Genomic DNA, 56499 nt, shown 5'->3' on the forward strand with positions numbered 1-56499 from the left:
CCGGACTTACACGGGCAGCGTGGACCGGCGACGGCAGCGTCGGGGACGCTTCACGAGTCGCGTTGATCCTGCGCCGTGATGTCGAGGGCGGCGAGGAACGCGGTCGCCGCCGGCGTGTGGCTGAAGCGGCTCCAGATGACGTACTCGACGCGAGCCGGTGCGTCGGTGACCTCGATGGTGGTGACGCCGGTGAGCTGGGGCGCGTAGGCGGCGGGGAGCATGGCCACGCCGAGGTCCTGCCCGACGAGTCGAGCCAGGAAGTCCGCGTTGGTCACCTCGAAGGCGACCTCGCGGTCGAGACCGGCGGCTGCGAAGGCCTGGTCGGACTGGATACGTCCGGCTGTCCCGGCCGGAAAGTCCACGAAGGTCTCGGTGGAGAGCCTGCGCAGGCTGACCACTGACTCCTCGGCGAGGGGATGGTCCGGCGCGACCACGGCGACGAGTCGCCCACGGGCGAGTTCCCGAGCGGCGACACCCTGCGGGTGCGCGGTGGTCGGCAGTCCAAGGAAAGCGACGTCAAGGGCTCCTTGCTTGACGTGTTCGATGAGGTCGTCGCTGGAGCCGACACGCAGGCTGATGCGCACCTGTGGGTACTGCCGGCGGTAGTCACGCAGCGTGCTCGGGATGTCGACGGCGGCGACGGTGGGGATCAGTCCGACGGCGAGCCGTCCGCGTACCTCCCCGACCGCCGCGGCGACCTCGGCGGCGGCGCGTTCGGCGGCGTCCAGACACTGGCGGGCGGCGGGGAGGAACGCCTCACCTGCCGGCGTGAGCTGCACCCGGCGGCTGGTGCGCTCGAAGAGTCGCGCGCCGAGTTCGCGTTCCAGGCGCGCGACCTGGTGACTGAGGGCGGACTGGACGACCAGGCATCGTTCGGCGGCCCGGGTGAAGCTGTTCGTCTCGGCGACCGCGACGACGTAGCGCATCTGCTGAAGCTCCATGGATCCATCTTGGATCGAGATCGATGAAGTGACAAACATGTGTTGGACTCATTGATCGTTGCCGGGTGAGACTGCGTGACATGACAAGTCACGCCACGCAGAGGGCTTCCGGCACAGCCGGCGGAGTCGCCCACGGGAATCTGCCGCGCACCGCCCTGACGGCGCTCGCTCCCTTGGTGTGGGGCACGACGTACATCGTCACCACCGAACTTCTCCCGCAGGGACACCCACTGTTCGCGGGACTCCTACGTGCGTTGCCCGCCGGCCTGATCGCGCTGGCGATCACCCGGACGCTCCCGCGCGGAGCCTGGTGGGGGAAGGCCGCGGCGCTCGGCGTACTGAACATCGGGCTCTTCCTCCCGCTGCTGTTCATCGCGGCCGAACGCCTGCCGGGCGGGGTCGCCGCGACCCTGGGCGCCGCCCAACCACTCGTCGTCGCCGTCCTGGCCGTCACCGTGCTCCACGAACGCCTCTCCCCCTGGCGGCTGTTCTGGGGGGTGACGGGAGTCGTCGGCGTCGGTCTGGTGGTGATCGGGCCGAACGCGGCACTCGACATCGTCGGGGTCGTGGCGGGCCTTGCCGGCGCGGCCACGATGGGTCTCGGGGTGACGCTCACCAAACGCTGGGGACGCCCTGACGGTGTCAGTCCCACCGCTTTCGCCGGCTGGCAACTAAGCGCGGGAGGCCTGTTCCTTCTGCCCCTCACGTTCCTTGTCGAGGGCGCGCCTCCCGTAATCGACCCGACGGCCGGGCTCGGCTACCTGTGGCTGGGTCTGGTCGGCGGTCTGATCACCTACGCCCTGTGGTTCCGCGGCATCACCTCGTTGCCCGTCACCTCCGTCGCTGTCCTCGGCCTGCTCTCGCCGCTGGTCGCCGCCGTTCTCGGCGCCGTCCTGCTCGGCCAGACACTCGGCCCGATCCAACTCCTCGGGTTCGGGCTCTCCCTCGCCGCGATCGTCGCGGGACAGCTTCGTCCACCCACCCGCTCACCCGCCTCCACCTCAACACCCACCCTCGAAGGGACCACTCGATGAAGATCGCCGTCGTCGGAGCCGCTGGCATGGTCGGCTCGCGTGTCGTCAACGAAGCCGCGAGCCGAGGCCACGACCTCATCGCGATCGTCCGGACGACACGGCCAACCTCCCTGCCGCCGGGAGTGACCGCCGTCAAGGGCGACGCGGACGACCCCGACCACATGAGCGGACTGTTCCACGGCTTCGACGCGATCGTGGCCGCGACCCGACCCGCGCCAGGGCAGGAGCACAAGGCTGTCAGGACCACGACCGCGCTGCTCGACGCGACCGCGACCGCCCAGGCCCGCATCCTCGTGGTGGGCGGCGCCGCTCCCCTCCAGATCCCGGGACGCCCCGACCGGCTCGTCCTCGACAGCCCGGAGTACGTGCCGCAGGAATGGCGCACCCTCGCCGCCACGAGCGCCGCGCAACTGGACGCCTGCCGAGCACACCCGGCCAACTGGGTCTATCTCAGTCCACCCGCCGTCCTCGAACCCGGACCTCGCACCGGAACGTACCGACGTGGCACCACCACCCTCATCGCGAGTGCTGACGGAACGTCCCGCATCTCCGCCGAGGACCTCGCGGTGGCTGTCCTCGACGAACTCGAGACCCCCTGCGAACACCAGCACTTCACCGTCGGCTACTAGTGCGGGGAAGGGCGTAGTGGAGTGGGGCACGCCGCCGAACCGGCCCGGACGCACCCGTGCACAATGGGAGCGGTGAGCGAGCTTCCCGCCTTCGGCACTCTGAAAGCCCAGGCCGCCTCGGAGCGGCCCGACCTGCTCGCGGCGCCGGTCGCCGACGCCGTGCGGGGATGGGATCCCTCAAGCGCACCGGAGCTTCAGGTCGCCGAGATCGATCCCGAACTCGCCGACACGGCCGCCTTCTGCGAGGCGTACGACATCCCGCTCGAGATCTCCGCCAACTGCGTGATCATCGCGGGCCGTCGAGGCGGTGAGAGCCGGTACGCCGCATGCCTGGTGTTGGCCACCACCCGGGCCGACGTCAACGGCGTCGTACGCCGTCGCCTGGACGCACGCAAGGCATCGTTCGCGCCGATGGACGACGCCGTCGCCATGACAGGGATGGAGTACGGCGGGATCACGCCGTTCGGGTTGCCGGCCGACTGGCCCATCCTGATCGACGAGCGGGTGGCCGACTCGCAGGCGGTCGTCGTCGGCAGCGGGCTGCGCCGGTCGAAGTTGCTGGTGCCCGGCCGTTCGCTGACCCTGCTGCCGGGCGCCGAGGTTGTCGAGGGCCTCGCGGTTCCGACGGCCTGAAGCGCCCGCGGGAACGCGGCGAGAAACATCACCACGGTACGTCTCGGGGCGCGTGGTGGAGGTCAGAGCATCCGGAAGTCGTCGAAGTCGAAGCCCGGGGCGACCACGCAGGTGACGAGGACGGGTTCGGTTCCGGCCGGTGCCTCGGCCTGCCACACGCCGCCTGGCACGAGGACCTGCGGGCGTTCGCCCGCCTCCACCCCGGGACCGAGCAGCAACTCCTCCGCCCGCTCGGCGGGCTCCTCACCCGAGCCGCCGAGCCGCACCCGCAGGGAACCGCCGCGATGCCACAACCAGACCTCGTCGGAGCGGACCCGGTGCCAGCGGGACTCCTCGCCGGGATGCAGGACGAAGTAGATCGCGCTGGCCGCCTGCCGTGGCCCGGGGTATCCGTCCGGGGTGAACGACTGCGGAGCCGTCCACGTCTGGCGGAACCACCCGCCCTCTGGATGTGGAGAGAGGTCGAGGAGTTCCGCCAGCGGTGGACGTGACCGGGCCTGCGCCATGGAGCTCGAGGAGGTTGGGGTGTGCTCAGTTACGCGAGGAGCCGGAGCGGTTGCCGAACCACCCGGTGACCTTGTCGCGTACGCCGTCGACGGTGCCGCCGAGGTCGGACAGGATCTTCGCGAGCGGGTCCTGGGACCGGGCGAACGCCTCCTTGTAGGAGTCGGCGGCGTTCCGCGCCTCCGCGCTCATGGAGGCGCTGCCGTCGTCCTCGCGGCGGGGGTAGTCGCCGGCGAGCATCCGGCCGTAGTCGCCCTGGTCGACCCAGTGCCGGAGTTCGGCCGCACGGATCGCGAGGAACGGGTGGCTGCGGGCCTCCAGCAGCAGCAGCTTCAGCACGCTGTCACGAAGGTCGCCGGCCGCGTCGTACTCCGCCGCCTGGGCGAGGAACGCCGTCGCGTCGACGTCGTCGAGGTGACCGCCCGAGGCGAGCTTCATGTGGGTACGCAGGGCGGCGGCCGGGTCCTGGCAGGCCAGCAGGCCGGCCCGGTCCCCTGACAACTCCGCCTTGCGCGACCACTCCATCAGGGCCGCGATGATGGCCCGGATGCCGAGCACGCCCAGTGGCATCCAGGCGATGACGTTGCTCAGCCGGATCAGGAAGAGCAGCACCGACTGGTAGAGCGCGTGTCCGCTCTGGGCGTGGCCCAGCTCGTGGCCGAGCACGAACCGCAGCTCCTCCTCGTCGAGCAGGTCGATGAGTCCGCTGTTGACCACGATGAACGGCTTGTCCAGGCCGATGCACATGGCGTTGGGCATGGGGCCCGTCATGACGTACAGCTCGGGCAACTCACGAACGTCGAGGGTGGCCGCGGCCTCGGCGAAGACCCGGTGCACCTTGGGGAACTGTCGATCGCCCGCACGCACGGCCGAGCCGAGGAAGACCAGCCGCAGCGCCCGCTCGTTGATCAGACCGGACAGCTTGCGAAGAACGACGTCGAAGCCCTTGAGCTGGCGTACGGCGACCAACGCTCCCCGGTCAGCCGGGTGCTCCCAGGCCCGGGAACTGACACCGGTGAGCGTGATCCTGGCACGCGCTGGCCGGTCTTCGGTTTCGCTCATGAGAACTCCCCCATCCGCTCGTGTGCTCGCTCAGAGAACGCTATCCCTATAACGGTCGTCGAGCGACCTGAGTTGTCGGCCGCCACGCCGTGGCGACGACTCAGCGCAGCAGCATGTAGATCGCGATGACGCCGACGGTCACGATGATCGCCCGCAGCAGCAGGGGTGGCAGTCGCCGACCCACGTGTGCTCCCACCTGGCCACCGACGACGGAGCCCAGGGCGATCAGTCCGGCGTGCACCCAGGACACGTCGGCGACGATCATGAAACACACCGCGGCGACGGTGTTGACCAGACTGGTGAGGACGTTCTTGGCGGCGTTGACCCGCTGCAGCGACTCGTTCAGCCCGATGCCGAGGATCCCGGTGAGCAGGACTCCCTGCGCGGCGGCGAAATAGCCGCCGTAGATGCCGGCGAGACCGACGAAGGTCCACACCGCGCCGCCACCGTGCTGTTTCTGGGAGCGCCGGTGCGCGACCTTGCGCGACAGCCAGGGCTGGATGATCACCAGCACACAGCCGAGGCCGACGAGGACCGGGACGATGGCGTGGAACGCGGAGTCGGGCAGGCCCAGCAGAAGGGCCACACCGATGAGTGCGCCGATGACGGACGCGGACCCGAGCCGGATCAGCCGGGACTTCTGACCGACGAGCTCACGCCGATAGCCCCAGGCTCCCGAGATCGCCCCGGGAGCGAGGCCGACGGTGTTGGAGATGGTGGCGGTCACCGGCGGAAGGCCGAATGCCACCAGGGTGGGGAAGGTGATCAATGTGCCGGAGCCGACGACGGCGTTGATGGTGCCGGCGCCGACTCCGGCGAGGAAGACGGCGATGTATTCGAATCCACTCACTACGAACGAGGCTCCTGTGCGGCCGGCTGCGCCGGTCCCGCTGACTCCCCGTCCGACACTGACATTTCACTGCTGGTGCGCTTGGTGCCGAGCCCGCCCTTGGCAGCGTCCTCAGCGGCCGCGATGGCCGCGGCCACCTCGGACTCCGCCGACTGCAGGGCGTGGTCGGTCTGCTGCTCGGCATCCCCCACCGAGACAGGCGTACGCGTGGTGCGGTTGGTCACCGGGCGAGGCGCAGGCGGTGTGCCATCCTCACCGAGCTTCCCGACCATGGAACCGATGCCCTCCAGGGCCTTGCCGATCTCGCTCGGGACGATCCACAGCTTGTTGGCGTCGCCCTGGGCGATCTTCGGCAGCATCTGGAGGTACTGGTAGGACAGCAGGCTCTGGTCGGGTTGGCCCTCGTGGATCGCGTTGAAGACCGTCTCGATCGCCTGTGCCTCACCCTGTGCGCGCAGGATCTGCGACTCGCGCTGAGCCTGGGCCCGCAGGATCTGGGACTGCTTCTCACCCTCGGCGGTGAGGATCGCCGACTGCTTCTCACCTTCCGCGGTGAGGATCGCCGACTGACGCACACCTTCGGCGGTGAGGACCGCGGCGCGCTTGTCGCGGTCGGCGCGCATCTGCTTCTCCATCGAGTCCTGGATGGAGGGCGGCGGGTCGATGCCCTTCAGCTCGACGCGGTTGACCCGGACTCCCCACTTGCCGGTGGCCTCGTCGAGGACGCCGCGCAGCTCGGTGTTGATCTGCTCGCGGCTTGTCAGGGTCTTCTCGAGATCCATCCCACCGACGATGTTGCGCAACGTGGTCATGGTGAGCTGCTCGATCGCCTGGATGTAGTTGGCGATCTCATAGGTCGCCGCCACCGGGTTGGTCACCTGGAAGTAGATGACCGTGTCGATCGAGACGACCAGGTTGTCCTCGGTGATCACCGGCTGCGGTGGGAAGGAGACCACCTGCTCACGCAGGTCGATGGTGTAGCGCACCTTGTCCACGAACGGAACGATGATCGAGAGGCCGGGTCCAAGGCTGCGCGCGTAGCGCCCCAACCGCTCCACGATGCCGGCCCGGGCCTGCGGGACGATCCGAACGGACCGGGCCAGAACTATCACGGCGAATATCGCCAGAACTAGGAAAACAATCACAGTTGCCACGGCTGCTCCGATTCATGAACAAACGCGGTGACGCCCTCGATAGAGAGGACGTCGACGGACTTGCCGGGTTCGATCGTCGAATGCTCGTCGTAGGGACGAGCTGACCAGATCTCACCCCCGATCTTCACTCTCCCACCATGAGAGTGGACCTGTTCCACGACCACACCCGTCTTGCCCACTAGTGCGGATATACCCGTACGGATCGTCGGCGCCTCCCGCAGGTGCCGAAGCGCCACCGGTCGGACCGCCGCCAGCATCCCCAGGGCGACCACGATGGCCACGATGATCGAGATCGCCGGACCGCCGCCGACCAGCGCGGCGACCGCGCCCGCCAGGGCGCCGGCCGCGATCATCAGGAAGAGCAGATCAAGGGTCAGCAGCTCGACCGCGGCCAGCGCAACCGCGAGCACGGTCCAGGCCACCCAGAGGTGATCGTTGATCCAGGCCAGGAGGTTGCCCATGGTCAAAACCTATGTGATCACGGGCTCGCTCCGGGATGCCTGAACAGCGAAATTGTGGATACTTCGCACGTCACCGGCTTGCCCGGGCCGTCCATCGCTGTCCGGAACGCACCAGCTTGAGTGACATGCCGAACGTCTCCGACAGCGAGGCGGAGCTGAGCGTCTCCCTGATCGGCCCGGCGGCCACGACGCCGCCGTTCCGAAGGAGCAGAACGTGGGTGAAGCTCGGCGGGATCTCCTCCACGTGGTGGGTGACCAACACCGTGGCCGGAGCGAGCCCGTCGTTCGCGATCTCGTCGAGGGTGCGGACCAGTCCCTCCCGGCCGGCGAGGTCGAGACCCGCGGCGGGCTCGTCCATCAGCAGCAGCTCGGGGTCCGTCATCAGTGCGCGAGCGATCTGGACCCGCTTGCGCTCCCCCTCCGAGAGGGTGCCGAACGTGCGGTCGGCGTAGTCACCGACGCCGAGCCAGGTGAGCAGCTTGTGCGCCCGGTCGTGGTCGAGGGTGTCGTAGGTCTCCCGCCACCGCCCGAGGACGGCGTAGGACGCGGAGATGACCACGTCGTCGACGCGTTCGTGGCGCGGAATCCGGTCGGCGATCGCAGCGCTGGCCAGGCCGATGCGGGGACGGAGTTCGAACACGTCGACGGCACCGAGGGTCTCCCCCAGGATGGCGGCCGTCCCACTGGTCGGGTGCATCCGGGCCGACGCGATCTGCAACAGAGTCGTCTTGCCGGCGCCGTTGGGACCGAGGACGACCCACCGGTCGGACTCGTCCACTGACCAGCTCACCCGGTCGAGCAGCGTGTTGCCGTTGCGTGTGATCGTCACATCGGTGAGCTCGAGAACGGGGCCCATGGGTGAACAACTTACGGCACGTTCCCCGTCGGCCCGGACGGGGTGGCACGCCGAAGACCCCACCACGTCCGCCGAGCGTCGGGTGAGAACCGCCTAGGCTGAGATTCATGTCGACCTTGCCCCGCGCGGCCCGCTTCGTGACGTGGACGAACGCCTGGTTGATCGGTGCTACCAGCCTCGACGAGGCCGACGACGCCATCCGGGCGCGCGACACCGCGCACCACGTCATCGGTCTGCCGGGTCAGCCGGAGCCCGTTCCGCTGTTGCTCTCCCTCGGCACGCTGCGCAACCTGGGCACGCGTGCGCTCTCCCTCGCCCTGCCGGTGCCGGGTGACCCACTCGGACTCGCGGGTCCGCGGGAGTTCACCGAGGCGGCCATCGAGCTGGGTGAGGCGGTCGTGTGTGAGGGCGCCGGGCTCGGACTCGTCCCGCACGTGATCGGTGCCGGGGTGCAGTGGCAGGTGTATGACGCGAAGCCGGCCGTGCCGGAGTCGTTCGGTGACGCCTCGCTGGAGCTCGCCCACACCCTGCAAGAGGTCATTGACGCACTCGCGGGACTCGACGTAGCCCGCTGGCGGCCAGAGGTTGCCGAGGCGCTCATCGACCTGCGCGCCGTAGGGAGCCGAACCCACGACGGGCTCCCACCCGGGTACGCCCCGCGGGCGGAGGAGCTCGTCACCAGGGCACGCCGGTGCCTGCTCGTGTGTGAGCTCGCCCTGGCCGACGACGGCGGCTCGGCGACCGCGTACGAGGCGGAGTCGCGGCGACGGGCACTACGCCGGCTCGACCACGCCGCCCGGCGGGCCCTGCTCGCCGCCTGCGCTCCCCCACGTTGAGCCAGGCCCCGCATCCGCGCTGGCGGCGTTGTCGTCGACGCGGGTCCGCAGGCTGGTGATCCGGGTGAAGTCCCCAGGGATCTGGCGCCAGCTGTCGCCTCCGTCGGGTGAGGCGAAGAGCTCACCCGACGTGGTGCCGAAGTAGACCCCAACCGGGTCGCTGTCGTCGACGGAGATCGAGTCGCGGAGCACCGAGACATGTCGCGGCGCCTCCGGGAGGCCCTTCCTGCACTCCGTCCACGAGGCGCCACCGTCGGCGGAGCGGTACAGCGCGAGGCGACCGTCCGGCATGGTGCGCCGCCCGGGACCGGCGAGCGGAGCGACGTAGAGGGTTCCGCACCTGTCGACCACGAGCGGGAAGCCGAACGCGCCCGGCAGGCTTCCGGCGACGGGTTGCCAGGACCTGCCGCGGTCGGTCGAGACCGAGACGTTTCCACGGTGCTGAAGGTAGAGCGGGTAGGGCGGGCGCGGGTCGAGGGCGAGCTTGTGCACGTGCCGGCCGACCGCCGGGCACGGATGATCCGGCGGCGCGGGTGGCAGGCCGGAGTTACGGGGTTCCCAGCTGAGTCCCCCGTCGTCGGAGCCGAAGACCCCGGCCCCGGCGACAGCCACCCAGATCCGGCGCCGGTCGGTGGGATGGACGACGATGCTGTGCAGGCAGCCGGCGGTCGCCGGGGTGTCCCAGAACGGCCGGGTGGGGTGGCTGTCGAGGCCCGTCACGAGGGTCCAGGACTCCCCCTCGTCGACGCTGGTGAACAGCCCCGCGTCGGCGACACCGGCGTACAGGCGCGAGTCGGGGGCGGAGTCCGGCTCGCCGAACCGCCAGATCTCCCGGACACCGCGCGGACCCCCGGAGGGGTAGCGAGGGCTGCCCGGCAGGCGCCGCCAGGTCACGCCGTGGTCGTCGCTCGCGTGGACGACCGCCTCGGTGGCCGGCGAGTCGGCCGGCCGGTTGGTCGCGGCGAGCAACCGGCCGGTGCCCGGTAGTGCCATCAGGTCATAGACCTGCCACTCCGGCAGCAGCGGTCCGCGAGTGCGCCAGGTCCGGCGTTCGGGATCGGAGCTGACCACGAAGGCACCCACGGTCGTGCCGACCAGCAGGGACACCCGGCGAGCTGGGTCGAGGTCGGGCATCGGTGCCTCCGGAGCGTGGGAGAAACGGCTGTCCCGGCCGCGGGCCGGTCGTGGGCGGTGCCTGCACGGGTGACCGCGCAGGCCAACTACTAGTCGACACCACCGACAACCGGCCGCGGAACGGCCGTGACTCGCCGGAGAGGGGACCCCGGTCCTCCAGGGTTCAGCTGGTCATGCCCGCCTTGTCGGCCGCCCCCGCGTTCGAGCGGGCCGCCTCGCGGTCGCGGGTCATCTCCTCCACGGTCTTGGTGTGCAGGCGGGCCGCCCCCTCGGTCGCCACGGTGCGGACCCGGGTGCCGTTCTTCTCGGCGAGCTCCAGGCGTTCCCGGGCGGCCGGGATCTCCTCGGCGAACTGCGGCAGCCACTGGGCCTGCTCGACGAGCATCTCGTCGGTCATCTGCCAGACCTCTTCGGGGTTGCAGACGGCGCCGACCAGCGGGTCGTGCAGCATGGCCTGCTTGAGCAGCGTGACGTCGGCGTGGACGGCGGCCTCCTTGCCCATCTCCTGGACGCGGATGCTCGCGGCGCAGGTGGCGGCGGGGGCGAGTGGCAGCTCACCGATGACGGGGATGTTGATGCCGTTGCGGTCGACGTACCCCGGCACCTCGATCACGCTGCCCTGCGGCAGGTTGGTGATCACGCCGTCGTTGCACACGTTGAAGTGGCCGCGGTAGGTCCGGCCGGTCTCCAGCGCCTCGATGATGTAGGACCCGTGCTCCTCACTGCGCCCGTCGGCGGTGATCGGCTTGGGGTCCTCCTTCATCCAGTTCGGGAAGTCCGTCTCGGCCCAGTTGCGGCCCTCGGTGCAGACCCGCAGGTAGCCGCCGGTCTCGCCGTTGATCCAGCTGGACAGGTCGATCCAGTCCGGGATCTCCTCCACCCGCTTGCGGTACCACGGGAGGTACTCCGACAGGTGGCCGTTGGACTCGGTGCTGTAGTAGCCGAAGCGCCGGAGTACGTCGATACGGACCTTCTCGGTCTGGGGGTAGGTCGGGTGCCCCTCGAACAGCTCCAGCATCTTCGAGATCATGTCGATCCCGCGCCACTGCGCCTTGATGTACCACGTCTGGTGGTTGATGCCGGCGGCCACGATGTCGACCTCGCGGCGGTGCAGTGTCTCCTCCGGACCGATCAGGCCCTCTCCCCGCGCCCAGTGCTCGATGCAGCGGGTGATCTGCCAGTGACCGCCCTGAACGCCGTGGCACAGCCCGACCGTGGCCACCCCGCCGTACTCGTTGCAGGCCCAGGTGTTCATGGCCATCGGGTTGGAGTAGTTCAGGAACAGCACGTCGGACTTGGCGACCTCGCGGATGTCGGCGCAGAAGTCGAGCAGCGCCGGGATGGTGCGCTGGGCGTACATCACGCCGCCCGCGCACAGCGTGTCGCCCACGCACTGGTCGACGCCGTACTTCAGCGGAATCTCGATGTCGGTCCGGAACGCGTCAAGACCGCCTTGCCGGATCACCGAGAAGACGTAGTCCGCACCCTCCAGCGACCGGCGCCGGTCCAGGCTCGGCTCGATCGTCGCGGGCAGGTTGCTGGCCTCGATGTCGCGGCGACACAGCCTGGTCACCATGTCGAGGTTGCGTTCGTTGATGTCGTAGAACGCGAACGTCGTGTCGGCGAGTTCGGGTACGGCGAGGATGTCACGCACGAGGCGACGGGTGAAGCCGAGGGATCCGGCACCGAGCATCGCGATTCGGGTTGTCATGCGACCAGCGTCCGCACAGATCAGATGACTCGACAAGGCGGTCTTCGTCACTCGTCCACTAGCGGTCAGCGTCCCCGCCGGTGGTCAGCCCGGGCGGACCGGGACACACGAGGCTGGCGACGTGACCACGGCGGACCCAGGGTCGGAGTTCGGCACTCGGCCCAGCCACCGCGACGGGCGGGCGCGGCGGATCGATGGCGCCTCGTCAGCGGCTCGGCAGTTCCTCGCGTACGCCGTCGACGTAGATGTCGACCTTCTCGTTGTAGAAGGAGACGAGTCCGGCGACCTTCTGGCTCTCCGGCAGTGGCGCTCGGTAGGACCAGGCGAGGTCCTCGTGGACGGTGTCGCCGCCGCGGACCGACCAGTACTCCGCGTCCCCCTTGTAGGGGCAGGAGGTCTGCGACCGGGTCGGAGTCAGCAGGTCCATCCGCACGTCCGTCTTCGGCAGGTAGTAGCGGACGGGCAACCCGGTCTCGAACAGCAGCCTCGGGTGGTCGGACTCCGCCACCGTCACCCCGTCGACCTCGACGCGTACGTGGCGGGAGCTCGGGAGGATGTCGACCCGGGTGTACGGACTGCGCGGATGGGTGAAGACCTCCTCGTCCTCCTCGAACCACGCATCCATCGCCGCCCAGTCGAACCGCACCAGGTCGCGCAGCTCCTCCATCGGCGAGTCGACGTAGCGTACGGCCGCGCCCGGCGCCTCCTTGCCGCCCGCCCTGACCGTGTAGGTGTGCCCGTCGCCCCGGCTAGGTGAGTGGACGATCTCTCCGTCCGGCACCAGCAGGTCGGTGCGGACGTCGCTCACCGGCAGGTAGTACGCCGGGTAGTGCGGCGACTCCCAGACCAGCATCGGATGCACCGTGTCGGCCACCGGGACACCGCCCAGATAGGTCCTGATCCGCTTGGCGCCCGGTTCGATCCGAACGCGTCCTCGCGTTGTGCTCGTCGTTGCTGTCATAGCGTTGTCAACACGGTGCGCGCCGAGGGAATTTCGGCCCCACCCGTCCCGCCCCATCCACCCGGAAGGTCGGGAACGCTGCCTTCCTGCCCCAACGCCGAGCGGTCCGGCCACGCGAGAACGTCCCCGCCGCGGGTGGCCGCTACCGTGGTGATCCACATGCCTCCTGCCGGTGCCGAACGCTGCCCGGACGCCGACCACCCGCACAGGCACCACCCAGACTGAGGGGACCGACCGAGCATGGCGATGAAGGCCGACAGCGTCGAGGACAGGTCCGACATGGCGGAGCTGGACCGCAAGGTCGCGCTCGTCACAGGTGCCGGGTCCGGAGTCGGCCAGGCGGCCGCCGTCGCCCTCGCCGCGGCGGGCTACACCCTCGTCCTCGCCGGCCGCCGCGCCGAGCAGTTGCGGGCCGTCGCCGACCAGTGCGCCGCGGTCGGCCCGGCCGCCTTCGCGGTGCCCACCGACGTGGGGGTCCCCACCTCGGTCGACGCGCTCTTCGAGACGGTTCGGGCGACGTACGGCCGGTTGGACGTGCTGTTCAACAACGCCGGCCGCAACGCCGTCGCCGTCCCCATGGAGGAGCTGCCGGTCGCGGAGTGGCAGGCCGTGGTCGACGTCAACCTGACCGGCGCGTTCCTGTGCACCCAGCACGCCGTCCGGCTGATGAAGCAGCAGCGGCCACGTGGCGGCCGGATCATCAACAACGGGTCCCTGTCCGCGTACACTCCCCGCCCGCACTCGGTGGCCTACACCGCCACCAAGCACGCGATCACCGGGCTCACCAAGTCGACCGCCCTGGACGGCCGCCCCTTCGACATCGCCTGCGGCCAGATCGACATCGGGAACGCGCAGACCCCGATGACCGCCCGCATGTCGCAGGGGGTGCAGCAGCCCGACGGGTCCACCCGGGTCGAGCCCACGATGGACGTCACCCACGTCGCCCGGGCGGTCGTCTACATGGCCGGCCTGCCGCTGGACGCCAACGTGCCGAACATGACCGTGATGGCCACCGGAATGCCGTTCGTCGGGCGCGGCTGAGCACCGGACCGACCACCGCACCCGCGACCGGAACCACCACCGCACCGGCGACCGGCCTGAGAAGTTGTCTGACAACCCCGTGGGCAACCCGTGGCGGGCACCGGCACCTTGCCCCACTAACGTTGCGGACGTGCCCGCAGATCGACAGCCCGTCTCGACCCTGCTGGTGACGCTGACCGGGCGCGACCGGCCAGGCGTGACCTCCGCCGTCTTCGACGCCCTCGCCGCCTTCCCCGTCGAGGTGCTCGACGTCGAGCAGGTCGTCCTGCGGGGCCGGCTCGTCCTCGGGATCCTCGTCACCGCTCCGCGCGACGACGCCCGCGTGCGCCACGCCGTGGAGAAGGTCGCCCGCAATCTCGGGATGGACGTCGAGATCGAGGACGGTGCGGGCGACAACCGGCCACGAGGGACCGGGCGCAGCCATGTCACCGTGCTGGGGCAGCCGCTGCACCCCAGAGCGATCTCCGCGATCGCCGGGCGCGTCTCCGACACGGGCGCCAATATCGACCGCATCGTCCGGATCGCCCGTTACCCGGTGGTGGCGATCGAGCTGGACGTCTCGGGTGTCGACCCGGTCCAGCTGCGGCAGGCGCTGGCGGTCGAGGCCGCGGCCCAACAGGTGGACGTGGCCGTCCAGGCGGCCGGCCTCTACCGGCGGGCCAAGCGACTCGTGGTCCTCGACGTCGACTCGACCCTCATCCAGGGTGAGGTCATCGAGATGCTCGCCGCGCACGCCGGCTATCTCGAAGAGGTCGCACGGGTGACCGCCGCGGCGATGCGCGGCGAGCTGGACTTCGCCGAGTCGCTGCGCCAGCGGGTGGCGCTCCTTGCCGGCGTCCCGGCGACCGCGCTGGACGAGGTACGCCGGGAGGTCAAGCTGACCCCCGGGGCGCGCACCCTGACCCGCACCCTCCGCAGGCTCGGATACCAGCTCGGCGTGGTCAGTGGCGGGTTCACCCAGGTGGTCGAGCCCCTCGCCGCGGAGCTGGGGATCGAGTTCGTGGCGGCCAACGAGCTCGAGGTGGCCGACGGTCACCTCACCGGCCGCGTCGTCGGTCCGATCGTGGACCGTCCGGGCAAGGCGGAGTCGCTGCGTTCCTTCGCCGGCGTGGCGGGCGTACCCCTCTCCCAGACCGTGGCGATCGGCGACGGCGCCAACGATCTCGACATGCTCGCGGCCGCCGGTCTCGGGGTGGCCTTCAACGCCAAGCCGGTCGTGCGCGCCGCGGCCGACACCGCCGTCACGGTGCCCTACCTCGACGCCATCCTCTACCTGCTGGGCATCACCCGCGAGGAGGTCGAGGCGGCCGACGCCGAGGCGGCCCAGAACGCGGCGGACCAGAACCCCCTGGACCAGGGCTGGGGGGACAGGAACTGATCCGTCCAGGTCAGCGCGAGGCTGCGCCGCCGGCCTGGTCGATGCTCACCTGGATGCCGTCCAGCAACCGGTCGAAGCCGAACGCGTGCGCGGCCCGGGTGGACTCGGAGATGCCCTTGTCGAAACCTCCGCTGTTCCAGATCCGCGTCATCGTGGGATAGCGCTCGACGTCGAAGTAGTCCTCCCACAGGCTCTCGCGTTCCTGCCACCACGCCTCGTGGGACTGCTGCGTGTCGTGCTCGACGTGAGCACTTTCCACCTCGATGCCGGCCGTGGCGTGGACGAACGTGGTGACCGCGATCGCCGCGACGTCGATCTGCTGCCCGGTCAGGCCGGTGCCGGCGAGGCTGGACAGGACGTACTCGCGTTCGGCGAGCATGCCAGGCCCGATCGGTGGCCGTACCGCGGAGATGTGCCGCAGCCAGGGATGGCGGCGGTGCATGGTCCGGGTGCGTTCGGCGAAGAGCTCGACCTGGGCCCGCCAGCCGGCCGGACGGGGCTCGCCGGGTGCCGGCAACGCGCGTTCCTCGAACACCTCGTCGACCATCAGGTCGATGAGCTCCGCCTTGGACGGCACGTAGGTGTAGAGGGTCATCGTCGCCACGCCAAGGGCCGCGGCGACCCGGCTCATCGACATGGCCGGGAGCCCTTCCTCGTCCGCGAGCGCGATGGCCGCGGTCACGACGGCGTCCAGGGTGAGTTTCGGCCTGCGTCCACGGGCCGGTCGGTCAGCGGCTTCGGTCTCCGGCCTGGTCCGCCGCCACAGCATCCGAAGGAGCCGGTCCGGGTCTCCCCCGGCACCGCTGTACTCGACTGTCACAGCGGCGAGCCTACATTCTCGTACGCCCTACGCTAATCTCGGTCCAGAGTTTCCGTAACTAATACGAGAAATCGGAAGGCGGCGGACTGTGACCATCCTGGTGACTGGAGCGACGGGCAGTGTGGGCCGACTCGTGGTCGATCACCTCCTCGCGGCGGGCGCGACCGACGTTCGAGCGTTGACCAAGAACCCCGTCAAGGCGGCACTGCCCGCCGAAGTCGAGGTCGTCGAGGGTTACATCGGCAAGCCCGAGACGCTCCCGCCGGCACTCGTAGGTGTCGAGCGGATGTATCTCGCACCCCTGACCGAGACCGCCCGTGAGGTGGCCGCCATGGCCAAGGCCGCGGGCGTCCAGCACATCGTCGACCTCGCGGGGCCGGAGGGGAACTGGTGGCACTCCATCGAGATCGCGGTGGAGGAGTCCGGCGTCGCGTGGACGCACCTGGACGCCGGCGAGTTCATGGAGAACACCACGATCTGGGCCGACCAGATCCGTAGGACCGGCATGGTCCGCGACGCCTACCCCGACGCGGCCAACGCCCCGATCGCCATGGACGACATCGCCGCCGTCGCCGCCACCGTGCTGCTCGAGGACGGCCACCTGGGACGGGCCTACGAGCTGACGGGCCCGGAGACCCTGAGCCGCACCGACCTGCTCAGCCGCATCGGCGCGGCCCTCGGCCGCGAGATCCCGTTCGTGGCGGTGAGCCACGAACAGGCGGTCGAACTCCTCACCCCGAGCATGGGCGAGTTCGCCGAGTGGTACGTGTCCGGCTGGGCCGGGCTCATGGAGCATCCGCAGGCGGCGGTCGCCACCGTCGCCGAGGTCACCCGGCGACCGGCCACCACGTTCGCGGAGTGGGCCGCCCGCAACGCCGACCAGTTCCGCTGAGGGCGGGAGCGACCACCTGACCGTCGGTGCGCCGCCGACCATCTCCTGCGGCGCACCGGAGGCCACGTCTCCACACTTGACGACTCCTACCCGAACCGAAATACTCTGATTCGGATAAACGAGCCAGAGCATCTCGAGGGGAGCCGCGAGTGGCCGCCGCGCGACCGTCCAACCCGCTGGCACTCGCCGTGCTCGTCCTTCTCTACGAGCGGCCGATGCACCCCTACGAGATCTCCACGACCCTGCGTGAGCGGCACAAGGAAGACAGCATCAAGCTCAACTACGGCTCGCTGTACTCCGTCGTCGCGTCCCTGCAGAAGAACGGTCTGATCGAGGTCGTCGAGACCGTCCGCGAAGGCAACCGACCCGAGCGCACGATCTACGCGATCACCGAGGACGGCAAGACCGCGATGATCGACTGGCTCACCGAGCTGGTCAGCGTGCCGACGAAGGAGTACACGCGCTTCGAGGCGGCGCTGTCACTGCTCGGAGCCCTGGAGCCGCAGGAGGCGATCCGGCTGCTCGAACTGCGGCTCGCCAGCCTGGAGATGCACCGCCGCGCGGGCGAGGCCGTCATGGCCGCGTCGCCCGGGGTCCCCCGCATCTTCATCATCGAGTTCGAGTTCACGACCGCCCTGCTCAACGCGGAGATCACGTTCGTACGCGACCTGATCGACGACATGCGGGCGGAGCGACTCAGCGGCTTCACGTTCTGGCGACGCATGCACGAGCTACGCGCGACCGACCTGCCACCCGCGAAGGTCAACGAGATCCTGGAGGAGGAGTTCCGCAACGAAATATCCCTCGACTGGGACGCCCCGTGAAAAAACGGCCCCCGGATGGCGGTGCTGCAACACCGCGGCCGGGGGCCGTCGAAACCTCCGAGTCGAGCCCCGCGTGAGGGCGTGGACCCCAAGGCCTGCACCACCGAGGATATCCACGACCGCGCGGCGCCGACTCCTTCCATCCACCCATGCTCTGGAAGGAGCACCATGCCCGCTCATCTGCCCGCCCATCCGCCGCCCGCGCTCGTGCCCGACCGCGGACCCGCGACCGGGGCCGGGGCGTACGCCATCGAGGCGAAGGACCTGGCCAAGACCTACGGCCGGGGCGACAAGGCGGTCCGGGCACTGTCCGGCGTCAGCTTCGACGTCCCCGCCGGCGCGGTGTTCGGACTGCTCGGCCCGAACGGCGCCGGCAAGTCCACGACCGTCAAGATCCTCACCACACTCTCGCGTGCCGACGCCGGCACGGCGAGCGTCGCCGGCATCGACGTCGACCGGCAGCCCGCCCTCGTCCGCCGCGCGATCGGCTTCGTGTCGCAACGGGCCGGCTTCGACCCGATGGGAACCGGCCGGGAGAACCTCATTCTCACCGGACGGATCTACGGCCTGTCCGGCACCGCCGCCAGGCAGCGCGCCGACGAGTTGCTCGCCCGCTTCGGCCTGGCTGAGGCCGCCAACCGGCTCGTCGGGAAGTGGTCCGGCGGCATGCAGCGCAAGCTCGACGTCGCCATGGGGCTGATCCACCGGCCGCGGGTGCTCTTCCTCGACGAACCGACGACCGGCCTCGACCCTGAGGCCCGCGCCGACATGTGGACCGAGATCTCCCGGCTCACCCAGGACGACGGCCTCACGGTCCTGCTCACCACGCACTACCTCGAGGAGGCTGACCGGCTCGCCGACCAGCTGGTGATCATCGACCGGGGCGCCATCGTCGCGGCCGGTACGCCGGGGGAACTGAAGAGCCAGCTGGACGGGGACACGGTCCAGGTCGAGCTGACGGACTCCGACGTCGACGGACGAGCGCGGTCCCTGCTGGCCTCGATCCCAGGCGTACGGGAGGTCTCGGTCGAGGCGACCACCCTGCGCGCGCGGGTCAGCAACGGAGCGGCCGCCCTGCCGGCCCTCCTGTCCGCCCTGGACGACGCCGGCGTCGGACTCGCCGCGGTGACCGTCGCCCGCCCCTCCCTCGACGACGTCTACCTGCGCTACGCCGGCCGGTCCTTCCAGCGGGCCGACACCGACTCCCAGCGTCCCGACCAGGCCAAGGAGGTGGCGCGATGAGCACTCTCACGTTCTCCCGCCCCGCAGCCTTCCCGGCCTTCCTCACCCATTCCGGCCAGCTCACCCTGCGGTCCCTGCGCACCCTGACGCGCCAGCCGGTCTATCTCGCGTTCGCCCTGGTGCAGCCGATGATCTGGCTGCTGCTGTTCGGTCAGCTGTTCAAGAACGTCGCCCAACTGCCCGGCTTCGGCTCGGGTTCCTACCTCGAGTACCTCACGCCCGGCGTGATCGTCATGACGGCGATGTTCTCCGGCGCCTGGGCCGGCACGACGTTCGTCTCCGACATGGAACGCGGCGTCATGGACCGCAACCTGAGCTCCCCGGTCAGCCGCGGCGCGCTCATCACCGGCTCCCTGGCCTACCAGGCCGTGACGAGCGTCATCCAGTCACTGATCGTCTTCGCCGTCGGCTTCGCGATAGGTGCGCGCTATGCCGGCGGAGTCCGCGGTGTCGCCGTGGTGGTGCTCTGCGCGACGCTGCTCGGGGTCGCCTTCGCCGCCCTGTCGGACACGGTCGCGCTGCTGGTCCGGCAGCACGAGGCACTCATCGGAGTGTCACAGTTCCTGACGCTGCCGCTGAGCTTCCTGTCGTCGGTGATGATGGCGCCGGCGCTGATGCCCGGGTGGGTCAGCGACGCCGCCACCGTCAACCCGGTCAACTGGGCCGCGGTGGCGAGTCGCTCGGTGCTGTCGACACATCCGGACTGGAGCCTGGTCAGCGGCAGGCTGGCACTCCTGCTCGCGCTGACCGTCGTGCTCGGCTGGCTGGCGACCCGCGCGTTCCGCAGCTACCAGCGCTCGGTCTGAGTCCGCTCGGTCTGAGGCCGTTTCCGGCCGGCGCCGGCCGGAACCGATCACGAGAACGATGAGTGGCCCGCGTCCGGTCGGCGCGGGCCACTCACCACGACGGGATCAGGGCCTGCGGATGACGGCCCGCAGTTGACCGGCGCCGGGCGCCACGTCTGGCCAGGGCACGTTCAGGGTGAACTCCGCGAGCGTCCCTGTCGGGTAGCCGTCGTCGAGCGCGCGATGAAGGGACGGAGGCGGGTCGTCGTCCAGCGTGCTCGCGAGACCACCGATCGAGGGGTTGTGCCCGACGACGAGGAGCGTGCCGACGTCCTCGGGGACGCCGGTGATGACCTCCAGCAGGTCGTCGACGGTGTTGGCGTAGAGCCGCTGGTCGATGTCCAGCTTCGGCGGGGTCGGCAGGGCGGCGGCGAACGCCTCCCACGTTTCCCGGGTGCGCAGAGCCGGCGAGACGACCGCGAGGTCGGGCATCGTGCCCTGTGCCCGCACCTGCGCGCCGGCGTACTCCGCCTGCCGGTGGCCCCGACCGGCCAGCGGGCGGTCGCGGTCGGTGACGCCCAGCGGTGTGTCGGCCTTGCCGTGGCGCAGCAGCAGCAACCGTCGGATCACGGTACCCACCCTCCCAGTCTGGTGCGGCTCACCGCACTCGGCTAGACCGACGGGCTGAAGCCGGCCGCGGACACGGCCGGCGCGGCCTCGAAGGTCGGCGCGACCTGACCGGCGGCATGCAGGTCCCGAAGGGTCACCGCGGTCGCGAGCGCCGCGTGCGTCACCTCGTAGCCGCGGTCCTCCGACGAACCCGGCAGACCGGCCCGGTCAAGCGCCTGCTCGTCCGTGTCGCAGGTGAGAACGCCGAACCCTACCGGGACGCCGGTGTCGACGCTGACCTGGGTCAGGCCGGCCGTCGCCGACTGGCAGACGTAGTCGAAGTGCGGCGTGCCCCCACGGATCACCGTGCCGAGCGCGACCACCGCGTCGTACCCGGAGCGGGCCAGGTGCGCGGCCACCACGGAGAGCTCGAAGGACCCGGCGACCCGGACCACGACCGGGTCGACGACGCCCGCGTCGGCCAGCGCCCGCTGGGCGCCGTCCAGCAGGCCGTTCATCACTCGCTCGTGCCACGAGGCGGCGACGACCCCGACCCGAAGCCCTTCGGCACGGATCGACTGCGCGGTCGGCGAACCCTTCCCACTCATGAAGCCCTCCCGGGTAGTTGCTGTACGGACTGCCCGAACTCCGCGGGCAGGACATGGCCGAGGCGATCACGCTTCGTCGCGAGGTAGCGGGCGTTCTCGCCGTTCGGGGGGACCATCAGCGGCAGGGTGTCGCTCACCGTCACGCCGTAGCGTTCGAGTCCCACCCGTTTGGCCGGGTTGTTGGTGAGGAGCCGCACGTGGCTCACCTTGAGATCGGCGAGAATCTGCGCGCCGATCCAGTAGTCGCGGGCGTCGGCGGGAAGGCCGAGGGCGAGGTTGGCCTCCACGGTGTCGTGCCCGACGTCCTGCAGTGCGTACGCCGAGAGCTTGGCGACCAGCCCGATGCCACGCCCCTCGTGGCCGCGCAGGTAGACGACGACACCGGTGCCGGCGGTGGCGACCGCGGCGAGCGACTGGTCCAGCTGCGGTCCGCAGTCACAGCGCAGCGACCCGAACGCGTCACCGGTGAGGCACTCCGAGTGCAGCCTGACCAGTACGTCGGAGCCCGCCGCCGCGGCGACGTCGCCCCGGACGAGGGCGACGTGTTCGGAGCCGTCGACCAACGAGCGGTACCCGATGGCGCGGAAGTCGCCGTGGGCCGTGGGCAGCCGCGTCTCCACGACGCGCTCCACCAGCCGGTCGTGCTGGCGGCGGTACCGGATCAGCTCGGCGATCGAGATCAGGGCGAGGTTGTGTTCGTCGGCGAAGGCGCGCAGGCGCTTCCCGCGCAGCATCGACCCGTCGTCGTCGACGAGTTCGGCCAGCACGCCCACCGGCGCCCAGCCGGCCAGCCGGGCGAGGTCGACGGCCGCCTCCGTGTGGCCGGGCCGGACGAGCACGCCGCCCGGGCGGTAGCGCAGGGGAAAGACGTGGCCCGGCTGGACGAGGTCGTCCGGGTGGGCGTTCGGGTCGGCGAGCACCTGGATGGTGCGGGCCCGGTCGGCCGCGGAGATGCCGGTCGTGACGCCCTGCGCGGCGTCCACGCTGACCGCGAAGGCCGTCCGCATGGACTCCTTGTTCTGCGTCGTCATCGCTCCGATGCCACGACGGTCCAGCTCGCTCCCCTCCATCGAGACGCAGAGCACTCCACTGGAGTAGCGGACCAGGAAGGCCACCAGCTCCGGGGTCACCGCGGCGGCGGGGAAGATGAGGTCGCCCTCGTTCTCGCGGTCCTCGTCGTCGACGACCACCACCGGACGCCCGGCGGCCAGGTCGGCGACCGCCCGCTCGATCGAATCGGTCCAGGCGGGGTTCATGAGGGGTCTCCCGCGGCTACGACGTCGGCGGGGCGGGGCATCGCGGGGATCCGCCGCTCGAGCCTGAGCCAGGTCACGAAGCCGGCCACACAGAACCCGCCGTAGATGATGTAGAGGATCGCGGAGGGGTAGAAGCCCGCGCTGAACAGCAGGGGTACGCCCACCGCGTCGACCGCCACCCAGATCAGCCAGAACTCCACCCACCCGCGGGCCATGCCGTAGGTCGCGAGGATGCTGCCGGTCAGGATCCACGCGTCGGAGAGCGGACCCCACGACCCGAGCAGGCCGAGGACGTAGGTGAAGACGACGACACCGACCGCGGCCGCGACGAGCAGGCCGACCCGCTCCCGCCAGGTCGCCCAGCGCGGTGCGATCGCGCCACCGTCGCCGTTGCGGGCCTGCCGCCAGCGCCACCAGCCGTAGAGGCTCACCGCGAAGAAGAAGACCTGCCGTGCCGCCTGTCCCCACAGGTCCTTCTCCTGCGGTGCGTGGAAAACTCCGCCGAGGAAGACGGTGAAGAGCACGACGTTGCCGATCATCCCGACCGGCCACGCGCCGACTCGCCGGCGCATACCGAGGATCGCGCTGGCCAGTCCGAAGCCGTTGCCGACGATCTCCCGCCACAGGATCGTCGAGCCGCCGATGTGGAGTTCCGCACTCACGAGTTCGTTGAGCCAGTTCACGCCGGTGCCCCCTGCCGCGGGGCCTGCGCGGACGCGGCCGTGCCGAGCCGTTCGAGGTACTTCGCGATCACGTCCACCTCGAGGTTGACCTCGTCGCCGACGCGCTTGTGGCCCAGCGTCGTGCCGTCCAGCGTGGTGGGGATCAGCGCCACGGTGAACGCGGGCTCGGGCAGGTCGCGCACGTCGACGACCGTCAGCGACACACCGTCGACCGCGATCGAGCCCTTCTCCGCGACATACCGAGCCAGCGTCGCCGGCAGGGCGAACTCGACGAGATCCCACTGCGGCGTGGAGTCCCGGCGCAGAACGCGGCCGGTGCCGTCGACGTGGCCCTGCACGATGTGGCCGCCGAGCCGACCGGTCGCCGGCACGGATCGTTCGAGGTTGACCAGCTGACCCGGCGTGACCGCACCCAACGCCGTGCGGGACAGCGTTTCGGCCATCACGTCGGCGGTGAAGAGTCCGTCCTCCGCCGCCAGCCCGATGACCGTGAGGCAGCAGCCGTTGACGGCGATCGAGTCGCCACGACGCGCGTCACTCGCGACCAAGGGGCCGCGTACGGTCAGCTGTGCGGAATCACCCAGGCGTTCGAGGTCGACGACCTCGCCGCGTTCTTCGACTATCCCGGTGAACACCGGCAACTCCCTCGCCTTCCGGTCCCGCTCGGCGGGCACCGGGGATCGAGGGTCGCGCGGCACCAGAACCCGAGCGCGCGCCAAGGATGGGCGCGTCACGCGGGTACGGAACGCGGGCCCGCGTGCTGCCTCCCATCCGGACTTTAACCGTCGGTCCAGGAATTCCACCTGGTCAACCGGTCGAGGTCGGCGTACCGACTTCGACCGGGTCGCGGACTGTCACCGCCGGTTCGGAGTTTCACCGACCCCGGAGCACGCGCGAGCTTTTGCTCGTACGACATTCAGTGTGGCACGCACCGCCCAATGACGGGCAACCAGCGGGCAAGTCCCGAGCGACGGCGTGTCACGAGATGGTCACCTTACGACGTCAGCCCGACGTGCCACCTGCTGCCCGGAACCTTTCGACACCGCGCTCACCAGGGACGATGCCGGACATCTGGGTGCGAACAATGACTCATCCAGCCGACCGGTCCGGCCGGTTTCGGGCACGGATCGACCCGTGATCCCCAGGCGTGAAACCGGTCACACCCAGAAGGTGTCGTGCCGGAGGTAGAACTCCGCCCGCTCGTCCTCGGTCATCTCGGCCAGGTCGACGATGCCTTCGAAGTAGCCCTCGCGTGGCGCACCGGGCGCGAAGTGCAGCAGCATCGAGGCCGGCTCCCCGGACTCGTTGCGGAACCCGTGCACGCCGCCCTCGGGCACGTGCACGAAGTCGCCCGGCTTCGTGTCGATCCAGCGGGTGCCGTCATAGATCCGCACCGTGCCGGTGAGGACGTAGAACGACTCCGAGATGGATCGGTGGAAGTGCGGTTGCGGACCACTCGGCTCCGGGCCCATCTCCCACCGGTAGAGACCGAACTGGCCGTTCGTCGTCGCACCGGTGGCGAGGTAGTGCGCGGTGTTGCCGCTCGGGTAGGTCAGTTCGGGCCTGTGGTCGGCCCGACGGTGGGTGGCGCTGACCTCGCCGCCGTCACCGAGGTAGCGGGGCTCGGGATAGCTCATTGCTCCGCCTTCTCGAGCTTCCATGCCTGCTGCCGCCAGTCGGTCAACAGAGCGGGGTCGTTGTCGGCCGTCGACACCTTCGACATTGCGGTCCCTTCGTTGAACGGGCGATCCAGGTCGGCCAGTGACGACCATAGTGTCGAGTTCGGACACTCCTCCCCCACAGGACATGCTTCCGACAAAGTGCGAAGTGACGGTTGGTCCGAGCGCTGTCCGGACAGGCACCGTCCGGTCAGTCGGCGTCCAACGCCGAGGCGACCGCGGCGCGTACCTCGTCCTCGCCGGGCACGGCCCGCCCGCGCGCGGCGGCCATCCTGGCGAGGGATGTCATGGGTGTGTCCGGCAGCCCGCACGCGGTGAACGCCGAGTAGACCTCGAGGTCCGGCTCGATGTTCAGCGCGAACCCGTGGCTGGTGACCCCGCGCCGGATCCGCATTCCGATCGAGGCGACCTTCTCGTGCTCCGGCGTCCACACCCCCACCAGGCTCTGGGCCTGCGGCGGCGTGTCACGGCGCAGCGCCGGGAAGCCGAGTGTGTCCAGCGCCCGGATCAGAGCGTTCTCGACCCAGCGCACGACGTCGCTCGGTCCGCGTTCGCGGAGGTTGACGACGAGGTAGCCGACGAGCTGGCCCGGCCCGTGGTAGGTCGCCTGCCCGCCGCGGTCGACCTCCACCAACGGGATCGTGGAGTTCACGGGCAGGTCGCTGGGCGGCGTCCGGACACCGTAGGTGATCACCGCGGGATGGGAGAGCAGGACCAGCCGGTCGCGGATTAGCCCCTCCTGGCGCTGGCGGACCCAGTCACTCATCTGCTCCATGGCCTCGGTGTAGGGGACCTCGCCCAGATCGATCCGTTCCAACGAAGCCACGCCGTCATCCCTCAGCCGTAGGTGTGTGGTCCATCCCCGTCTGCCGCTCGAGACTAGCTCGCGGGCGGCGCCCTGGTCCGGGAGGCCTGTCGGCGCGAACGTAAGCTCGGCGGACGTGGCAGACGCCTCCTTGGCAACGCTCCAGCGGTCACTGGGCAACCCGGACGTCACGTATCCACTGTGGCCGCCCCTGACCAGCGGATGCCCGACGACCAGTACGGAGGACGTCGCCTACCCGCTCGAGGTCGACTACGCCTACGACCAGGTGCCGAGGGACCTCTTCGCTGCCCGGCCGGCCCGTGGCGTGGGGCTGGACCGGTGGGCGCCGCTGCTTCCGCCGCTCGCTGCGCCTGGCCTCGGTGAGGGCTGCACGCCGCTGGTCGAACTCGAGCCCGGCGTCTACGTCAAGGACGAGTCCCGCAACCCCACCTGGAGCCACAAGGACCGGCTCAACCGCTGCACGACCAGCGCGGCGGTCGGTGTCTGCGCACCGGGCATCGTCGTCGCCTCCTCCGGAAACCACGGCGCGTCGGCGGCGGCGTTCGCGGCACGTGCCGGGCTGCGCTGCGTGGTGTTCGCCTCGTTGGAGATGCCGCCGGCGGTGGACGCCTTCCTGCATGCCTACGACGCGATCGTGTTGCCGGTGCCGTGGAAGGCGCGCTGGCCGCTGATGCGGCTGGTGGTCGAGCGGATGGGGCTGCACCCGGTGAGCAACCTCACCACCACCCACACCGGTCACCCCTTCGGCCCCGAGGGGTACAAGAGCGTCGCGTACGAAATCTTCACCGAGATCGGCGTTCCGGAGGCCGTCTTCTGCCGACCGGGTACGGCGAGCTCCTCTTCGGCGTCTGGAAGGGCTTCGCCGAACTCCGCCGGCTCGGGCACAGCGACCGCGTGCCCCGGATCTTCGCCTGCGAACCGGCCGCGGCAGCACCCCTTGCCGCGGCCGTGCGTCAGGGCCTACCGGCCGCGCACGTCGAGGTGGGCGTCACCGACGCGTACTCGATCGTCTCCGCCGTCAGCGGATACCGCGGTGTCGTCGTCGTACGGGAGAGCGGCGGCCGCGCGCTCCTCCTGACCGACGAGCGGTTGCGTGCCGCCCAAGCCGAGCTGGCTCGCGCCGGACTGTGGACGGAGCTGTCCAGCGCCGCGGGGTTGGCCGGACTGCGGAGCGTGGGAGAGATCGACGGGCCTGTGGTGTGTGTCTCGACGTCCAGCGGGTTCAAGGACCGCTCCGTCGCCGCCCAGCCACCCGCCCACACCACGCTGATCGTGGAACCGGAGTGGGAGCCGGTACGCCGCGCGCTACGAGCCGCCGGTATCCGCGAGTGAGGTCAGGCTGAGCCGGCGGACTGGGCCATCCGGCGCAGCTCCTCCACCACCCGGGACGGATCATCGGCACCGAACACCGCGGAGCCCGCGACGAACACGTCGGCACCGGCTTCGGCGCAGCGTTCGATGGTCTCCGCCGAGACTCCCCCGTCGACCTGCAGCCACAGGTCGAGCCCGTGCCGGCCGATGAGCTCGCGACAGCGCCGGATCTTCGGCAGGCAGACGTCGAGGAATTTCTGCCCGCCGAAGCCCGGCTCCACGGTCATGACCAGCAGCATGTCCAGCTCGCCGAGCAGATCCTCGTAGGGTTCGACGGGTGTGGCCGGCTTGAGCGCCATCCCGGCCCGGGCACCCTTGCCCCGCAGCTCGCGGGCGAGCCGGATGGGCGCGTGCGCCGCCTCGACGTGGAACGTCACGCTCTTCGCGCCCGCCTCGGCGTAGGCCGGCGCCCACCGGTCGGGGTCGTTGATCATGAGGTGGCAGTCGATCGGCAGTCGGGTCGCCGCGAGGAGGGACTCCACCACCGGCAGCCCGATGGTGAGGTTCGGGACGAAGTGGTTGTCCATCACGTCGACGTGCAGCCAGTCGGCGGCGGAGACCGCGTCGGCGGCCTCGGCGAGCCGGGCGAAGTCGGCGGAGAGGATGCTCGGTGCTATCTGAACGGCCATCGTGTCGTGACTCTACTGAAGGTCCTCAGCCGGTCCGTCGCAGCAGTGCCAGGAACATCGCGTCGGTCCCATGGCGGTGCGGCCACAGCTGGATCTCCGGGCCCTCGCCCAGATCGGGCACGCCGGGAAGCGACGGACGGGCGTCCACCCGCTCCACGTCGTCCCTTCCGGCGAGGACGGCCGCCACGACGTCCTGGGTCTCCGCGAGGTGCGGCGAGCACGTCGCGTAGGCGACGATGCCGCCGACCCGCACGGCCTCCAGCGCACTGGCGAGCAGCCGCTCCTGGAGGGGACGCAGGCCGGCCACGTCGGAGGCCGCACGCCGCCAGCGCGCCTCGGGACGGCGCCGCAACGCACCGAGACCGGTGCACGGAACATCGACGAGGACGCGGTCGAAGCTTCCCGGACGCCAGGCCGACACGGTGCCGTCGGCGACGAGGGTGCCGAGAACGCCACGGGTAGGGCGGTCCCGCCGCGGGACGAGGGTACGGGCCACCAGGCCGGCTCGGTGCGGCTGGCGTTCGACGGCGAGCAGGCCGGCCGAACGCTGTCCGGCCAGGCCGGCGAGCAACGCGGCCTTGCCACCGGGGCCGGCGCACAGGTCCAGCCACCGCTCGTCGGGGCCGTCCAGGGGTGCTCGCGCCAGGGCGAGCGCCACCAGTTGGCTGCCCTCGTCCTGCACTCCCGCGCGGCCCTGCGCGACGGCCCGCACCCGGTGTGGGTCGCCTTCGGCGAGGATCGCGGCGTACGGCGACCAACTCCCCCGCCGGGCGCTGCCCTCCGTGCACAGGTCCTCCACGCTGGAGCGCCCCGGCCAGGCGGCGAGTGTCACGCGAGGCGGTTCGTTGTCGGCGGCGAGCACGGCGGCTGTCTCCTCGAGGGAACCGCCCAGGGCGTCGCGAAACGCCTCGACCACCCACCGCGGGTGGGCGTGCACGCTGGCGAGGTGCCCGACCGGATCGAGGCTGGGGTCTGGTGCGATCTCAGCGAGCCAACCGGCCAGGTCGCGGGCCGCGACCTTGCGCAGGACGGCGTTGACGAACTTCGACGGACCGACGCCGGCCACCCGCCGGGCCAGGTCGACGCTGGTCGCCACCGCGGCATGGGAAGGGACCCGCATGCCGAGCAGCTGGTGCGCGCCGAGGCGTAGGACGTCCAGCACCTCGCTGTCGAGTTCGGGCAAGGGGCGGTTGACGCAGCGGCTGAGTACGTCGTCGTAGCCGCCCCGGCGGAGGGCGCCGTGGGTGAGCTCGGTCGCGAACGCGGCGTCACGTCCGGACAGCCCGCGCTCGCGGAGCGCGGCGGGCAACGCCAGGTTGGCGTAGGCGTCTCGCGTCGAGACGGCGTGAACGACGTCGTAGGCGGCGAGCCGCGCCGGGTCGACACCGCCGCGGCGGCGACCTCCCTGGTCACGTCGGCCTTGGTCACGTCGGCCTTGGTCACGTCGGTCTCGGTCGGGTCGGTCTCGGTCGCGTCGGGCCGTGTGGTGGGTGGTGGGAGGCATCAGGTGAGGCGCTCCCCGCTGTCGGGTCGGACGCCGCGCGCCCAGTCGGCCGCGAGCATCGGGCGCTTTCCGTGCGGCCGGACCTCTCCGAGCGCGACCGGACCGCTGCCGGTGCCCACCAGTACGCGGTGCTTCTCCGCGACGATCTGGCCCGGCGCCAGCGAGTCGGCGTCAGCGGCCGGGGTGACCACGCTGACCGGTCCGAGCTTGAGCCGCTCATCCCGGAAGACGGTCCACGCGCCGGGCGCGGGCGTACCGGAGCGCACCAACCGGTCGACCGCGAAGGCGGGCGCGCTCCAGTCGACACGTACGTCGTCGACGTCGACCTTGGGGGCATAGCTCACCCCGTCGGCGGGTTGCGGTCGCGCCTCGAGCGTCCCGGCCGCGATGCCGTCGAGGGTGTCCAGCAACAGCCTGGCGCCGCTTCGGGCGAGCCGGGTGAGCAGGTCACCCGCGGTGTCGGTGGGACCGATCGGCTCGGTCAGGACGCCGAAGACGGGGCCGGCGTCGAGTTCCTGCACGATCTGGAAGGTCGAGGCGCCCGTCACGTCGTCCCCGGCCCTGACCGCGTGCTGGACCGGAGCCGCCCCGCGCCACGCGGGCAGCACCGAGAAGTGCAGGTTGATCCACCCGTGCCGCGGCACCTCCAGCACCGGATTGGGCAGCAGAGCGCCGTAGGCGACGACCGGGCAGGCGTCAGGAGCGATCTCCCGGAGGCGTTCCAGGAACTCTGGCGACCTGGCCGACTTCGGCTTGAGGACCTCGATGCCCTCGGCCTGGGCGCGTTCGGCGACCGGCGACGGATGCAGCCTGCGCCCGCGACCGGACGGGGCGTCCGGTCGGGTCAGCACCGCCACGACGTCGTGGTCGCTGCCCAGAATCGTCTCCAGCGCCGGCAGGGCCGGCTCGGGCGTGCCCGCGAACAACAGCCGCACTTAGCAGACCTCCAGCGGATCGAGTCGGGCCGCGGCCACGGGCGCAGGACCTGCGAGAGCCGGCGCCGTCACGGCGGCAACCACGACGACACCAGTCGCGAGCGCGCCCATCGCGAGGACACCCACCACTACAGCGCCCGACCGAGCGTCGCGTGCGGGGACACGCGCACCTCGGGTGGACCGGCGTTGCCCCACTCGGTCTCACGGATCGCTCGCAAGGCGGCCTTGCGTGCCTCACGGTCGAGCCGGTCGACGAACAGGACGCCGTCCAGGTGGTCGGTCTCGTGCTGGATGCAGCGGGCGAGGAGCTCCGAGCCCTCCAGGGTCACCGGGTCGCCGTGCATGTTGTAGCCCTTCGCCACCACCCGCAGCGCGCGGCGGCAGTCGAAGGAGAAGCCCGGGATGGAAAGGCAGCCCTCCGGCCCGAACTGCTCCTCCTCCGACAGGTCGAGCCGCGGGTTGATCAGATGCCCCACCACGTCGTCGACGTTGTAGGTGAAGACCCGCAGCCCGACTCCGATCTGAGGGGCGGCGAGGCCGCTGCCGGGCGCGTCGAGCATCGTCTCGGTGAGGTCCGCGACGAGCTTGCGCAACTCCTTGTCGAAGTCCCTCACAGGCTCGGCCGGCGTCCTCAACACCGGATCACCGAACAGGCGGATGGGCTGGACGGCCACGCGGGTCTCCTCGATCAGTTCGGGTGCGTTGCCGTCAGTTTACGGAGGACCGGCCGGGAGGCGACTCGCCTGCGCCACCCGGGGCGCTCCAGGTGAACAGGGCGGCGACGAGTTCGGCCTGCTCGATCGCGTCGTCGAGGGCATGGTGGGTGTGCGGCCGCCGCGAGACCAGCCACCTCGGGAGGCGGGACTTGCTCGCCGCGGCGATCGGCACGCCGGCCTTCACGGCGTACGTCGTCTTCAGGTCGAGACATCGGGAGTGTCCGAAGGGTGACCCCTCCCGGGCGTAGCGCACGAAGTACCAGTACATCCACATCCAGTCGTAACTGAGCGGAAACGCGACGAACACCGGGGTCAGGTCCGTGCCCGCGACGTCGCGGACCCAGGACCCAGCGGCGTCCATCGCGGCGGCGGGGTCGCGGCCCTCACGGAGCAGCCGGTCCCGGTCCAGGCCGCTCACGCCCAGCGCGCCGGGATCGTACTGGGAGGAGATGGGGCGCAGCTCGGCGTAGAACGTGGACTTCGCCGGGTCGGCCGCGACGAACTGGGCGCCGTCGGAGGTTCCCGCGACGGCCAACCCGAAGCTCAGCATGGAGTACGGACCGGGAATCGGACCGTCGGCCTCGATGTCGGCACTGATGTAGATGTCGCGGCTCGGCATGTGCGGACGGTAGCAACCGGACGACACGGCCTAGAGTCGGCACGTGCGATGGACGGTTCACAGCGAGCGGGCGATCTACGACAGCCGATGGGTGCGGCTCGCGCTCGCCGACGTGGAGGTGCCGGGCCTGCGCCGCTTCGACCACCACGTACTCCGGATGCCGTTGCCCGCGGCCGGCACCGTCGTCCACGATCCGGACCGGGGGCTCCTCCTGCTCTACCGGCACCGGTTCATCACCGACACCTGGGGCTGGGAGGTTCCCGCCGGCGCGGTCGAACCCGGCGAGACCCCCGAACAGGGTGCGGCGCGCGAGGTCGTGGAGGAGACCGGCTGGCGACCTGGGCCGCTCCGCGCACTCACCACCTACCACCCGAGCAACGGCATCGCGGACCAGCGGTTCCACCTGTTCCTCGCCGCGGGCGCGACCCACGTCGGCGCACCGAGCGACCCGAGTGAGTCCGAGCGGATCGCGTGGGTGCCGCTGCCGGAGGTACGCCACATCGTCTCGCGCGGCGAGATGCGGGACGGCCTGTCACTCACCGCGGTGCTCTACGCCCTCGCCCTTGGTCAGCTGGACGGGGCCGGTGAGCTGGACGGGCGGGCCTGACCCTCGCTCACACAGGCAGCCCGGCACCGGCCAGCTGGCCGCGCAGGGTCGGCCCGTCGACGAACACCTCGGCCCGAATGCCGACGGCCCGGGCCGCGTCGACGTTCACCGGCAGGTCGTCGGTGTAGAACGTCGCGTCCGCGGTCAGTCGATGGCGGTCGAGGAGCAGCTGGTAGATCGCCGGACTGGGCTTGGAGACACGTTCGACGCCGGAGACGACGGCGCCGTCGAGTTCGGCGAGGAAGGGCCAGCGCTCCAGCGCGACCGTCCACTTCTCGGCGGAGAAGTTCGTGAGCGCGTAGGTCGGGACGCCCTCGGCGCGCAGTCGCCCCAGGATCGCCACCGTCTCCTCCAGCGTGCCCCCGACCATCTCGGCCCAGCGCTCGTCGTAGGCCCGGATCAGCTCGGCGTGCTCGGGGAACCGGCTGGTGAGCTCGGCCACGCCCTCCGCCCAGGTTCGCCCCGCGTCCTGCGCGGCGTTCCACTCCGCTGTGCAGACCCGCGTGAGGAACTCCTCCACCGCGTCGTCGTCGGCGAGGAGCGTGCGGTAGAGGTAGCGGGGGTTCCAGTCGAGCAGGACGCCGCCGACGTCGAAGACCACCGCGTCCACGGTGGCGGTTGGCTTCGTCCACGTGTTCGAAGCACTGTTCGAAGCAGGGTTCGAGCCGGGGCGGGAACTGGCGTGGGAGGTCGTCACGACAGCCGACCCTACCGGCGCCGACCAGCGAGCAGGCGTGCGTCGTCGGCTTCCCGCGCGTTCGGGACATCTCGCCCAAGCCGCGAGGAACCCTCAGCCCAACACGACCGGGTCGACCTGGACACGGACCGCGCCGGGCGCCTTGCGCGCACTACGGACACCCTGGGCCGCCTTGAGCGCCGCGGACAGCTGGGCCCCTGCCGGACGCGGAACGCGCAGGACCAGCCGGACGGTCTCGTCCGCGCCGTCGAGTGGCACCGGGCCGAGCACCTCCGCGCCCTCTGGGAGCGAGACCAGCGCGGCGAGGTCGTGCACCGCCGCGGGCGGCCCTTCCAGGGCGACGAGCCGCAGCGCGGGCGGGAAGCCGGCCGCCTGGCGTTCGGCGAGTTCGCGTTCGGCCTGGGCCGCGGGGCTCCACCGGACCAGCGCCTGCACGGCCGGGATCCCAGGCTCGCCCACGACCACGATGGTGCCGCCCCGCTCGGCCGGGCGGACCAGGGCGGCGGCGTTGAACCAGCGCCGTAGCGTCTCCTCGGCCGACCGCAGGTCGGCCCTCGCGAGCGCGAGCCAGGTGTCGAGCAGGAGCGCGCCGGCGTAACCCTCCTCCGCGACGGGTTCGGCTCCCGGTGTCGCGACGACGAGCGCGGGCTCGGCGCCGACCGTGTCGAGGACGCGGTTGCCGCCGGAGGTGCGGACCGGGACGCGCGGGAAGGCGCGGCCGAGTTCCTCCGCCGTACGCCTGGCACCGACGACCGGGGCGCGCAGCCGGCCGCCCCCGCAGGTGGGGCAGCGCCAGGCCGCCGCCGGGCGGCCACACCAGCCGCACGCGGGAGGCGGCCCGGAGGGGCCGAGCTGGAGCGGGCCGGAACAGGTGCCACAGCGGGCCGGCCCCCGGCAGTTCTGGCAGACCAGCGCGGGGAGGTAGCCGGCGCGGGGAACCTGGACCAGGACCGGTCCGAGCGCCAGGGCCGCGCGGGCCTGTTCGAAGGCGCGGTGCGGAAGCCGGACCGCGCGGGCGGCCGGGTCGCGGGCGAGTTCGGACTCGGTCTCCCCGGTCACCTGCACCCTGGGTCCGCGGGCCCGGACCGTGGCCCGGGACCCGGCGAGTGGCCGTGCCCATCCGCTGGCCAACAGCTGGGCGCCTTCGGCGGTGCACGCGAATCCACCCACCAGGGCCGCGCCCCTCACCTCGTGGGCACGAAGCAGCAGCACCTCGCGGACGTGCGGGTAGGGAGCGCGTGGTTCGGCGTGCAGGTCGTCGCCGTCATCCCAGCAGAGGACCAGACCAAGGTCGGCGACCGGCGCGAACGCCGCGGAGCGGGTGCCGACGACGCAGCGCACCGCACCTCTGCGTACGGCGAGGAACCGGCGGTAGCGCTCGGCCGGGCCGAGCTCGGCGGTCAGGGTGACGTGTTGGTCGGGACCGAGCACCTCGGTGAACGCGGTGTCCAGCCGGGAGGCGTCACGGTGGTCGGGTACGACGGCGAGGACGCCACGGCCGCTGGCGAGCGTCGCCGCGGCGGCGTGGGCCAGAGCAAGCGGCCAGTTCTCCCCCGGCAGCGCGGTCCAGACGGCGCGCGGCGCGTCACCCCGGCGCAGGGCGTCCAGGAACGCGGCGCCGGTGTCGTAGGAATCCCACGGCCCGGCGGCGGGAGGGATCTCCAGCGGGGGTGCGGGGTCCGATGCCGCCTCACCTTCGACCCGCGCGTGCCGGGGCGGAACCGCCAGGCGCAGGACGTCGGCGAGCGTCCCCGCGTAGCGGTCGGCGACCCGCCGGGCGAGCTGGGCGATCTCGGCTGTGAGGACGGGCTCGGCCGACACGACCCGGCGTAGTGGGGCGAGCCGGCCCCGGTGGTCGGACTCCGCCACCCGCTCCAGGACGTAGCCGTCGAGGTCCTGACCGGCGAACCGGACCCGCACCCGGCAGCCGGGCACACAGGTCTCGTGCAGCTTCTCGGGCACGAGGTAGTCGAAGGGCCGGTCGAGATGGGCGAGCGGCACGTCGACCAGGACGCGCGCGACGGGTAACTCCGGCGCGGGTGCCTGCGGGGAGGTGGGACGGGGTCGCCGCACGCGGGCTCGCACCAGCGCCAGCTGGCCCGCGTCCTCCTCCGTCACCTTGGCAGGCTAGGGCAGGCCACCGACATCTCGGTGGCCTGCCCCACGAGGGCGTCACATGAGTCAGGCATGGTCGACAGGACCCGCCCGTCGAGCCTCAGCTGAGGCCGGCGGCGCTGCGCAGGTCGTCGGCGCGGTCGGTCCGCTCCCAGGTGAAGTCGGGTTCGTCCCGGCCGAAGTGGCCGTAGGCCGCGGTGGCGGTGTAGATCGGCCGACGCAGGTCGAGGTCGCGGATGATCGCGGCCGGACGTAGGTCGAACACCTGCTGCACGGCCTTCTCGATCACGTCGACCGGCGCCACCTCGGTGCCGGAGCAGTCGACGTAGAAGCCGACCGGCTGTGCTTTGCCGATCGCGTAGGCGACCTGGCACTCGCAGCGCTTGGCGAGCCCGGCGGCGACGATGTTCTTGGCCACCCAGCGCATCGCGTAGGCGGCGGACCGGTCGACCTTTGTCGGGTCCTTGCCGCTGAAGGCGCCGCCACCGTGCCGGGCGTAGCCGCCGTAGGTGTCGACGATGATCTTCCGGCCGGTGAGCCCGGCGTCACCCATGGGACCGCCGACCTCGAACCGGCCCGTCGGGTTGACGAAGAGCCGGTAGCCGTCGGTGTCGATGCCGAGGCTGCCGACCACGGGATCGACGACGTGGTTGCGGATGTCGGGCGCGAGCATGTTGTCGAGATCGATGTTGGCCGCGTGCTGGGTCGACACCACCACCGCGTCGACGCGGACGGGGCGGTCACCGTCGTACTCGATCGTGACCTGCGTCTTGCCGTCCGGACGGAGGTAGGGCAGTGTGCCGTCCTTGCGCACCTCGGCGAGGCGCTTGGAGAGCTTGTGCGCCACCGTGATCGGGACCGGCATCAGCTCAGGCGTCTCGTCGCAGGCGAAGCCGAACATCATGCCCTGGTCGCCCGCGCCCTGCCGGTCGATCGGGTCGACCGAGCCGTCGGTGCGGCCTTCGTAGGCCTCGTCGACGCCCTGCGCGATGTCCGGGGACTGCGAACCGAGAGAGACGGTGACGCCGCAGGACGCGCCGTCGAAGCCCTTCGCGGAGGAGTCGTAGCCGATGTCGAGGATGCGCCCGCGCACCAGGCTCGCGATGTCGGCGTAGGTGTTGGTGGTGACCTCACCGGCCACCACGACCAGCCCGGTGGTGACCAGGGTCTCGACCGCGACCCGGCTGTGCGGGTCGTCCTTGAGGAGGGCGTCGAGCACCGAATCGCTGATCTGGTCAGCGATCTTGTCCGGGTGGCCCTCCGTGACCGACTCGGACGTGAACAGTCGTCGGGACACGGCCATCCTTTCTGCGCGAGGCCTCGGGCACGTTGTCAGCGGCGTGCCGGCCCTCGCGGTGTCGCGAAGAAATAGCTCTCATGTAATTGCGCGTGACCGCAAGCGTAACGATGTCAGCCGGGCGTGGCGTACCGATGGGTCGCGTTTCGGTGAGAATTGCGTCTTGTTCCCACACCGTAACGCTCGGACAGTTTGTCGACCTCCTCGGCTATTCGTCGCTGGTAGGCCGAAGGCGCATAGGTACCACTGGCGTACAGGCGGCGATATTCCGGCACGAGCTCGGGGTGGTCGCGTCGCAGCCAGCGTTGGTACCACTCCCGCGCACCCGACCGCAGGTGCAGGACGATCGGCGTGATGCTCGTGGCGCCGGCATCGGCGATCGCGCGCACCGTCTCATCGAGCTGGTCGGGGCTGTCGCTCAGGAACGGCAGGATCGGTGCCATCAGGACGCCGACCCGGAAGCCGGCCTCGGTGAGCGTCCGGCACACACGCAGCCGGGCGGACGGGCTCGGCGTGCCGGGCTCCACAGACCGCCACAGCGCGGCGTCGACCGAGCCGATCGACAGGCTGATCCCCACCGTGGTGACCTGTGCGGCCTCGCGCAGCAGGTCGAGGTCGCGCAGGATCAGGGTGCCCTTGGTGAGAATCGAGAACGGGTTGTGGGCGTCGCGCAACGCGCTGATGATCCCTGGCATCAGCGTGTAGCGGCCCTCGGCCCGCTGGTAGCAGTCGACGTTGGTGCCCATCGCGATCGCCTCGCCCTGCCAGCTGGGCCGGGCCAGCTCCCGGCGCAGCAGCTCCCCCGCGTTGACCTTGACGATCACCTTGCTGTCGAAGTCGTGGCCCGCGTCGAGATCGAGGTATTCGTGGGTGCGCCGGGCGAAGCAGTAGACGCAGGCGTGGCTACACCCCCTGTAGGGGTTGATCGTCCACTGGAAGGGGACTCGCGCCGGCGCCGGAACCTTGTTGATGATCGACCGAGCGCGGATCTCGTAGAAGGTCATTCCGCGGAACTCGGGCGTGTCGAAGGTGCGGGCGCACGACTCCATCCCGAACAGTGTCAGCTCGCCGGGGGCACCGCCGTCCTCCCGATCGCCGAGCCGCAGTCCATCCCATCGCACCCGGGCAGTGTATCGAACATTCGTTCGATCTCCAGGCCGCGGTGCCCGGGGCGCGCCGGTCGGTGTTACCAGCGTTCGGCGACGAGGTCCCAGATGCGGTGGGCGAGGGCGTCCTTGGATCCGTGGGGGACGACGGTCTCCGAGCCGTCCGTCCCGAGGATGACCGCCTCGTTGTCGGTCGACTCGAAGCCCTTGTCGGCGCCCACCTCGTTGACCACGAGAAGGTCGCAGCCCTTCCTGGCGAGCTTGGTCCGCCCGTGGGTGAGAACGCTGCCCTCGGCGTCACCCGTCTCCGCCGCGAAGCCGGCCACGACGAGGTCCTTGCGGGGGCGGTCGTGGGACAGCTCGGCGAGGATGTCGGGGTTCTGGACGAGTTCGACCGTGGGTGCCGAACGGTCGTCGGTCTTCTTGATCTTGTGGTCGGTGTAGGTGCGTGGCCGGAAGTCTGCCGGCGCCGCGGCCATCACCACCGCGTCGGCGTGCTGGGCGGCCTCGAGCACCGCGTCTCGCAGGTCGCGGGTCGACACGACCGACGTCACCGTGACACCGGCCGGGGCCGGCAGGGTGACGTTGGCGGCGATCAGGGTGACGCTCGCACCCCGGACGACGGCGGCGCGGGCGAGGGCGTATCCCTGCCGGCCCGACGAACGGTTGCCGATGAACCGAACGGGGTCGAGAAACTCCCGGGTGCCGCCGGCGCTGACCACGACCCGCCGGCCGGCGAGATCCTGCAGAAGTGGCTGGGAGCCGCGGGCGAGGATGTCGCGGCACACCTCGAAGATCTGCTCGGGCTCGGGAAATCGGCCCTTGCCCGTGTCGGCGCCGGTGAGTCGACCTTCGGCGGGCTCGAGCACCAGAGCTCCACGCTCACGCAGCGTGGCGACGTTGGCGCGGGTCGCGGGGTGCTCCCACATCTCGGTGTGCATGGCGGGAACGAACACGACCGGGCACCGGGCGGTGAGAAGTGTCGACGTCAGCAGATCGTCGGCCAGGCCGTTGGCGGCCTTGGCCAGGACGTCGGCCGTGGCGGGAGCGACCACCACCAGGTCGGCCCGCTGACCGAGCCGGACGTGGGGCACCTCGTGCACGTCGTCCCAGACCTGGGTGTGCACCGGCTGATGCGACAACGCCGCCCAGGTCGCCTCCCCCACGAAGTGCAGCGCGCTCTCGGTGGGGACGACCCGGACGGCGTTACCCGCCTCGACGAGCAGTCGAAGCAGGGAACATGCCTTGTAGGCGGCGATGCCGCCGGTGACGCCGAGCACGACCCGCGGCGACGAGGGACCCGGCATCGGTGCGCTCCGAACTCAGGGGAGGGACGGTGGGCGCCGGTCAGGACGCGGCGGGGCGACCCTCGTCGGTGGGCTCGATGTCCTCAACGGTCAGCAGGCCCTCGTTGATCTCCCGCAGGGCGATCGACAGCGGCTTCTCCTGGACGTGGGTGTCGACGAGTGGGCCGACGTATTCGAGCAGCCCCTCGCCGAGCTGGGCGTAGTAGGCGTTGATCTGACGCGCACGCTTCGCGGAGAACAAGACGAGCTTGTACTTCGAGTCGCTCTTCTCGAGCAGATCGTCGATAGGCGGGTGGGTGATGCCTTCGGCGGCGGGCTGGGTGCCGGACAAGCTCAGGCCTCCGGAGAGTCGGGGTAGGAGCGCATTAAGGCTACCAACTCGTCCGCGGCGGCGCGTACTTCGGTGTTGACAATTGTCACATCGAACTCCTTTTCGGCCGCAAGTTCCATCCGAGCGGTCTCCAGGCGGCGTTCCTGCTCCTCCGGAGACTCGGTGCCACGGCCGAGCAGGCGGCGTACGAGCTCGTCCCAGTCGGGCGGGGACAGGAAGACGAACAGCGCCTCCGGCATGGTCTGCCGGACCTGCCGGGCACCCTGGAGATCGATCTCCAGCAGGGCCGGCCGGCCTTCGGTGAGCTTGTCGAGCACGGCGCCACGCGGGGTGCCGTAGCGGTTGGCCCCGTGGACCACCGCCCACTCGAGCAGCTCGTCCGCCGCGATCATCCGGTCGAACTCCTCGTCGGAGACGAACCAGTAGTGCACCCCGTGGATCTCGCCCGGGCGCGGGCGGCGGGTCGTCGCCGACACCGAGATCCAGACGTCGGGGTGGTCACGACGGATCGCCGCCGCGACGGTGCCCTTACCGACGGCGGTCGGCCCGGCGAGCACGGTCAACCGGGCCACACGTCGCTCGGGCTCCCCGGCGGCGGCGGTGCGGTCGTACACAATCTCAGGATTCGCCGAACTCACGCTTCAGCGCAGCCACTTGGTTGTCTCCGAGCCCTCGCACGCGGCGGCTCTCGGAGATTCCGATGCGTTCCATGATCTGCTTGGCGCGAACCTTGCCGACGCCTGGCATGGCGCAGAGCAGGTCCACCACCCGCATCTTTCCGATCACTTCGTTGTCGTCACGCCCGACTTTGACGATCTCGCCGAGCGAGGCACCGGAGTTCTTGAGTCTGTTCTTGACCTCAGCGCGCTCGCGGCGGGCCTGCGCGGCCTTCTCGAGCGCGGCTTGACGAGCTTCAGGAGTCAGGTGAGGTAGCGGCACGGACGGTCACCTCGAGGCTGTACGACGGGTCTGGGTGCAGCGATTCTTGCTCGGTCGTTCAGGCGCCTGGAGGCCGGGGTCCCGAAACCGTCCGTGCACCACGAACACCCACGATTCGGACGCGAACCTATCCAGGTGGCATCGATGGGGCAAACAGGGGGGTACCCCGACAGATACACGGGCATCGTTCGTTCCCCTCGGCGCCCCGTTCGCGAGGCTCGGAGGTGAACACGCTCGGCGCCCGCCCGGACGCGGTGCGCTCACGACCGCCCGAACGGCGGCTTGGTGGCGCCGAACGCGATGAACGGGGAGTTCTCGAACCCGGGCTTGCCGTAGCGGAACGGCGTGCCGTCGGGCGTGAGCACCGACCCGCCGGCGGCCCGCAGGACGGCGTGCCCGGCTGCGGTGTCCCACTCCATGGTCCGGCCGAACCTCGGGTACAGGTCCGCGGCGCCTTCGGAGATGCGGCAGAACTTCAGCGAGCTCCCGGCCTGCACGAACGAGCCGACCGGCACCGCCTCGAGCCACCGCTCGGTGTCGGGGTCGAGGTGGCTACGGCTCACCAGGGCGCGGAAGCCGTCGTCCGGAGCGGGCACGACGCCGAGCGGCCGGGTCAGGGCGCCCTCGATCCGTTCGGCGCGGCCGGGGGCACCGACGTAGGTGACGCCGATCGCCGGCAGGTGGACGACGCCCAGGGTGGGGACTCCGTCCTCGACCAGGGCGATGTTGACCGTGAACTCGCCGTTACGGGAGAGGAACTCCTTGGTGCCGTCCAGCGGGTCGACCAGCCAGAACGGCCCGCCCTCGGTCACCGTCGGCGCCTCGCCGGCGGCCACGCTCTCCTCCGCGACCACCGGGATGTCCGGGGTCGCCTCGGCGAGGCCGCGCAGGATCACCGCCTCCGCGCGCAGGTCGGCCTCGGTGACCGGGGTCCGGTCGGCCTTCTCGCGGGCGCCCGGGTCGTCGGCGGCGTAGACCTCGAGGATCGCGGCTCCAGCAGCCTCGGCGAGGGTGCGGACGTGGGCGACGAGGCTGGCTTCGACAGGGGATGCGGGAGACATGGCCCCTATGCTGGCAGAGCCACCGGGCCGGGCGCGTGGTCACCGGGCCGCGACTGTCCGGGTACGAGGATCGCGCGACCCACCAGCCGGCCCGACTCGAGGTCGTCGATCGCCTCGTGGACGGCGTCCAGGGCGTAGGTGCGGGTGCGCAGCCGGACCAGGCCGCGGGCCGTGAGGTTCATGAGTTCGTCGAGGTCGTTGTAGCTGCCGACCAGGTTGCCGACCACGTTGATCTCCTTCGAGACCAGATCGATGGTCGGGACGTCGACGTGGCCGCCGTAGCCGATGCTGAAGTACGATCCGGCCGGCCGCAGCATCGCGATTCCCTGCGCCTCGGTGCCCCGCTCCCCCACGAAGTCCAGGACGACGTGCGCACCGTGAGCACCGTGCGACCCGGCGCCGCTGGTCACCTCCAGGACGGCGGCCACCGGGTCGGCCGAACGCGTGTCCACGACGTGGTGCGCGCCGTACTCGAGCACGAGGTCGAGCGCGGCCCGCGACCGGTCGACCACGATGATCTCGGCGGCGGTGAGCGCCACCAGGACCTGCACGCCGATGTGGCCGAGACCTCCGGCGCCGATCACCACGACGTGGCTGCCCGGACGCAGGAGCGGCGCCGCCTTGCGTACGGCGTGGTAGGCGGTGAGACCGGCGTCGGCGAGCGCGGCCACGTCGGCGGGGCGCAGCGCCGGGTCCAGCCTTAGCACCGAGCGGGCGCCGGTGCGGAGGAGTTCGGCCATGCCGCCGTCGGCGTCGATGCCGGGAAACCGCGACGCTGTGCAGTGGACGTCATCGCCGGCCCGGCAGGCCCGGCACAGGCCGCAGGTCACGAGGGGGTGCAGGATCACCGGGTCGCCCGGCTCGACGTGGGTGACCGCCGAGCCTGTCTCCCGGACCCAGCCGGCGTTCTCGTGCCCCAGCGTGTAGGGCAGGGTGACGCCGGACTTCTCCCGCCACTGTCCCTCGACGACGTGCAGGTCCGTCCGGCACAGGCCGGCGCCGCCGATCTGCACCAGGACGTCCCACGGCCCCTCGATCCGAGGCTCGGGAACGTCCTCGACCATCGGGGGCCGGCCGTACTCGTGCAGCCGAACCGCCTTCACCTCGGCTCCTCCCGCCGCGGGACAGGACCCACCGTGGGACCATCCTCGCCCGGCTCTCCCGGGTTCGCACCGGGTTCGGCACGGTCCGCCGCGACGCGGGACGGGAGGAACGCCGTGGACGGACGGTCAGGACTGGGTGAGGATCGCTCGGACCGACTCCAGCGTGCGGTCGGCGGCGTCCCGGAGCGCCTGGACCGACGGGCCGGCCCGCAGGATCTCCCGGGAGGAGGAGGGCAGGACGTTGCGCAGTGCCTCACCGAACACCGTTCGCAGGTCCGCGGCCGTGCCGCCCTGCGTACCGATCCCGGGCGCGAGCAAGGGACCGTTGACGGCGGCGAAGTTCTCGCCGGTGGACTCGACGGTCGCGCCGACCACGGCGCCGACCGAGCCGAGCGGCGACTCCCCCGCGTTGACGGCCGCGATGCGGTCGAGGATGTCGCCCGCCACGGTGCGACCCGCCTCGGTGCGCGCCTGCTGCACCTGCGGACCCTCGGGGTTGGACGTCTGCGCGAGGACGAAGACACCGCCGTCGAACTTCGCGGCCGTGCCAAGGAGCGGTTGCAGCGAGCCGAATCCGAGGAAGGGGCTCGCGGTGATCGCGTCCGCGCGCAGCGGTGACGCCGGATCGAGGTAGGCGTCGGCGTAGGCCTGCACCGTCGATCCGATGTCTCCGCGCTTCACGTCCAGCAGTACCAGCGCCCCGGCCTCCCGCGCGGTGGCGATCACCTGCTCCAGCACCGCCACACCGCGGCTGCCGAACCGCTCGAAGAACGCCGACTGCGGCTTCACCACGGCGAGGCGCGGCGCGAGCGCCTCGACCGCGGTCAGCGCGAAACGCTCCAGGCCGCTCGCGTCGTCGGGAAGCCCCCACGCCGCCAGCAGTGAGGCGTGCGGGTCGATCCCCCCGCACAGGGGTCCGCGCTGGTCCAACGCCGCGCGGTACCGGGCGCCGAAAGTCGCCACGCCGCCACCTTCTTTCCGTTGTGAGAGTCCTGTCGCCGGCAGGACACCGGCGGTTCTCTGCGTGCTGGCCACCGGTGTCCGCTTCGGCGTGGCCGACTACGCCGGGTCGTCCTCGCGCGCCCACGACTGCAGCGACCGTACGTTGACCTCGCCGTCGCGTAGCGCCTCGATGCCCTGGACGGCGGCCGCGAGACCCTGCACCGTCGTGATGCAGGGGATGTTGGCCATGACGGCCGCGGTGCGGATCTCGTAGCCGTCCACGCGCGGGCTGCCACCGGAGGTCGTGCCGCGAGGTGTGTTGACGATCAGGTCGACCTCGCCGGCGCCGATGCGGCTGACGATCGTCGGCTCACCCTGCGGGCCCGGGCCCTGCGTCGCCTTGCGGACGACGGTCGCCACCACTCCGTTGCGGCGCAGCACCATCGCCGTGCCCTCGGTGGCGAGGATCTCGAAACCGAGGTCCGCCAGCCGCTTGACCGGGAAGACCATGTGCCGCTTGTCCTTGTTGGCGACCGAGACGAAGACCCGGCCCTTCGTCGGGAGGGCGCCGCCGTAGGCGCCCGCCTGCGACTTCGCGAAGGCGACACCGAAGCCTGCGTCGATGCCCATCACCTCACCGGTGGAGCGCATCTCCGGCCCGAGCAGCGTGTCGACGACGCGTCCGTCGCCGGTGCGGAAACGGTTGAACGGCATGACCGCCTCCTTCACCGCGACCGGAGCGGTCGGCGGGCGGTCGCCACCGTCACCGCTCGCCGGGAGCAGGCCCTCGGACCGCAGGTCGGCGACCGACGTACCGAGCATCACCCGGGCCGCGGCCTTGGCGAGCGGCGTCGCGGTGGCCTTGGAGACGAACGGCACGGTACGGGACGCCCGCGGGTTGGCCTCGAGGACGTAGAGGACGTCGCCGGCCAGCGCGTACTGCACGTTGAGCAGGCCGCGGACCCCGACGCCCCTGGCGATGGCCTCGGTCGATTGGCGGATCCGCTCGATCTCCTCCCGACCGAGCGTGATCGGTGGGAGGGCACACGCCGAGTCGCCGGAGTGGATGCCGGCCTCCTCGATGTGTTCCATGACCCCGCCGAGGAAGAGTTCCTGTCCGTCGTACAAAGCGTCGACGTCGATCTCCACCGCGTCGTCGAGGAAGCGGTCGACCAGCACCGGGTGTTCGGGTGAGATGGCCGTCGCCCGGGCGATGTAGCCCTCGAGGGCCGTGTCGTCGTAGACGATCTCCATCCCCCGGCCGCCGAGCACGTACGAGGGCCGCACCAGGACGGGGTAGCCGATCTCGTCGGCGATCAACTTCGCCTCGGCGTACGACGTGGCCGTGCCGTGCTTGGGTGCGGGCAGCCCGGCCCGGTCGAGGACCCGACCGAAGGCGCCGCGTTCCTCGGCGAGGTGGATCGCCTCCGGTGAGGTTCCGACGATGGGGACGCCGGCCTCTTCCAGGCCGCGGGCCAGGCCGAGCGGGGTCTGCCCACCGAGCTGGCACACGACGCCCACCACCGGTCCGGCCTGCTGCTCGGCGTGCACGATCTCCAGGACGTCCTCCAGCGTGAGCGGCTCGAAGTAGAGCCGGTCGCTGGTGTCGTAGTCGGTGGAGACGGTCTCGGGGTTGCAGTTGACCATCACGGTCTCATAGCCCGCGTCGTGCAGGGCGAGGGCGGCGTGCACGCAGGAGTAGTCGAACTCGATGCCCTGTCCGATGCGGTTCGGACCCGAGCCCAGGATGATGACCGCGGGCCGCTCGCGCGGGCCGACCTCGGTCTCCTCGTCGTAGCTCGAGTAGTGGTACGGCGTCTTCGCCGCGAACTCCGCCGCGCAGGTGTCGACCGTCTTGAAGACCGGCCGGATCCCGAGCGCCCACCGCACTCCGCGTACGACGTCCTCCCGCATCCCGCGGATCGCGGCGATCTGGGCGTCGGCGAAGCCGTGCCGCTTGGCGAGTCGCAGCAGTTCGGGGGTGAGCTCCGGCGCGGACTCGAGTTCGCCCGCCACCTCGTGCAGCAGGTAGAGCTGGTCGAGGAACCAGGGGTCGATCGCCGTCGCGGCGAACAGCTCGTCCAGCGTCGCGCCGGCCCGGATCGCCTCGACGACCGCGCGCAGCCGGCCGTCGTGGGGGGTGGCGACGATGGCGAGCAGGTCGTCCTTGGCGCGGGGCTCCCCCGACCACGCGAACAGCGCGTCGGACTTCTCGATCGAGCGCAGCGCCTTGTGCAGCGCCTCGGTGAAGTTGCGTCCGATCGCCATCGCCTCGCCGACGCTCTTCATGTGCGTGGTGAGGGTCGGGTCGGCGTGCGGGAACTTCTCGAACGCGAACCGCGGCACCTTCACCACCACGTAGTCCAGCGTTGGTTCGAAGGACGCGGGGGTCTCGGCGGTGATGTCGTTCGGGATCTCGTCCAGGGTGTATCCGAGCGCGACCTTGGCGGCGATCTTGGCGATCGGGAAGCCGGTCGCCTTCGAGGCCAGCGCACTGGACCGGGAAACCCGCGGGTTCATCTCGATCACGATCAAGCGACCGTCGCGCGGGTTGACCGCGAACTGGATGTTGCACCCACCGGTGTCGACGCCGACGGAGCGGATCACACCGATCGCGACGTCGCGCATCTTCTGGTACTCGCGGTCGGTGAGCGTCATCGCCGGGGCGACGGTGATGGAGTCGCCGGTGTGCACACCCATCGGGTCGAGGTTCTCGATCGAGCACACGATGACCACGTTGTCGGCGCGGTCACGCATGACCTCGAGCTCGTACTCCTTCCAGCCGAGCACCGACTCCTCGAGCAGCACCTCGGTGGTGGGGCTGGCCTGCAGGCCGGTGCCCGCGATGCGACGCAGGTCGTCCTCGTCGTAGGCCATTCCCGACCCGGCGCCGCCCATCGTGAACGACGGACGCACGACGACCGGGTAGTGGAGTTCGGTGGCCGCGTCGAGGCACTCCTGCAGGGTGTGGCAGATGAGGCTGCGAGCGGACTCGGCCCCGAGTTCCTCGACGATCTTCTTGAACGACTCGCGGTTCTCGCCGCGCTGGATCGCCTCGATGGAGGCACCGATCAGTTCGACGCCGTACTTCTCGAGCACGCCGGACTCGTGCAGCGCGACGGCGGCGTTCAGGGCCGTCTGGCCGCCCAGGGTGGCGAGGAGCGCGTCGGGGCGTTCGAGCGCGATGACCTTCTCGACGTGTTCGGGGGTGATCGGCTCGACGTAGGTCGCGTCGGCGAACTCCGGGTCGGTCATGATCGTGGCCGGGTTGGAGTTGACGAGGATGACCCGCAGGCCCTCCTCGCGCAGCACCCGGCACGCCTGGGTGCCGGAGTAGTCGAACTCACAGGCCTGGCCGATCACGATCGGGCCGGACCCGATCACCAGCACCGAGGAGATGTCGGTCCGCTTGGGCATCAGGCGGCTCCTTCCGGGTCCGAGTGGGTCCCCGTGGAGTCTCCGCCCCGCTGCGCCATCAGGCCGACGAAGCGGTCGAAGAGGTATGCCGCGTCGTGGGGTCCGGCCGCGGCCTCTGGGTGGTACTGGACGGAGAAGGCTGAGAGCGCGCCGTCTCCGTCGGTGAGCTGCAGTCCCTCGACCACACCGTCGTTGAGGCAGACGTGGGACACCTGAGCGCGCCCGAACTCCGTCTCGACCACGCGGTCCCGGTGGTCGGTCGCGCCGTCGGCCCCGTCGTTCTCCTGACCTGGCCAGGCGACCGCGAAGCCGTGGTTGTGCGCGGTCACCTCGACCTTGCCGGTGGTGAGGTCCTGGACCGGCTGGTTGATGCCGCGGTGGCCGTATCGCAGCTTGTAGGTGCGCAGGCCGAGCGCCCGGCCGAAGACCTGGTTGCCGAAGCAGATGCCGAAGAACGGGATCGCCTGACCGAGCACGCCCTTCAGCACCTCGACCGGGTGGTCGGCGGTGTCCGGGTCACCGGGACCGTTGGACATGAACACGCCGTCGGGGTCGACCGCGAGCACGTCGGCGAGTGTGGAGGTCGCCGGCAGGACGTGCACCTCGACCCCGCGTTCGGCGAGGCGGTGCGGTGTCATCGCCTTGATGCCGAGGTCGACGGCGGCGACGGTGAACCGCTTGGTGCCGATCGCGGGTACGACGTAACGCTCGCTGACGCTCACCTCCTCGGCGAGGTCCGCGCCCTCCATCCGCGGCGCGGCGAGGACACGTGCGAGCAGGGCCTGTGGGTCGGTCTCGGTGCTCGAGATCCCGACCCGCATGGCTCCGCGCTCACGCAGGTGCCGGGTGAGCGCCCTGGTGTCGATGCCGCTGATCCCGACCACGCCGTCGGCGCGAAGCGCCTCCTCCAGTCCGATCCGCGAGCGCCAGTTGGACGTGCGGCGGGCGGGATCGCGGACGACGTAGCCGGCCACCCAGATACGGCGGGACTCGGGGTCCTCGTCGTTCATGCCGGTGTTGCCGATGTGCGGCGAGGTCTGGACCACGACCTGACGGTGGTAGGACGGATCGGTCAGGGTCTCCTGGTAGCCCGTCATCCCGGTCGAGAAGACCGCTTCGCCGAAGGTCTCACCCTCGGCTCCGTAGGACTGGCCGCGGAAGGCCCGCCCGTCCTCGAGGACCAACAGGGCGCTGCTCCGGGTACTGCTCGACAACCGTCCTCCGCTTCCTGGTGTGTGCTGGGATGTGGTCACTGGGGCTTCCCGGAAAGGACCGTGGCGCGACCGCGCAGGAACGTCGCCACCACGCGCCCGGGGAGGGTGCGTCCGGCGTAGGGCGTGTTACGGGATCGGCTGGCCGTGTCGGCCGGGTCGACGGTCCACGGGGTGGACGGGTCGTAAAGGGTGAGGTTGGCCGGGGCGCCGACCTCGGGAGCGTGGCCGTGGCCGGCGAGCCGCCCGATCCGGGCCGGCCACACGGACATCCGGTCCGCGACGCCCGCCCAGTCGAGCAGGCCGGTGTCAACCATCGCTTGCTGGACGACCGGCAGGGCCGTCTCCAGGCCAGTCATGCCCATCGCCGCCGCGAGCCACTCGCACTCCTTGTCCTCGACGGGGTGCGGCGCATGGTCGGTCGCGACCGCGTCGATGGTCCCGTCGGCGAGCGCCGCGCGCAGCGCCGCCACGTCGTCCTCGGAGCGCAAGGGCGGGTTGACCTTGTAGATCGGGTCGTAGCTCGCCACGAGGTCCTCGGTGAGCAGCAGGTGGTGCGGCGTCACCTCGGCGGTCACCGGGTAGCCACGGCTCTTGGCCCAGCGCAGGATCTCGACCGAACCGGCGGTCGAGACGTGACAGATGTGCACCCGCGAACCCACGTGCGCGGCGAGCAGCACGTCGCGCGCGATGATCGCCTCCTCGGCGACGGCGGGCCAGCCGCGCAGTCCGAGCACGCCGGACAGGGCGCCTTCGTTCATCTGCGCGCCCTCGGTGAGGCGCGGCTCCTGTGCGTGCTGGGCGATCACACCGTCGAACGCCTTGACGTACTCGAGTGCCCGCCGCATCAAAACGGCGTCGGACACACAGTCGCCGTCGTCGCTGAACATGCGTACCTGCGCGGCGGAGTCGGCCATCGCGCCGAGCTCGGCCAGTTGGGTACCAGCGCGGCCGACCGTCACCGCGCCGATCGGCTGGACGTCGCAACGTCCGGCCTCCTGACCGAGCCGGTAGACCTGCTCGACGACGCCGGCCGTGTCGGTGGCCGGGTCGGTGTTGGGCATCGCGCACACGGCGGTGTAGCCGCCGAGGGTCGCCGCGACCGTGCCACTCTCGACGGTCTCGGCGTCCTCGCGGCCGGGCTCGCGCAGGTGGGTGTGCAGGTCGACGAGGCCGGGAAGCAGGACGAGCCCGTCCGCGTCCACCACCTCGGCTCCCTTCGCCGGCACCTTCGGTCCGATCGCGGCGACCGCGCCGTCACGGACGAGAACGTCCGCCGGCTCACCGCCCAGGGGCTTGGCACCTCGCAGGAGGTAGCTCTCACTCATGGCGTCTCCCTACTGCGTTGTTCGGGTACGGCGTCGTCGACGGCCGAGCCGGCGCCGGCCAGGAGGAGGTAGAGCGCGGCCATCCGGACCGCGACACCATTGGTGACCTGCTCCACGATCACCGAGCGGGTGGAGTCCGCGACGTCGGCGGAGATCTCCATGCCGCGGTTCATCGGGCCCGGGTGCATGACCAGGGCGTGGTCGGGCAGGGCGGCCATCCGTACGGCGTCGAGGCCGTAGCGGCGGCTGTACTCGCGGGCGCTCGGGAAGAACGCGGCGTTCATGCGTTCGCGCTGCACCCGCAGCATCATCACGACGTCGGTCTTCGGAAGCACCGAGTCGAGGTCGTAGGAGGTCGCGACAGACCACTGCTCCACCCCGACGGGAAGCAGCGTCGGCGGGCCGACCAGGGTGACGTCGGCGCCGAGGGTCTGCAGTAACAACACGTTGGAACGCGCGACCCGGCTGTGCAGGACGTCACCCACGATCGCGATCCGGCGCCCTTCCAGCTCGCCCAGGTGGCGGCGCATCGTGAAGGCGTCAAGGAGCGCTTGCGTCGGGTGTTCGTGCGTACCGTCGCCGGCGTTCAGCACGCTCGCGCTGATCCAGTCCGAGGCGGCCAGCCGGTGGGGAGCGCCGCTTGCCGGGTGCCGGACGACCACCGCGTCGGCGCCCATGGCGGCCAGGGTGAGTGCGGTGTCCTTGAGGCTCTCGCCCTTCTCCACGCTCGATCCCTTGGCGGAGAAGTTGATCACGTCGGCGGACAGTCGCTTGGCCGCGGCCTCGAAGGAGATGCGGGTACGGGTCGAGTCCTCGAAGAAGAGGTTGACCACGGTGCGGCCGCGCAGGGTCGGGAGTTTCTTGATGGGCCGGTCGGCGAGTTCGCGGAGCTTCTCCGCGGTGTCGAGGACCAGCAGCGCCTCGTCCCGGTCGAGGTCGCCGGCGGACAGTAGGTGTTTCATGAGGCACCGCCCTCCGTCGCGGGTCCCTTCGCGATCACCACGGCCTCCCGGCCGTCGGACTCGTGGAGGTACACCGCGACCCGCTCGTCGGCCGACGTGGGGAGGTTCTTGCCCACGAAGTCGGCCCGGATGGGTAGCTCCCGGTGGCCGCGGTCGACGAGGACCGCCAACTGGACCGCCCGGGGTCGGCCGAGGTCGTCCAGCGCCGTGAGCGCGGCTCGGATCGTGCGGCCGGAGAAAAGCACGTCGTCGACGAGGACGACGATCTTGCCGTCGATCCCGCCGTCAGGAATGTCGGTGTGGCCGAGCGCGCGGGTGGGCCGCAGGCGCAGGTCGTCGCGATACATGGTCACGTCGAGCGCCCCAACGGCACCGAAGCCGCCCTCGACCGAGGCGATCCGCTCGCCGATGCGACGGGCGAGTTCGACGCCCCTGGTGGGCACGCCGAGGAGTACGACGTCGGCGGCGCCCTTGTTGCGCTCGAGAATCTCGTGCGCGATGCGGGTCAGCGCACGGGTGATATCGGCCTGATCGAGGACCGCGCGGCGCAGGTCGCCGTCGGCGGAAGACTTCGACGCGGGAACGCCATTCTTCGGCTCCCGCTCCGGATCGCGGGCAGCAGACATCTACCGGACCTCCTTCCCCGCCTCTCTGGACGGGCCGTTAAAGGACGTCTGAACCTGATCACACCCGACCAACTGTCGGTCGAATCAGTGATCATGAAATGGTGTCGAGATTTGCCGCGCGATCCCGCGCAGCCCCTCCCGAATCGCACCCGACAGTAGCAGCCGGAGCTGGGAAGACCCACGTCGGCCACGCCGTCCGGAGAGATCGAACACCACCGCCGGACAAGTTCCGGCCAAGGTCAGCTTGACGTGGGGGTCGCGCCGAGTTACCGTCACGCTCCGTGACTATTTTGGGCGCGGCGCTCTCCGTGTCCCTCGTATACCAAGGATGAGTGAGCACGGATGCCGAGTGACTACGCAAGGTCCCTGGGCGCGAAACTCCGCGCAATCAGGCAGCAGCAGGGACTTTCTCTCCACGGGGTGGAACAGAAATCGAAGGGTCGCTGGAAGGCGGTGGTGGTCGGTTCCTACGAACGCGGGGACCGTGCCGTCACCGTGCAGAAGCTTTCGGAACTAGCCGAGTTCTACGGCGTTCCCATCACTGAGCTTCTTCCCGGCGTTGGGCCGATTGGTGCGGCCGCTGAGCCACCCCCGAAGCTCGTGCTCGACCTCGAGCGTCTCGGTGAGCTGGAAGGGGTCGAGGTCGCGCCGCTCGCGCGTTACGCGGCGACGATCCAGGCGCAGCGTGGTGACTACAACGGCAAGGTTTTGTCGATCCGCAAGGAAGATATGCGGACACTTGCGGTGATTTACGACGAACGGCCGAGCGTGCTCGCCGACCGACTCGTCGCGTGGGGTGTGCTCAACGCCGAGGCCGCCGACGCGGTCTCCGACGACGAGAGCTGACCGCTCCGGCCACCGGCCGGTAGGTGTGATCCCGCGGGTCGGTCGGCTCGGAGCGAGCTTCCGGGCCGACCGGCCTCCGACGTTGTGTTTCTCACATCCGTCAGCAGGTCGGCGGTTGAGACGGGTCGGCCACACACCGGGGTGTACCCGTTCGACGGGGCGTCCCGGGTGCTGAGGTGGTCGGTTCGTCTCACCGCACGAAACCCTGTGAACGGAGCCAGTCCCGGGCCACCAACCCGGGGTCCTCACCGTCGACGTCGACCTTGGCGTTGAGGTCGAGCATCGCCTGCGTGGTGAGCTTGGCCGTCAACGGCTCCATGACGGCACGCAGCCTCGGGTGCGCCCGGGCAAGTTCCTCGCGCAGGTTGAACGCGACGTTGTAGTTGGGCAGGAAGTGCCTGTCGTCCTCCAGGACGGTCAAGCCGAGCGCCTTGATCCGGCCGTCGGTCGTGAAGACCTCACCGAAATGGCAGCGCCCCTTGTCCGTGGCGTCGTAGATCACACCGGTGTCCATGGTGCGGACGTTGCCGCGCGGAACCTTGCTTCCGAGCGGGATGCCGTAGGCCTTGAGCATCGGCTCGAACCCGTCGTCCCGACTCGCGAACTCCGACTCCACGCAGAAGGTCAGGTCGTCCTTCGGTAACCGTGCGAGATCGGACATCTTGGACACGCCGAGCTTCTTCGCGTCCTCGGATCGGACGGCGAAGGCGTAGGTGTTGTTCATCGGCGCGGGTGCGAACCACTCCAGCTGGTGGTGGGCAAGATCGTATTGACGGACGGCCTGCCACTGCGCCTCGCGGCCGGGCACCGGCTTCGGCTTGGCGAAGTAGCTGACCCACGCCGTGCCGGTGTATTCCCAGTTGGCGTCGACCGAGCCGCGCTCCAGGGCCTGCCGGACCGCGACACTGCCGGAGATGCCGGTCTGGTCGACGACGTCGGCTCCCGCCACCCTCAGCATGATCACGGCCATCTTGCCGAGGATCAGTTGTTCGGTGAAGTCCTTCGAACCGACGACGATCCGGACGTCCTTCAGATCCGGCTCCGGCCGGACCGAGCCGGGTTCGGCGTCGGGCGCGAACTGCGAGGCGCCCTTCAGACCGCACCCGCTCGCCAGCGCCAGCCCCACGAGCATGAGGGCGGCGGCACGCAGCGCTCGGCGCCCGGCAACCCGGTTCTGGCGTTCCCTCGTCATCTGACCCGACTCCCTTCAGACGCCCTTGGGCCGGGCGATGTCCTCGACGATCCGTCCCGCCCAGTCGATGAGGAGCGCGAGAGCGGCGACCAGGACGGCCCCGACCACCAGCACGCCGGTCCGCTGCAGCTTGATGCCGGTGGTGATCAGGGTGCCGAGCCCGCCTCCGTCGACGAACGTCGCGAGGGTGGCCGTACCGACGAGCAGCACCAGGGCCACCCGCACGCCCGCCAGGATGACCGGGACGGCCAGCACCAACTCGATCCGGACCAGCACGGACGTGGCGGACATACCCATCCCGCGCCCGGCCTCGACGAGCCGCGGATCGACTCCCTGGATGCCGGTGATCGTGTTGCGGAGCACCGGCAGGATCGCGTAGGCGGCCAGCGCGACCACGCTGGTGCGGAAGCCGAGGCCGAGCCACAGCGCCAACAGCACGAGCATGCCGATCGCCGGCGCGGCCTGTCCGATGTTGGCCACCGTCACCACGAGGGGCGCCACCGCCTTCGCCCGGCCGCGGGTGAGCAGGACACCGAGCGGCAGCGCGACGACGAGGACGACGACGGTCGACACCGCGGCGAGTTCGACGTGCTCCCAGGTGTGGGCGAGGAGCGCGGACCAGTCGAGCTGGCGACGTGCCACCGGGTCGAGGTCGGCGACCGCGATGTAGGCGGCCACGCCGAGCAGGGCGAGGAGGACGGCCGCGGGCTGGGCGATCCAACGCCGGCGCGATCGTCCGCGGGCCCTCTCGGCTTCGAGGGCGATCGCGTCCCGGTCCAACGTCGTACGGCTCACCGTCGCGCCCCCTCCTCCACCGAGGGGTCGCCGTGCAACTCCTGGATCGCGTGCATGATCGTCTCGACCCGCACCACTCCCTGATAGGTGTCGCGACGGCCGGTCACGACCACCACACCGTGGCTCGAGGTGAGCATCGTGTCGAGGGCGTCGTTCAGCGTCGACTGGACACCGACGACGTCCAGGCCGTCGTCACGGGCGCAGGGCGCGAGCGTCGCGGTCTGCCGGTGCAGGTCGCGCAGTGACATCCAGCGCAAGGGCCGGTTGCGCTCGTCGAGCACGATGCAGTGCTGGCGTCCGGCCGCCCGCGTCCGGGCCACGACCTCCTCGGTCCGCTCCCCCGGCGTCGCCGTGACCGCCTGGTCGAGGTCGACACTGCCGACACGCCGCAGCGTGAGTTGCTTCAGCGCGGCTCCCGCGCCGACGAACCCCTCCACCGACTCATCCGCCGGGTTGGCGAGGACCTCCGCCGGGGTGTCGTACTGGACGATCCGCGACCGGTCGGCGAGCACCGCGATCCGGTCGCCGAGCTTGACCGCCTCGTCGAAGTCGTGGGTGACGAAGACGATGGTCTTGCGCAGCTCCTCCTGGATCCGCAGCAGCTCGTCCTGGAGCCGCTGGCGAGTGATCGGGTCGAGCGCGCCGAACGGCTCGTCCATCAGGAGCACCGGTGGGTCGGCTGCCAGTGCCCGGGCGACGCCGACGCGCTGTTGTTGCCCGCCCGACAGTTCGCGCGGGTGGCGGTCGCGGTAGCGGGCCGGGTCGAGACCGACGAGCTCGAGCAGTTCGTCCACGCGTTCGGAGGTTCGGGATCGCTTCCAGCGCAGGAGACCCGGGACGATGCCCACGTTGGCCCCGACCGTGAGGTGAGGAAAGAGACCGCCGGACTGGATGACGTAACCGATGCCACGGCGCAGTTGGTCGGCGTCCTTTCGGGTCACGTCCTCCCCACCGAGCAGGATCTGCCCGCTGGTCGGTTCGATCAGCCGGTTGATCATCTTCATCGTCGTGGTCTTGCCGCACCCCGACGGTCCGACGAGGACGACGATCTCCCCCGCCGGGATCCGCAGGTTGACGTTCTCCACGGCCGGTGCCTGCTGACCGGGATAGCGCTTGGTGACGTCCACGAGGTCGATGGGCACGCCGTGGCCCTCGACCTCGGGCGTCCGCCGGTCGCGACTGTCTTCGAGCAAGGCGTGGTCAGACACGGATCCCCCTCGGGGTCGTGAGTTTGCCGAGGAGCACGAGGAAACCGTCGAAGACCAACGCGAGGACGACGACGCCGAGCGTGCCTGCCAAGGCGGAGTTGACGGAGTTGGCGCCGCCCAGTCGGGCCAACCCGGTGAAGATGAGTCCACCCAGACCGGGACCGGAGACGTAGGCCGCGATGGCGCCGATCCCCATCACCATCTGGGTCGACACCCGGATGCCGGCCAGGATGACCGGCCAGGCGAGCGGGAGTTCGATCCGCAGCAGGGTGCGAAGCCGGCTCATGCCCATGCCGCGCGCGGCGTCGACGAGTGCGGTGTCCACGCCTGCCAGGCCGACGACGGCGTTACGCAGGATGGGAAGGCTCGCGTAGAACACCAGCGCCGTGACCGCCGGGGCGACCCCGATGCCCAACGGGGCGATCAGGAGGCCGAGCAGCGCGAACGACGGGATCGTCAGCCCGACCGCGCTGGCCGCCGTCGCCATACCGACGGCTCGCTGGTCGCGATGCACGAGCGCGGCGACGACGACCGCGAGAACCGCGGCGAGTACGACACTCTGCGCCACCATCGAGGCGTGTTGAAATCCCTGGAAGACAAGGACCTCTCGACGATCAACGAGGAAGTCCCACAAACTCATCCACCGGTCTCCTCCCCCACGGGTTTGGGCTTACCGGAGCGGGATCACCACCCGGCCCGGGGCGCTCTCCTGGCGCTCGGCACAGCCATACCTTGGGCACCGGCATGACCGCGGGTCGGGAACCTTCCTATCGGAGATTCGCGGGTAGGACAAATGCCGCATGTGTGATCGAGCGGTCACAGACAACAAGGCCCCGGGCCCGCCCACGGTCGTCTGACCTGGGCGGGAACCGGGGCACTGGGTGGTGCTGTGGTGCGCTGTGCGGCACTTCTGGTCGAGCGGCGATCCGCTAGGAGAGCAGGGTCGGTTTGAGCTCCATCAGCCGCGCGAGGAGTCCGTTCACGAACGCCGGCGACTCGTCGCTCGCGAGCTCACGAGCCAACCGGACGGCCTCGCTGATCGCCACCGCGTCGGGTACCTCGTCGGCGTAGAGCAGCTCGAAGGCGCCGATCCGCAGGATGTTGCGGTCGACCGGCGCCATCCGCTCCAGCGTCCATCCCTGGGAGTAGGCGGACAACAGCTCGTCGAGCCGCTCGGAGTGCTCCTCGACGCCCTCCACGAGCCGTGCGGTGTAGTCGGGCACCGGCGGGTCGGCGGCCTCGACACGCTCCGCGAGCGTCGTCCGTCGAGGTCGGCCGCGAAGCTCCGACTCGTAGAGAATGTCGACCGCCCGTTTACGCGCCCGGGCACGGGCAGGCACTAGACGCGTCCGAGATAGTCGCCGGACCGGGTGTCGACCTTGACCTTCTCGCCGGTGGTGATGAAGAGCGGGACGGCGATCTCGTAGCCCGTCTCCAGCCGCGCCGGCTTGGTGCCACCGGTCGAACGGTCACCCTGCAGGCCCGGCTCGGTGTAGTCGATCGTCAGCTCGACCGAGGCGGGAAGCTCGACGTAGAGCGGGATGCCCTCGTGGATCGCGACCGTCGCGTCCTGGTTCTCCAGCATGAAGTGCGACGCCTCGCCCACCACGTCGGGCGGGATGGGCATCTGGTCGAAGGTCGTCGCGTCCATGAAGACGTACGCCTCGCCGTCGTTGTAGAGGTAGGTCATGTCCCGCTTGTCGACCGTCGCGATGTCGACCTTCACATCGGCGTTGAACGTCTTGTCGACGACCTTGCCGGACAGGACGTTCTTGAGTTTGGTGCGCACGACCGCGCCACCCTTGCCGGGCTTGTGGTGCTGGAACCACACGACGCTCCAGAGCTGCCCGTCGAGGTTGAGCACCATGCCGTTCTTGAGGTCGTTTGTGGTTGCCACCGCAGTCTTCTGCCTCTCAGCTTTCGCGTTCTGTGTCGCTTCGACCCAAGCTGGGACGAAGCCGCCGAAGCCACTCGCCCGTCAGTCCAGGACGAGGAGGTCTTTGCTGGCCCGAGTGAGCAGCTCCACCTCGCCATCGTGGACGATCCCGGTGTCCTCGATGCGTACACCACCTCTACCGGAGAGATAGACGCCGGGCTCGATGGTGACAGGAGTGCGATCGCCTAGTTTACCGTCCGCAGTTTTCGCGAAGAACGGGTCCTCATGGATCTCCAGTCCGACACCGTGGCCCAGGCCGTGGGTGAACCGGTCACCGAATCCGGCCGACG

The 56499-nt window shown here is 70.5% G+C and carries 58 protein-coding genes, 1 pseudogene and 1 riboswitch (1 of these 60 only partly in view); of the genes and pseudogenes, 13 read left to right on the forward strand and 46 right to left on the reverse strand.

What is annotated here, in order from left to right; all coding sequences use genetic code 11:
- Nucleotides 1–50 precede the first annotated feature (50 nt).
- On the reverse strand, nt 51–941 hold the full coding sequence (locus tag HEB94_RS34360; RefSeq protein WP_192753693.1) for a LysR family transcriptional regulator: 891 nt from the start codon (nt 939–941) through the stop codon (nt 51–53).
- A gap of 80 nt (nt 942–1021) precedes the next feature.
- On the opposite strand from HEB94_RS34360, the gene HEB94_RS34365 reads away from it, so the two are divergent.
- The 3 genes from HEB94_RS34365 to HEB94_RS34375 all read left to right on the forward strand — a co-directional run bounded on the left by HEB94_RS34365 (nt 1022) and on the right by HEB94_RS34375 (nt 3237).
- Nucleotides 1022–1975: an EamA family transporter gene (locus HEB94_RS34365; protein WP_192753694.1), complete on the forward strand. Its 954-nt coding sequence runs from the start codon at nt 1022–1024 to the stop codon at nt 1973–1975.
- Nucleotides 1972–2604, forward strand: a complete 633-nt coding sequence (locus HEB94_RS34370; protein ID WP_192753695.1) for an NAD(P)-dependent oxidoreductase — start codon at nt 1972–1974, stop codon at nt 2602–2604. Before HEB94_RS34365 ends, HEB94_RS34370 begins: the two co-directional genes overlap by 4 nt.
- 63 nt (nt 2605–2667) lie before the next feature.
- Nucleotides 2668–3237 (forward strand): YbaK/EbsC family protein, encoded by a 570-nt coding sequence (locus tag HEB94_RS34375; RefSeq protein ID WP_192753696.1) that lies wholly within the window; start codon nt 2668–2670, stop codon nt 3235–3237.
- A 62-nt stretch (nt 3238–3299) separates the two neighbouring features.
- Here HEB94_RS34375 and HEB94_RS34380 read toward each other — a convergent pair whose 3' ends face one another.
- The 6 genes from HEB94_RS34380 to HEB94_RS34405 form a co-directional block, all read right to left on the reverse strand.
- Nucleotides 3300–3743, reverse strand: coding sequence for a cupin domain-containing protein (locus HEB94_RS34380; protein ID WP_192753697.1), 444 nt, complete (start codon nt 3741–3743; stop codon nt 3300–3302).
- A 25-nt stretch (nt 3744–3768) separates the two neighbouring features.
- Nucleotides 3769–4803, reverse strand: a complete 1035-nt coding sequence (locus HEB94_RS34385; RefSeq protein ID WP_192753698.1) for a M48 family metallopeptidase — start codon at nt 4801–4803, stop codon at nt 3769–3771.
- A gap of 100 nt (nt 4804–4903) precedes the next feature.
- Nucleotides 4904–5653, reverse strand: coding sequence for a TSUP family transporter (locus HEB94_RS34390; RefSeq protein ID WP_192753699.1), 750 nt, complete (start codon nt 5651–5653; stop codon nt 4904–4906).
- Complete coding sequence (locus HEB94_RS34395) at nt 5653–6765, reverse strand: SPFH domain-containing protein (protein WP_420481555.1); 1113 nt, start codon at nt 6763–6765, stop codon at nt 5653–5655. The genes HEB94_RS34390 and HEB94_RS34395 overlap by 1 nt, the downstream gene beginning before the upstream one ends.
- A 29-nt stretch (nt 6766–6794) precedes the next feature.
- The gene (locus HEB94_RS34400) at nt 6795–7268 is read right to left on the reverse strand and encodes an NfeD family protein (protein WP_192753700.1); all 474 of its coding nucleotides are present in this window, start codon (nt 7266–7268) and stop codon (nt 6795–6797) included.
- 70 nt (nt 7269–7338) lie between these two features.
- Nucleotides 7339–8124, reverse strand: a complete 786-nt coding sequence (locus HEB94_RS34405) for an ABC transporter ATP-binding protein (protein ID WP_192753701.1) — start codon at nt 8122–8124, stop codon at nt 7339–7341.
- A gap of 107 nt (nt 8125–8231) precedes the next feature.
- On the opposite strand from HEB94_RS34405, the gene HEB94_RS34410 reads away from it, so the two are divergent.
- On the forward strand, nt 8232–8960 hold the full coding sequence (locus HEB94_RS34410) for a hypothetical protein (RefSeq protein WP_192753702.1): 729 nt from the start codon (nt 8232–8234) through the stop codon (nt 8958–8960).
- Here HEB94_RS34410 and HEB94_RS34415 read toward each other — a convergent pair.
- The 3 genes from HEB94_RS34415 to HEB94_RS34425 all read right to left on the reverse strand — a co-directional run bounded on the left by HEB94_RS34415 (nt 8898) and on the right by HEB94_RS34425 (nt 12766).
- Nucleotides 8898–10094: a WD40/YVTN/BNR-like repeat-containing protein gene (locus HEB94_RS34415; RefSeq protein ID WP_192753703.1), complete on the reverse strand. Its 1197-nt coding sequence runs from the start codon at nt 10092–10094 to the stop codon at nt 8898–8900. The two genes, HEB94_RS34410 and HEB94_RS34415, sit on opposite strands and share 63 nt — an antisense overlap.
- Nucleotides 10095–10257: 163 nt before the next feature.
- The gene (gene melA / locus HEB94_RS34420) at nt 10258–11805 is read right to left on the reverse strand and encodes an alpha-glucosidase/alpha-galactosidase (RefSeq protein ID WP_192753704.1); all 1548 of its coding nucleotides are present in this window, start codon (nt 11803–11805) and stop codon (nt 10258–10260) included.
- 205 nt (nt 11806–12010) lie between these two features.
- Nucleotides 12011–12766 (reverse strand): DUF427 domain-containing protein, encoded by a 756-nt coding sequence (locus HEB94_RS34425; protein ID WP_192753705.1) that lies wholly within the window; start codon nt 12764–12766, stop codon nt 12011–12013.
- 240 nt (nt 12767–13006) lie between these two features.
- Between HEB94_RS34425 and HEB94_RS34430 the strand changes: the two genes are divergently transcribed.
- Both HEB94_RS34430 and serB read left to right on the forward strand, forming a co-directional pair.
- Nucleotides 13007–13807 (forward strand): SDR family oxidoreductase, encoded by an 801-nt coding sequence (locus tag HEB94_RS34430; RefSeq protein ID WP_238361713.1) that lies wholly within the window; start codon nt 13007–13009, stop codon nt 13805–13807.
- Between the two features lie 130 nt (nt 13808–13937).
- Nucleotides 13938–15185 (forward strand): phosphoserine phosphatase SerB, encoded by a 1248-nt coding sequence (gene serB, locus HEB94_RS34435; RefSeq protein WP_192753706.1) that lies wholly within the window; start codon nt 13938–13940, stop codon nt 15183–15185.
- Between the two features lie 10 nt (nt 15186–15195).
- Here serB and HEB94_RS34440 read toward each other — a convergent pair whose 3' ends face one another.
- The gene (locus HEB94_RS34440; RefSeq protein WP_192753707.1) at nt 15196–16005 is read right to left on the reverse strand and encodes a TetR/AcrR family transcriptional regulator C-terminal domain-containing protein; all 810 of its coding nucleotides are present in this window, start codon (nt 16003–16005) and stop codon (nt 15196–15198) included.
- Between the two features lie 88 nt (nt 16006–16093).
- Between HEB94_RS34440 and HEB94_RS34445 the strand changes: the two genes are divergently transcribed.
- The 4 genes from HEB94_RS34445 to HEB94_RS34460 all read left to right on the forward strand — a co-directional run bounded on the left by HEB94_RS34445 (nt 16094) and on the right by HEB94_RS34460 (nt 19769).
- The gene (locus HEB94_RS34445; RefSeq protein WP_192753708.1) at nt 16094–16897 is read left to right on the forward strand and encodes an NmrA family NAD(P)-binding protein; all 804 of its coding nucleotides are present in this window, start codon (nt 16094–16096) and stop codon (nt 16895–16897) included.
- 149 nt (nt 16898–17046) lie between these two features.
- A complete protein-coding gene (locus HEB94_RS34450; protein WP_192753709.1) occupies nt 17047–17721 on the forward strand; it encodes a helix-turn-helix transcriptional regulator in 675 nt (224 codons plus the stop codon).
- Nucleotides 17722–17889: 168 nt separating this feature from the next.
- Complete coding sequence (locus tag HEB94_RS34455) at nt 17890–18963, forward strand: ATP-binding cassette domain-containing protein (protein ID WP_192753710.1); 1074 nt, start codon at nt 17890–17892, stop codon at nt 18961–18963.
- Complete coding sequence (locus HEB94_RS34460) at nt 18960–19769, forward strand: ABC transporter permease (protein WP_192753711.1); 810 nt, start codon at nt 18960–18962, stop codon at nt 19767–19769. The genes HEB94_RS34455 and HEB94_RS34460 overlap by 4 nt, the downstream gene beginning before the upstream one ends.
- 105 nt (nt 19770–19874) lie before the next feature.
- Here the strand turns inward: HEB94_RS34460 and HEB94_RS34465 are convergent, their stop codons facing one another.
- The 7 genes from HEB94_RS34465 to lipB form a co-directional block, all read right to left on the reverse strand.
- The gene (locus HEB94_RS34465) at nt 19875–20387 is read right to left on the reverse strand and encodes a histidine phosphatase family protein (RefSeq protein WP_192753712.1); all 513 of its coding nucleotides are present in this window, start codon (nt 20385–20387) and stop codon (nt 19875–19877) included.
- Between the two features lie 32 nt (nt 20388–20419).
- On the reverse strand, nt 20420–20965 hold the full coding sequence (gene ribH / locus HEB94_RS34470) for a 6,7-dimethyl-8-ribityllumazine synthase (protein WP_192753713.1): 546 nt from the start codon (nt 20963–20965) through the stop codon (nt 20420–20422).
- Nucleotides 20962–22221, reverse strand: a complete 1260-nt coding sequence (locus HEB94_RS34475; RefSeq protein WP_192753714.1) for a bifunctional 3,4-dihydroxy-2-butanone-4-phosphate synthase/GTP cyclohydrolase II — start codon at nt 22219–22221, stop codon at nt 20962–20964. Before HEB94_RS34475 ends, ribH begins: the two co-directional genes overlap by 4 nt.
- Nucleotides 22218–22904 carry a nicotinamide riboside transporter PnuC gene (pnuC, locus tag HEB94_RS34480; protein ID WP_192753715.1) on the reverse strand — a complete coding sequence of 229 codons (687 nt, stop codon included), beginning with the start codon at nt 22902–22904 and terminating at the stop codon, nt 22218–22220. The genes HEB94_RS34475 and pnuC overlap by 4 nt, the downstream gene beginning before the upstream one ends.
- A complete protein-coding gene (locus tag HEB94_RS34485; protein WP_192753716.1) occupies nt 22901–23539 on the reverse strand; it encodes a riboflavin synthase in 639 nt (212 codons plus the stop codon). The genes pnuC and HEB94_RS34485 overlap by 4 nt, the downstream gene beginning before the upstream one ends.
- A 118-nt stretch (nt 23540–23657) precedes the next feature.
- Nucleotides 23658–23799, reverse strand: a riboswitch (FMN riboswitch).
- A 262-nt stretch (nt 23800–24061) separates the two neighbouring features.
- Nucleotides 24062–24541: a cupin domain-containing protein gene (locus tag HEB94_RS34490; RefSeq protein ID WP_192753717.1), complete on the reverse strand. Its 480-nt coding sequence runs from the start codon at nt 24539–24541 to the stop codon at nt 24062–24064.
- A 232-nt stretch (nt 24542–24773) separates the two neighbouring features.
- Entirely contained in the window at nt 24774–25409 is a 636-nt protein-coding gene (lipB, locus tag HEB94_RS34495) for a lipoyl(octanoyl) transferase LipB (RefSeq protein WP_192753718.1), read from the reverse strand.
- A 304-nt stretch (nt 25410–25713) separates the two neighbouring features.
- Here lipB and HEB94_RS34500 point away from each other — a divergent pair.
- Nucleotides 25714–26741 (forward strand): annotated as a pseudogene (locus HEB94_RS34500) (threonine synthase).
- Between the two features lie 2 nt (nt 26742–26743).
- On the opposite strand, the gene rpe reads toward HEB94_RS34500, so the two are convergent.
- From rpe to HEB94_RS34525, 5 genes are all read right to left on the reverse strand, one after another.
- Nucleotides 26744–27409 carry a ribulose-phosphate 3-epimerase gene (rpe, locus tag HEB94_RS34505; RefSeq protein WP_192753719.1) on the reverse strand — a complete coding sequence of 222 codons (666 nt, stop codon included), beginning with the start codon at nt 27407–27409 and terminating at the stop codon, nt 26744–26746.
- A gap of 25 nt (nt 27410–27434) precedes the next feature.
- Entirely contained in the window at nt 27435–28913 is a 1479-nt protein-coding gene (locus tag HEB94_RS34510; protein ID WP_192753720.1) for an RsmB/NOP family class I SAM-dependent RNA methyltransferase, read from the reverse strand.
- Entirely contained in the window at nt 28913–29848 is a 936-nt protein-coding gene (gene fmt, locus HEB94_RS34515) for a methionyl-tRNA formyltransferase (RefSeq protein ID WP_192753721.1), read from the reverse strand. The genes HEB94_RS34510 and fmt overlap by 1 nt, the downstream gene beginning before the upstream one ends.
- Nucleotides 29849–29976: 128 nt before the next feature.
- Entirely contained in the window at nt 29977–30522 is a 546-nt protein-coding gene (def, locus tag HEB94_RS34520; protein ID WP_337918105.1) for a peptide deformylase, read from the reverse strand.
- A 34-nt stretch (nt 30523–30556) separates the two neighbouring features.
- A complete protein-coding gene (locus HEB94_RS34525; protein WP_192753722.1) occupies nt 30557–31183 on the reverse strand; it encodes an exonuclease in 627 nt (208 codons plus the stop codon).
- A gap of 43 nt (nt 31184–31226) precedes the next feature.
- Here HEB94_RS34525 and HEB94_RS34530 point away from each other — a divergent pair, with 43 nt between their 5' ends.
- Nucleotides 31227–31790 carry an NUDIX domain-containing protein gene (locus HEB94_RS34530; RefSeq protein WP_192753723.1) on the forward strand — a complete coding sequence of 188 codons (564 nt, stop codon included), beginning with the start codon at nt 31227–31229 and terminating at the stop codon, nt 31788–31790.
- Between the two features lie 7 nt (nt 31791–31797).
- Here the strand turns inward: HEB94_RS34530 and HEB94_RS34535 are convergent, their stop codons facing one another.
- The 16 genes from HEB94_RS34535 to pyrR all read right to left on the reverse strand — a co-directional run bounded on the left by HEB94_RS34535 (nt 31798) and on the right by pyrR (nt 50232).
- Entirely contained in the window at nt 31798–32391 is a 594-nt protein-coding gene (locus HEB94_RS34535; RefSeq protein WP_337918106.1) for an HAD family hydrolase, read from the reverse strand.
- Nucleotides 32392–32580: 189 nt separating this feature from the next.
- A complete protein-coding gene (locus tag HEB94_RS34540) occupies nt 32581–34605 on the reverse strand; it encodes a primosomal protein N' (RefSeq protein ID WP_192753725.1) in 2025 nt (674 codons plus the stop codon).
- Between the two features lie 97 nt (nt 34606–34702).
- Nucleotides 34703–35899 carry a methionine adenosyltransferase gene (gene metK / locus HEB94_RS34545; protein ID WP_337918107.1) on the reverse strand — a complete coding sequence of 399 codons (1197 nt, stop codon included), beginning with the start codon at nt 35897–35899 and terminating at the stop codon, nt 34703–34705.
- A gap of 113 nt (nt 35900–36012) precedes the next feature.
- The gene (locus tag HEB94_RS34550; protein WP_192753727.1) at nt 36013–37020 is read right to left on the reverse strand and encodes an Rv2578c family radical SAM protein; all 1008 of its coding nucleotides are present in this window, start codon (nt 37018–37020) and stop codon (nt 36013–36015) included.
- A 65-nt stretch (nt 37021–37085) separates the two neighbouring features.
- Complete coding sequence (coaBC, locus tag HEB94_RS34555) at nt 37086–38312, reverse strand: bifunctional phosphopantothenoylcysteine decarboxylase/phosphopantothenate--cysteine ligase CoaBC (RefSeq protein WP_192753728.1); 1227 nt, start codon at nt 38310–38312, stop codon at nt 37086–37088.
- A 40-nt stretch (nt 38313–38352) separates the two neighbouring features.
- Nucleotides 38353–38643 (reverse strand): DNA-directed RNA polymerase subunit omega, encoded by a 291-nt coding sequence (gene rpoZ / locus HEB94_RS34560; RefSeq protein ID WP_192753729.1) that lies wholly within the window; start codon nt 38641–38643, stop codon nt 38353–38355.
- 2 nt (nt 38644–38645) lie between these two features.
- Nucleotides 38646–39257, reverse strand: coding sequence for a guanylate kinase (gmk, locus tag HEB94_RS34565; protein WP_192753730.1), 612 nt, complete (start codon nt 39255–39257; stop codon nt 38646–38648).
- A 4-nt stretch (nt 39258–39261) separates the two neighbouring features.
- A complete protein-coding gene (gene mihF / locus HEB94_RS34570) occupies nt 39262–39582 on the reverse strand; it encodes an integration host factor, actinobacterial type (RefSeq protein WP_192753731.1) in 321 nt (106 codons plus the stop codon).
- A 260-nt stretch (nt 39583–39842) separates the two neighbouring features.
- Complete coding sequence (cysQ, locus tag HEB94_RS34575; RefSeq protein ID WP_192753732.1) at nt 39843–40643, reverse strand: 3'(2'),5'-bisphosphate nucleotidase CysQ; 801 nt, start codon at nt 40641–40643, stop codon at nt 39843–39845.
- 5 nt (nt 40644–40648) lie between these two features.
- The gene (locus HEB94_RS34580; RefSeq protein ID WP_192753733.1) at nt 40649–41746 is read right to left on the reverse strand and encodes an alcohol dehydrogenase catalytic domain-containing protein; all 1098 of its coding nucleotides are present in this window, start codon (nt 41744–41746) and stop codon (nt 40649–40651) included.
- Between the two features lie 126 nt (nt 41747–41872).
- Nucleotides 41873–42709: an orotidine-5'-phosphate decarboxylase gene (pyrF, locus tag HEB94_RS34585; protein ID WP_192753734.1), complete on the reverse strand. Its 837-nt coding sequence runs from the start codon at nt 42707–42709 to the stop codon at nt 41873–41875.
- 96 nt (nt 42710–42805) lie between these two features.
- The gene (gene carB / locus HEB94_RS34590) at nt 42806–46105 is read right to left on the reverse strand and encodes a carbamoyl-phosphate synthase large subunit (protein WP_192753735.1); all 3300 of its coding nucleotides are present in this window, start codon (nt 46103–46105) and stop codon (nt 42806–42808) included.
- A complete protein-coding gene (gene carA, locus HEB94_RS34595) occupies nt 46105–47319 on the reverse strand; it encodes a glutamine-hydrolyzing carbamoyl-phosphate synthase small subunit (protein WP_192753736.1) in 1215 nt (404 codons plus the stop codon). The genes carB and carA overlap by 1 nt, the downstream gene beginning before the upstream one ends.
- A gap of 35 nt (nt 47320–47354) precedes the next feature.
- Complete coding sequence (locus HEB94_RS34600) at nt 47355–48644, reverse strand: dihydroorotase (RefSeq protein ID WP_192753737.1); 1290 nt, start codon at nt 48642–48644, stop codon at nt 47355–47357.
- On the reverse strand, nt 48641–49606 hold the full coding sequence (locus tag HEB94_RS34605) for an aspartate carbamoyltransferase catalytic subunit (RefSeq protein WP_192753738.1): 966 nt from the start codon (nt 49604–49606) through the stop codon (nt 48641–48643). The genes HEB94_RS34600 and HEB94_RS34605 overlap by 4 nt, the downstream gene beginning before the upstream one ends.
- A complete protein-coding gene (pyrR, locus tag HEB94_RS34610) occupies nt 49603–50232 on the reverse strand; it encodes a bifunctional pyr operon transcriptional regulator/uracil phosphoribosyltransferase PyrR (RefSeq protein ID WP_192753739.1) in 630 nt (209 codons plus the stop codon). The genes HEB94_RS34605 and pyrR overlap by 4 nt, the downstream gene beginning before the upstream one ends.
- A gap of 342 nt (nt 50233–50574) precedes the next feature.
- Between pyrR and bldD the strand changes: the two genes are divergently transcribed.
- Nucleotides 50575–51078 (forward strand): transcriptional regulator BldD, encoded by a 504-nt coding sequence (bldD, locus tag HEB94_RS34615; RefSeq protein WP_192753740.1) that lies wholly within the window; start codon nt 50575–50577, stop codon nt 51076–51078.
- A gap of 190 nt (nt 51079–51268) precedes the next feature.
- On the opposite strand, the gene HEB94_RS34620 is transcribed toward bldD, so the two are convergent.
- The 7 genes from HEB94_RS34620 to HEB94_RS34650 all read right to left on the reverse strand — a co-directional run.
- On the reverse strand, nt 51269–52270 hold the full coding sequence (locus tag HEB94_RS34620; RefSeq protein WP_192753741.1) for a glycine betaine ABC transporter substrate-binding protein: 1002 nt from the start codon (nt 52268–52270) through the stop codon (nt 51269–51271).
- A gap of 15 nt (nt 52271–52285) precedes the next feature.
- Nucleotides 52286–53065, reverse strand: coding sequence for an ABC transporter permease subunit (locus HEB94_RS34625; RefSeq protein WP_192753742.1), 780 nt, complete (start codon nt 53063–53065; stop codon nt 52286–52288).
- The gene (locus HEB94_RS34630; protein WP_337918110.1) at nt 53062–54273 is read right to left on the reverse strand and encodes an ABC transporter ATP-binding protein; all 1212 of its coding nucleotides are present in this window, start codon (nt 54271–54273) and stop codon (nt 53062–53064) included. The genes HEB94_RS34625 and HEB94_RS34630 overlap by 4 nt, the downstream gene beginning before the upstream one ends.
- Nucleotides 54266–54913 carry an ABC transporter permease gene (locus HEB94_RS34635; RefSeq protein ID WP_192753743.1) on the reverse strand — a complete coding sequence of 216 codons (648 nt, stop codon included), beginning with the start codon at nt 54911–54913 and terminating at the stop codon, nt 54266–54268. The genes HEB94_RS34630 and HEB94_RS34635 overlap by 8 nt, the downstream gene beginning before the upstream one ends.
- Before the next feature lie 289 nt (nt 54914–55202).
- Nucleotides 55203–55613: a transcription antitermination factor NusB gene (nusB, locus tag HEB94_RS34640; protein WP_192753744.1), complete on the reverse strand. Its 411-nt coding sequence runs from the start codon at nt 55611–55613 to the stop codon at nt 55203–55205.
- Nucleotides 55613–56170, reverse strand: coding sequence for an elongation factor P (efp, locus tag HEB94_RS34645; protein WP_192753745.1), 558 nt, complete (start codon nt 56168–56170; stop codon nt 55613–55615). Before efp ends, nusB begins: the two co-directional genes overlap by 1 nt.
- Before the next feature lie 81 nt (nt 56171–56251).
- A protein-coding gene (locus HEB94_RS34650; protein WP_192753746.1) for a M24 family metallopeptidase crosses the window boundary here: on the reverse strand, nt 56252–56499 show its end. The gene runs 838 nt beyond the window's last position; only the last 248 of its 1086 coding nucleotides appear in the window; its start codon lies off the right edge, out of view; its stop codon occupies nt 56252–56254.

The organism is Actinopolymorpha pittospori (assembly GCF_014873875.1).
GTDB classification, from domain to species: Bacteria; Actinomycetota; Actinomycetes; order Propionibacteriales; family Actinopolymorphaceae; genus Actinopolymorpha; species Actinopolymorpha pittospori.

Bases quoted from the DNA above. Each gene is read 5' to 3' on its own strand.
- HEB94_RS34360 (WP_192753693.1), bottom strand. From the start codon at position 941: ATGGAGCTTCAGCAGATGCGCTACGTCGTCGCGGTCGCCGAGACGAAC.
- HEB94_RS34365 (WP_192753694.1), top strand. From the start codon at position 1,022: ATGACAAGTCACGCCACGCAGAGGGCTTCCGGCACAGCCGGCGGAGTC.
- HEB94_RS34370 (WP_192753695.1), top strand. From the start codon at position 1,972: ATGAAGATCGCCGTCGTCGGAGCCGCTGGCATGGTCGGCTCGCGTGTC.
- HEB94_RS34375 (WP_192753696.1), top strand. From the start codon at position 2,668: ATGGGAGCGGTGAGCGAGCTTCCCGCCTTCGGCACTCTGAAAGCCCAG.
- HEB94_RS34380 (WP_192753697.1), bottom strand. From the start codon at position 3,743: ATGGCGCAGGCCCGGTCACGTCCACCGCTGGCGGAACTCCTCGACCTC.
- HEB94_RS34385 (WP_192753698.1), bottom strand. From the start codon at position 4,803: ATGAGCGAAACCGAAGACCGGCCAGCGCGTGCCAGGATCACGCTCACC.
- HEB94_RS34400 (WP_192753700.1), bottom strand. From the start codon at position 7,268: ATGGGCAACCTCCTGGCCTGGATCAACGATCACCTCTGGGTGGCCTGG.
- HEB94_RS34405 (WP_192753701.1), bottom strand. From the start codon at position 8,124: ATGGGCCCCGTTCTCGAGCTCACCGATGTGACGATCACACGCAACGGC.
- HEB94_RS34410 (WP_192753702.1), top strand. From the start codon at position 8,232: ATGTCGACCTTGCCCCGCGCGGCCCGCTTCGTGACGTGGACGAACGCC.
- HEB94_RS34415 (WP_192753703.1), bottom strand. From the start codon at position 10,094: ATGCCCGACCTCGACCCAGCTCGCCGGGTGTCCCTGCTGGTCGGCACG.
- melA (WP_192753704.1), bottom strand. From the start codon at position 11,805: ATGACAACCCGAATCGCGATGCTCGGTGCCGGATCCCTCGGCTTCACC.
- HEB94_RS34425 (WP_192753705.1), bottom strand. From the start codon at position 12,766: ATGACAGCAACGACGAGCACAACGCGAGGACGCGTTCGGATCGAACCG.
- HEB94_RS34430 (WP_238361713.1), top strand. From the start codon at position 13,007: ATGGCGATGAAGGCCGACAGCGTCGAGGACAGGTCCGACATGGCGGAG.
- HEB94_RS34455 (WP_192753710.1), top strand. From the start codon at position 17,890: ATGCCCGCTCATCTGCCCGCCCATCCGCCGCCCGCGCTCGTGCCCGAC.
- HEB94_RS34460 (WP_192753711.1), top strand. From the start codon at position 18,960: ATGAGCACTCTCACGTTCTCCCGCCCCGCAGCCTTCCCGGCCTTCCTC.
- ribH (WP_192753713.1), bottom strand. From the start codon at position 20,965: ATGAGTGGGAAGGGTTCGCCGACCGCGCAGTCGATCCGTGCCGAAGGG.
- HEB94_RS34475 (WP_192753714.1), bottom strand. From the start codon at position 22,221: ATGAACCCCGCCTGGACCGATTCGATCGAGCGGGCGGTCGCCGACCTG.
- HEB94_RS34490 (WP_192753717.1), bottom strand. From the start codon at position 24,541: ATGAGCTATCCCGAGCCCCGCTACCTCGGTGACGGCGGCGAGGTCAGC.
- rpe (WP_192753719.1), bottom strand. From the start codon at position 27,409: ATGGCCGTTCAGATAGCACCGAGCATCCTCTCCGCCGACTTCGCCCGG.
- HEB94_RS34510 (WP_192753720.1), bottom strand. From the start codon at position 28,913: ATGCCTCCCACCACCCACCACACGGCCCGACGCGACCGAGACCGACCC.
- HEB94_RS34525 (WP_192753722.1), bottom strand. From the start codon at position 31,183: ATGCCGAGCCGCGACATCTACATCAGTGCCGACATCGAGGCCGACGGT.
- coaBC (WP_192753728.1), bottom strand. From the start codon at position 38,312: ATGCCGGGTCCCTCGTCGCCGCGGGTCGTGCTCGGCGTCACCGGCGGC.
- cysQ (WP_192753732.1), bottom strand. From the start codon at position 40,643: ATGTCTCCCGCATCCCCTGTCGAAGCCAGCCTCGTCGCCCACGTCCGC.
- carB (WP_192753735.1), bottom strand. From the start codon at position 46,105: ATGCCCAAGCGGACCGACATCTCCTCGGTGCTGGTGATCGGGTCCGGC.
- HEB94_RS34600 (WP_192753737.1), bottom strand. From the start codon at position 48,644: ATGAGTGAGAGCTACCTCCTGCGAGGTGCCAAGCCCCTGGGCGGTGAG.
- HEB94_RS34605 (WP_192753738.1), bottom strand. From the start codon at position 49,606: ATGAAACACCTACTGTCCGCCGGCGACCTCGACCGGGACGAGGCGCTG.
- pyrR (WP_192753739.1), bottom strand. From the start codon at position 50,232: ATGTCTGCTGCCCGCGATCCGGAGCGGGAGCCGAAGAATGGCGTTCCC.
- bldD (WP_192753740.1), top strand. From the start codon at position 50,575: ATGCCGAGTGACTACGCAAGGTCCCTGGGCGCGAAACTCCGCGCAATC.
- HEB94_RS34620 (WP_192753741.1), bottom strand. From the start codon at position 52,270: ATGACGAGGGAACGCCAGAACCGGGTTGCCGGGCGCCGAGCGCTGCGT.
- HEB94_RS34635 (WP_192753743.1), bottom strand. From the start codon at position 54,913: ATGAGTTTGTGGGACTTCCTCGTTGATCGTCGAGAGGTCCTTGTCTTC.